Source organism: Bacillus sp. FSL K6-0073 (assembly GCF_038006085.1).
Classification (GTDB): domain Bacteria; phylum Bacillota; class Bacilli; order Bacillales; family Bacillaceae_G; genus Bacillus_A; species Bacillus_A cereus.
Genome location: NZ_JBBOUN010000004.1, coordinates 1 through 57671 on the forward strand (window position 1 = coordinate 1; position 57671 = coordinate 57671).

Sequence of the window (57671 nt, forward strand, 5' to 3'; positions counted from 1 at the left end):
AATAATGAAAAATTTTAATTGGTTTAACTTGTCTTGAAAAAACATACCAAACTAATGAATAAATTTTAATCATTTAAAAATAATAAAAATGTTGAAATCATTCAAACAAATAGAAGATTAATGTCATGATGACGCCTATATAACTTGCTTCTGTAAGCATTCCTAATGTAGCCACAATAATTATAGCTGGAATTCCTTATAGATAATTTTTTTATGCTTTGTATAATCAATCGCACATAATAAAACTATTCCAAACCCAAGCGACAAGAAAACATTATTGTGGAGTACACCTTCGCTTGGGAACATGTACTGAATGAGTGCTGAACCTGCAAACATAATCGCTGCCCATATAAACACACGCGTAGCATACTTTGTACGGCTTCGTGTATAAAAGAATCCTTCCACAACAAAATAGAAGAAAATTGGTGCTACAATACGTCCTGGATGACGCATCCACATTGGCATACCTGGAATTTAAGTATACACGTGATCAATAAACATAAGGATCATCGCGAAAGTCTTTAATTGAAAAGCATTTAACCTCATAAAACATAAAACCTCCACTTTTCATGTTTCAAAGCCCCGTGTGATTACAGTGGACAAAAACCCGGCCTATCCTATAGCGATTAAAGAGTTGAAAACAGAGAAAAAGATGCCTGTAGGCATCCAAATAAGGCAGGTAAAGTACCTTAATAACATTGTAGAGCAAGATCATCGTTTTATTAAAAAGAGAGTTCGTTCAATGCTAGGATTGAACTCTTTTCGTACAGCTAAATCCATTCTTTCAGGAATAGAAGCGATGTATATTATTAAAAAAGGCAAACTTATTTTACGGGACAAGTCTGTCCATAATGAAGTGAAGTTTATTCGCTAACACTATACAAATATGATAATTATCCACTATTTAATTACTCCTTATAAGCTTTTAATGCTTCTTTCCAATGTCTTAATGGTTTTAATCCATTCAGAATAATGCAATCTTTGCTTAACACTGAATATTTAGGTCTATTGGCTGTTTGCGGGAATTCTTCCGTTGTTAAAGGAATGATATTGATGTCTCTATTAAAGTCTTTAAAAAATTCAACTGCAAACTCATACCATGAACATATTCCTTCGTTTGTCACATGATATAATCCGTAATGATTCGTCTCTATTATTTCTTCAATAAAATTTGCTAAATCTAGTGCATAGGTAGGTGAACCAAACTGGTCAGATACCACGCGGACTTCACCGTATAGATTTGCTACTTTTCTTATCTTAGCGATAAAGTGACCGTCTCCCTTTCCAAATATCCACGAAGTTCTAATAATAAAATGATTATTCGTGTATTTTGTTACTAAATGTTCTCCAGCCAATTTTGTTTCTCCATATATATTTAATGGATTAGGACGATCCACAAGATTGTATGGTGTATGCTTTTCGCCATCAAACACATAATCCGTACTAATATATACAAATTTACATTTTATTCTTCCTGCAGCTTGAGCAATATACTTGGTACCTAATACATTTACTTCATATGCCAGTCCTTTATTTTTCTCTGCCCCATCTACATTTGTAAATGCTGCACAGTGTACAATTACATCTGGCTTTAGCCTATCAAGATAAGAGCTAACTCTTATTTTATTTGTAATATCTAACGTGGTTCGATTCACACCATATAGCTTATGCTGTGTTCTGCTGAGTACTTGTATTAAAGTTTGTCCTAGTTGCCCATCTACTCCTGTTATCAGTATCTTCATTTTAAAATTCCTCGTTTAACTTATGTAATTTTTACCTAATAAAATTCATTCCCACCACGTACGGTTATCTATATACCACTTAATTGTTTGATTGAGTCCATCATCAAATAGATATTGTGGTTTCCAACCTAATTCTTCTTTCAACTTAGTAGCATCCATGGCGTAACGTCTATCATGTCCTAAGCGATCTGAGATAAATGTAATTTGCGATTGATCTTTATTTAGGAATTTGAGTACTTTTTGTACAATATCTAGATTTGTATATTCATTATCTCCTCCGATATTATAAATGTGCCCATCTGCTCCACCATGCAGAACTAAATCAATAGCTACACAGTGATCCTCTACATGAAGCCAATCTCTTATATGTAATCCATCACCGTATAGAGGAATATTTTTATTATTTAACGCATGAGTTATTGTTAATGGTATTAATTTTTCCGTGTACTGATAGGGACCATAATTATTGGAACAACGAGTTATATTCATAGGTAAACCGAATGTCTCGTGATACGCTCGTACCATTAAGTCTGCACTAGCTTTACTTGCACTATAAGGACTATTAGGAGCTATTATTGTATGCTCTGTAAACGCCCCCGTTTGAGATAATGTCCCATATACTTCATCTGTAGAAATTTGTACAAACTTTTTCACTTTTGTTTTATATGCTGAGTGTAATAAGGCTTGTGTACCTAATATGTTAGTTTGAACAAAGATATGGGGAGTTTTAATACTTCTATCAACGTGAGATTCTGCTGCGAAATTTAATACATAATCAAATTTCTCTTTTTTAAATAGCTTATCTATGAATATTTCATTTGAAATATCCCCTTTGATGAATTTATAATTTTGATTTAGTGATATTTCCTTTAAATTAGATAAATTCCCTGCATATGTTAATAAATCTACATTTACAATTTGGTATTGAGGATATTTCTTTAACATATACCGAATAAAATTACTACCAATAAATCCTGCCCCACCCGTTATTAATAATTTCAATTAAAATCATCTCCATAAACAAAGTTGATATTAGTATCTTTTAAACTAGGTAGTTTTCTATCTTTTTCTGATAAAATTGGTTGATTAGTTGGCCAAAAAATCCCTATCGTTTCATCATTCCATAGAATTCCGCCTTCATGGTTAGGTGAATAATACTCATCTACTTTATACTGGACAATAGTATTAGGTTCTGTAGTACAAAAACCATGTGCAAACCCTTTAGGAACGGTAAGTAGACGGTTATTATACTCACTTAAAATTGTTCCGAACCATTGCCCATACGTTGGAGAGCCTTTTCGGATATCTACCACTACATCGTAAATAGAACCAGAAGTGCAGCTCACTACCTTCATTTGGGCTTTAGGATTCAACTGATAGTGCAGCCCACGTATCGTGCCTGTGTGAACAGATAATGATTGATTATCTTGTACAAAGTCTCCCTGTAAATCTAAAAGTTCAAATTTTTTCTTGTTATATGTTTCTATGAAGTAACCACGTTTGTCACTGCATTTATCAAGCTCTATAATAAAAACACCATCTAATGCTGTATGAATTTTACGCATTCTTCTCTCTCCATTCATTTAAATGCTATTGATGGGCAACTCTTAGTAAATATCGGCTGTATTGATTTTCCTTTACCGAATTTGCCATTTTTAATAGTTGTTGCTTGGTTATATATTTCTTTTTAAATGCAATTTCTTCTAAACAAGCTACTTTTAAACTCTGTCTTTTCTCAATTGTTTCTATAAATTGTGCTGCTTCTAATAATGATTCGTGTGTACCTGTATCCAGCCATGCATAGCCTCTTCCCAATAATTCAACTTCTAATTCTCCCATTTCAAGATATTCTTTGTTGATATCTGTTATCTCTAATTCCCCACGATTAGATGGTTTAATATTTTTTGCTATTTCTATCACACGTTTATCATAAAAATACAGGCCAGTTACTGCATAGTTTGATTTTGGTTCCTTTGGCTTTTCCATGATATCAATCACATGCTTTTTAGAATCAAACTCTACTACCCCAAAGCGCTCTGGATCATTGACATAATAACCAAAAACTGTAGCTCCCCTAGTCTTCTTAACAGCCTTTTCTAGTAATTCTGTTAGTCCATGACCATAAAAGATATTATCGCCAAGAATTAAAGCTACATTGTCATGTCCAATAAATTCCTCACCTATAATAAATGCTTGTGCTATACCTTCTGGATAAAGCTGAACAGTATATGAAAGAGTAATTCCATATTTTGAACCATCCCCTAACATTTGCTCAAATTTACTAATATCTTGTGGCGTTGAAATAATTAGTATCTCTCTTATACCCGCCAACATTAGTACTGATAAAGGATAATAAATCATGGGTTTATCATAGATAGGTAATAATTGCTTTGATACAATTTGGGTAAGGGGGTACAATCTAGTACCGCTCCCACCTGCAAGAATGATACCTTTCATGGCATTGTGCTCCTTCATAGTTTTTCTGATATGCTCAATTAAGAGCTTAAGGTTTAAAAACTATATAGCTTATTATGCAGGAGACCAATACTTACTTGATAAAAGTGGCCTCCTACATAAATAATTAATTTAGATATTTTCCTATTACAACAGAATTATAATTACCACCATAAGAATATGTACTAATTAAGGCATTGCTCACCGGAGCCTTACGAGCATTTCCTGTGACGAGATCGATTCTTCCTCTATGACTCTTTACATTTTGCGTAGCTGGTATTTCACCATCAAAGGCACATATTACACTAATAAGAGAAAGAAGGCCTGCAGTTGCATGAGTTTCTCCAAAGATAGATTTTATGGCACTAACAGGAGCTCCTTTTTCGAATATACGTTCTATAACTCTCTCTTCAATACGGTCAAAATATGTATGACCATTGGCGGCTGCACAAATATATTCTATCTCTCCTGGAGAAATCATCGCCTCTTTCATTGCTAAACGCATAGATTCCTCCCATGCCTTTCCTAGATGATTTAAGTCCCCTATTTTACTATCATCAGATGTTAATCCAAAACCTTTAATTTCAGCTAAAATATTACCATTTCTTTTTAACGCTGCCTCCTCACTTTCTACAATAAAGGCAACGCTCCCTTCACCAAGTATGGTACCGCTATTTTTACAATCAAAAGGACTTATATTCTCAGTTGTTAAGTATCTTTTTATTTTTGAGTGTCCCTCTATTATTGGATCATTTACTTCATCTGCCGTTACCACAATGAATGTGTCATAATCACTAGATTGAATCATGGCATAGGCATAGTATAGTGCACTAATACCAGAAACACCGCCACATGAAATAGTTGAAGTAGGCCCTTTTATTTTGAAGTTTAATGAAATATGTCCAGCTGCTGCGTTCATAACTGTGTTTGGAAATAATTTAGCATTGGCGGCCTTAACACCCTCCTGGATAATAATCCGGTTAAATGATTCTACCGTTCCAACTGGTCCTGTACCAGTTGCAAAAATAATTCCTATCTTGTCCCTATTATTTTTATCTATCTTTAAGTTCCCGTTTTCTATAGCCATTTTCACCGACAATACTGCATGTTTGCTAATTGAGTCCATCTTCCTTAATAAACTAGGATGTATTAGCCTTCGATAGTTTTGTTCTGGTATTTTCCCGGCTTGTATGCACTTAGGATTGTCATTCCACTGTTTAATCTTTGAGGTACCACTCTTTCCCTTAAACATACAATCTTTAATTTCCTTAAGGTTTGAAGAATTCCCAGCAAGTCCCCCTACACCAGTAATTACGACTTTTTTTTCTTTAATTAGCGTTTCCTTTTTCGCTGATAACTCGTGGTTCTCATTGTACTTACAGAATAGAATACTTGCATTGTTCCCACCGAAAGCAAATGAATTTGATAGTACATAACTCAAATCACTTACCCTACCTACGTTAGGTACAAAATCTAGATTAAACTTTTGACTTTCAACTTCAAAGTTTATAGTTGGGGGTAAATATCCATGTTGAATAGCAAGAATACTTGTTACTGCTTCCGCGGCCCCTGCGGCTCCTAACATATGTCCTATCATTGATTTAGTTGAAGAAACTGGTGTCTTATTTTCAGTAATTAAAGTGCGAATTGCTTTTGGTTCTGATACATCATTTGCTGGTGTACCTGTACCATGTCCATTGATATAGCTTACTTCCTTAGCATCTATATTGGCTTTCTTTAAAGCACCTCGCATGGATCTCAAAGCACCTTCCCCGCCCGGATCTGGGGCCGTCTGATGATATGCATCTGAAGATAAATCATAATCCACTACTTCAGCAAGGATATTTGCACCTCTTTCAACCGCATGATCTAATGATTCCAAAACAAGAATGGCTGCACCTTCTCCGATTACCACGCCATTACTCTTGCTATAAGGCGATGGTGGCGTTGGTGCAAGTGCTTGTAAACTATTAAAACCACTCATTGACAATTTAGATAAGGGATCTACACCACCGGTTATCATGATATCTGCTTTGTTATTTCGAATTGTATCCAGTGCAAATCCAATTGAATTTGTACCAGCGGCACATGCATTCGAAATAATCATTTTTGGCCCTTTTATTTTTAAGTCTCGCGTAATATTGTCACAGGGAGTATGGATTGGATACTTAAAAAGTAACGTTTCATCTGCTTTTTCAATTCCATCTTTAATCCACTGATTATGAAATTCTTCCCCGCTCAACATGCCTCCTAAAGATGTGCCTAATGATATTCCAATTCGGTATGGATTAAAGTTTTCTATTTTTAATTTTGCGTTTTCTACCGCTTCTCTTGCCGCCATGACACCTAATTTTCCACAGCGATCCATATCCTTTATTTCATCCTTAAAGAAGTAATCATCTACCTGAAGGTTTTCAATCTCTCCACCATAATCTGTTACCATTTCAGCCATATCGATATTTTGGATTACTTTAATACCAGATTTCCCAGATTTAATATTATCCCAAAATTCTTTTACACTATTTCCGTTTGAACAAATAATTCCCATGCCAGTTACGACGACTCGTTGATTATTCATGTTCATATGCCATCACCTTTACAGTATTTTGATTGACCATGATTTAGGTAGAATATATGGTGAGGACTGAGTATGTGCCTCATACAAAGCATTTTCTTTATTTTTCACATAAAATCCAATTCCTGAAACAGCAAATGGTTCCTCTAATAAAGCAACCCCGAGTCGCATGTTTAATACAGGACTTTCTTTAAGTTCAATAACTTTACCAATTAATTGTTCTTCTATAAAAATCTCATCATTAACTGTAATTTGACTCTCTATTCCTGTCGTGAATCCCACAATTCTTTTATTAACTCCAGCTTCCGATTGCTGTTCTAAGGATTCTCTTCCATAAAATTCATCTTTATAAAAATCAATAAACCATTCTAAACTAGCTTCGAAAATATTTAGTTCTTCTAAATGTTTAAATTCAAAATATGGATGTCGAATTTCTAACATTAACGTCTCTAATGTTTCCCAATCCACTTTTTTTAAGTTAATATCGTCATCTTTAAAAGAATTTATGGTTTCAACGACTATTGGTTCTAAGTATTTTTCAAACAATAATTGATAACCATACTCTGCTGTTACACCTGTTCTTGCCAATAGAATTTCCTTTCCAAATAGTTGATTTAACACAAATGATTGAAATGGTAGTGATGATATTTCGAAATCTAAAAATTGTTGAGCTAATCTCCATGCATAAGGGCCTTCAAATCCAAGGAGAGAATGTGTTTGACTTATATCTATAATCTCAATGCCATTCGTCTTTTGATTTTCTAACCAAGCTAGTACAGTGTCCTTTTTATGCGGTGTAGTAATAACTGTAATAGAATCCTCATTTTTAAATAGATTAATTATATCGATTACAGTCCCATCTTCTTGTAACAATAAGGTAAAGAGTGTAGTTTCTTCTTCCATAAACATAATATCTTTCGTAACTAAACGATCTAGGAACTCTACATGGTCCTCCCCTTTTACAACAATTCTTCCTGTTTCCGATAAATCTATTACACCTATTCCGCTACGTACTGCATCATATGATTCATTTTTTTCTTTTTGTATATTAATTTGATTACTCATGATTAAGTGCCCCCAATTCTCTCTTTATCACATCAATTATTGTCGGTAAATTACAGACATTATCTATATATAGTTGTTGCATTTTCTTTAATTTATCAATCTCAGTTTTGCTATATAACATATTGAATATTGTTTTACTGGTGTTCCTTAAATCAAAAATTTCACAAGTATGCACACAATTAAAATAATCATTTTTCTCCATCAATGGAGCTAGTTCTTTATGCCAACCATTTGGGAATACAAGAAATGGATAAAGTCCATTAGGCATTATATAATTCCATTTTTCTATAATGCTTTTTAATGTAGGATTAAGGCTGTATCCTTGAGCTTTTAATTCTTCATATCCCATATGATTTACAAGGCTAATCACAGGTATTTTTCCAAATACTGCTTTTCCCATTGAACAAGATGTTATATTATCAGTGATAAATAAATCACACGATAATAATAGTTGCTCGTATTCTTCCAAATGAAGAAATGGTAGTGAAACAAATTCTATTTTCCCTCCATTTTTCATAGAAACAAATTTAGTCTCATCTGAAACCCCAATTAATTTAATACATGTATCGCTCGGAAAGTCCTGAAGATATAGACTTAATAGTTCTTGTAATATATATTCATAGCTAAACCTTGCATCATTGTACTGTTTCTTCTCCATGAGCCTCATTTTTACTAATAAGTTGGCCCATGATGATTTTGCAATCATAATCAATTTATCTTGCTCTCTACAACCAAGTTGTGCTCGTATTTTCATTTTTCTTTCTTCATCTACTTGTAAAGCCTCTTTATACAACTTGACGGAAATAATCTTCTCATTATCTTCTTTATAACTATTTACTGGGCACGTTCTAATTAACTTAAATTGAGCCGGAATTTTAGGTAGTTTTATCAATGACCTTTTCTTTAAGCTATTGTAGTTTGCGTTTTTAAAAAGTTTATTTTCTAATAATCTATCCTCACTACCCCAAGCCAAAGAATCAATAGAGAAACAAGGTATGTGTAGGTTTAATAGATAATCAAGATCAATAATTGGAGACTCTAAAAATAAATTATGGTAATCAGCTAAAACAATAGCATCAGGTTGAAATGAATTAGTGATTTGTTTTATAACCTCTTTTTGTCTTAGCCCCTTTGTTAGTGATGTAACATTGGCTACAGTTTTATTGGCATACCATGCGAATTTTTCGCTTGTTAAAAAATAAACTTCCCCATCTTTTTGAATTTGTTTAGCTAGACATAAGGCATTATGCAACTCACCAATGCTAAAATGACTAGGTGCAATAAACAATACTTTCATGTCTTATTCCCCTCTACTAAAATTTGCGAAAAGTATTCACTATCAAGTAAAGTTTCTCCAACTGCAATATTAAAGCGAATATCTCCATCATTAAATTCATTCTGATTACCATATATTCCGATTTGTATCCCTTTTTTGGGCCATTCGTATATAAAACATTTTGTACTATGTGATAATGCTAAAATAGATACAAATAACCCATTAGATAATTCGAGAATTACCTTATTATCTAAATAAATCTTTCTTTGTTTGCCATTTGGTATTAACGTGTTTTGCTCTCCATTCTGCCAATAATACATCTTTTTAATTTTTGTTTTTCCTTTTTTCTCCCAGAATAAGTGAAAGACACTAGTTTTCATTTTATCTTTCTGTAGACTTTTCAATTGTATTTGTAAGACAGGTAGATCATATACAGTTGTATATTCAACTTTCCACTCATCAGATTGACAGAAAATCCGATTAATAAATTCCTTATATGTATTTTCCGTCGCTACTACTGATTGATTACTTTTATTGAGATATATTGAATTAATGCTCAAATCTTTCCTACAATCTGGAGTATAAGAATTAGCTGTTGGTATCATTACACCGGGTAAAAAATTATAAGAACTTAATACTGAGTTTTCTTTTAAAATCTCTTTATCTTTATACATAAATTCTGTTATTTTACTACTTTGGTTTACTTTAATCTTTAAATTTAGTACATTATTTTGAACTAGATATTCTTGTTTTTTTTCGCTATATGTTAATTTATTTCTTCCTTTAAGGAAAAGATATATTTTTTTAGTTATCGCATTTCTATTTAATTCATCTTGATACGTGAGTACGGCATAATGTGCTTTTGACCAATTAACCTTTCCACTAAATTCAAAATTAAAATTGCTTATAGATTCTATGTCTTGTATAAACAATTGTTGTTCGTAAGATGTCTGAGGGAAAAATAATGTTAATTTCCCCTTTAATATGGAAGAAAATAAGTTTTTTAGACTTCCGTGAATATGAAATTCCCCGTTTTCATTTATAATATGAAATTGGTCAGTCTCAATTGAGTACGGAATCTTATTAGATATAAATTTGGATGTATGATTAGTAATATCGTTATAGATTTCTTCCACTTCATCTTTGCTATCATGAGAACATAAAGTATAATAGTGAGTTTTTGTTATACATTTTTCTTTTTCACTCTGTTTAAATATTACCGTTGGCATCCACCTTAATCCAAATAGGATACGCTCTATATTTCCTTTCCATATAAATCCAATATTAATATTTTGTGATTCAAACAATGTATAATTTCGCTCATACATGTTTGGATGACTAGGTAGATCGAATTGATTTACAAATTCATAGTCATGTAGTGCATATGGATACTCACCATATACCATAGGTTTAGAAACTAACCCACTCTTTAATGGTACCGTCATCTTCGCATCATATAACATGCACCAAGGATATATCTTTATATATTTTCCTTCCTGTGCGAAATCATTTATTTGAACTATCTTATCTGACAAAAAACAAATGCTTCTCTTTAATTTTGTGGCCTCATGAATAATTTCAAAACATGAATCAGATTTTATTTCCCATGACAGCTCATTTACTTTCGGTTCTTTTACTGCATTTAAAAATGGATAATCTAGATCTGGCCATGCTTCTTTTGCCAATAATTGCTGCTTTCTAAGGTCATATATATATAAACAACCAGTACTTTTACTTATTTGTACAGTTATATACATATTTTCTAGAATTAAGTATTCTTTTGTTTCATAAACATGATTTTTCCCATACGCATGAATCGGAATTATTGTCTTTAATTCCCCAATATTTTTATTTTGATGACTAACAGCCGAAAGTGTCATATTAGTGATACCAATTTTTTTAGGATTCAATAAAATAGGATGATTCTTTATTTCACCCGGTTCTATGATACAGATTTGGTGTTTTTCTAGCAGTTTGAAATCTAGTATTTTCGAGTTTCCTTGTTGAATAATTAGTTTGTAAATTAATCTATCTAAAGAATTATTTTTTATATTAACGATACATGCAGATTCTTTTCCATTAATTAACTTAGGATAATTAGCAACATTTATTTCTAACGGTTTTGCTATGGTTACTCCAAAATGAACAGTTAGTTCTAGTTCTTTTGCTTTTAACTTAGTAACAAGTTCTCCCTCAATTTCCTTAGTAACTGTTATAACTTCTTCCCACTCGTACTTTTTATTTGGATAAAAAGTTTTCTTTAAATCAATTAAGTAATCGTCCCCTATCTTGGATGTAATACTAGCTTCAATAGGATTTGAAAAATGATTTTCATATACATAACAGATATGAATCTTCTCTCCAACAATTAAATTGTTTCCTTCTAAAATATAACTAGTGAATCTTACTTGTTCTGTTTCTACCTCAGTAATTTTTTCACTTTTTATATCAACCCAACAATTCACATCTTTTGCTCCAAGATTAATAGCATACTTTACAACTTCAATTCCATTTCTTGTTATGGCGTTACTCTGAATAGAACGTAGGGATTTCAATCCCCTAACCGTTTTCCAACCCCTAGATAGCCATATATCTTGGTCACTTTTTGAAATAATTGGTTTAAATGCATCTAACAGATAATTAATAACATAAGGTAAATAGCTTCTTAAATTTAAGTAGCCATCATAGTCTATATACGACCTACTTGTTTGATATAACCCTACTCTTTTATAAAGTGCCATGGCTACTTTATCTTCCGGATTCACTTCTGTATCAATATACTTAATATCTTGTTGAATAAGATTTTTAATTGCATAGGCAAATAATTTATCTGGTATATTTCCCGAACGAAATTCTGGATGGATTAAAAAGAATCCTGCCCAGGTTCCATCTGGAGTTGCTGCTCTTTGACCTGATAAACTAGAAAATAATAAGCTAGCTATAATTTCATTTTCATATTCAGCAATTAAATATAACTGTATCTTCCGCTCTCGAAATAATTGCTTGATGTCTTGCGTATTTAAGGGATACCCATATTTAATGGGACCATACTGATATTTATTATAAAAGTGAGCTAACTTCTCACTATCTGCCTCTGTACACTCACGAACTTGAACATCCATACCATGGATCATATTTCCTCAACTCTTTTAGAAACTTGGATACTACCAGTAGCAACTTTCTTTTTATCCACATAAGCCGTAATTTCCACTTGTGAGATTAATCCAAGAGATCTTCCAATTTGGACATGTAATTCTAGCTGGTCTCCTGGTACTACAGGTTTTAAAAATTTCATATTACGTACAGAAACTAAATAACCCACATATGAACTCGGATCTATTTTAGGTGAACATGCACCAAGTGTATCTATTTTTGCTAGTTCCCCTGTAACATAAACAACAGCCGTCATCTGTGCCAAAGCTTCAATGATTAACACTCCAGGCATAATTGATTCATTTGGAAAGTGCCCTTCAAAAAAAGGTTCACTAACAGTTACATTTTTAATACCAATTCCACTCTTTCCTGGCTCAAGTTGGATCACTTTGTCTAAGAAAAGGAATGGCCATTTATGCGGTAAGATATTTCGGATTTGATCTGCATTTAATACCGGTCTCACTGCACATCATCCTCCCTATTTTCTTCAATAAAATCAGCAATTTTATTAATAGAACCAAGTACTGCCATATTCTCGTCATATACAGCAACCCCAAACTCCTCTTCAATCGCCAGAAATAACTCTAATGCATCTAAAGAGTCAACTCCTAAACCTCTTCCGAATAATGGCTGATCATCAGTGATGTAATGCGGTTCTATTTCTAAATCTAATCGCTCAGTAATAATTTCTTTAATTCTGGTAGTTAATTGTTTTCTTTTTTCAGCAATTATTTTTGTTTCTACATACGTAAACATCTGTTTTCCCCTTTTCCTTGTTCAACTCAAAATTCGTCATTTAATGTTTAACCATTAACTAATCCGCCATCCACTGTGAAAATTTTCCCAGTGATATAACTTGCATAATTAGAAGATAAAAATGTTGTTAGATAAGCTACCTCTTTAGGATCTCCAATTCTTCCAAGTGGCACTAGTTCTAACATCCTTTTTAAAGTTTGTTGGTCCATGCCTTTTGTCATATCGGTTTGTATAAAACCAGGTGCAACGGCATTAACTCGAATGCCGAATTCACCGCCTTCTAATGCTAAGGTTTTGGTCAAAGAAATAACCCCTCCCTTTGAAGCAGAATAATTACATTGGCCTCTCGCACCCATTATTCCACTCGTCGATGTGATATTTACAATAGAACCCCTTTTCTGTCTCATCATTATTCTTAATGCTTGCCTACAACAAAGGAATGTTCCCTTTAAATTTAAATTCACCACATGATCCCACTTTTCCTCACTCATCATCGCAGCAAATCCATCATTTATAACTCCTGCATTATTTACTAAAATATCTATTCTTTTTTCCTTTGAGCGTATGTGTTGAAACAATTTATGAATAGAGTCTTCATTTGTAATATCTACATGCATAGGAAACGCTTTTCCACCTTTTTCTCCTATAGTATTTGCTATTTCATTTGCTGATTTTTGATTACTTTGAAACGTAAAGTAAACAGTTAAGCCCTGTTTGGCTAGGTCCATTGTTATTGATTTACCAATGCCTCGTGATCCTCCGATAACTAATGCCACTTCGTTTCCATTAAACATAGACCCGTTCCCCCTTAAATTCTTTCTCTATTGTAGTAAGGCTTCTTTTTAAATACATCGGTGTTTCTGTAGAAGATACAGATATGTTCTGCTTAAAGGAGCGACATAACTTGGTTAAAGTATTTCCGGGACCTACTTCTATAAAGTGTTTCGTACCATCATTCAATAAAGTGTAGATAGTGTCTTGCCACATAACTGGATCTACACATTGTCTTTCTATATCTTGTAAAATATTGATTCTATCTGTAGTTGGTTTTCCTGAACAGTTTAAAACAATTGGTATTTGAGCATTTTTTAACAAAAATAAATTTAAATACTCCTTAAACTCAAGAACCATTTCTCCCATTAAACGTGAGTGAAATGCATGACTAGTTGAGAGTATTTTAGTTTTTATACCATTTTTTTGATCTAGTACCTTTTGAAATTTAAGAATGCTCTTACTCTCGCCAGAAAATACAACCTGTGTAGGGGAATTATAGGCAGCAATATCAATTTCATATTGTTTAGATTCCTCTACAACTTCAAATAATGTTTGATATGTGTTCGACACAATTCCTAACATACACCCCTCTTGCTTTACATTACTCATCAGCGAATTGTAAAGTTCCTGCTTCTACCAGTGCGGAGAATTGTCCCAAGCTATGCCCCGCTACTTTAGATGCCCTTATACCGTGCAAATGTAAAATTCTTGATATCCCTGTGCTTACCGTAAGAATAGCTGGTTGTGTAACACTGGTTTCTATTAATTTTTCACTTGGCCCATATAAACATAGTTGCTTTAAATCAAATCCCAGCGTATCATTTGCTTCCTCAAATAATGGGACAAATATGTTTGGGTATTTATCTAAATACCCTTTACACATCCCTACGGATTGAGACCCTTGTCCCGGAAAAATAAATGTAATCATATGACACCCCCGCTATTTTCAAATTGAAGCTTTTCTAAAATTTCTTCTGGTAATCTACTGATTAATTGATCATTCGACCTTGTTAAAACGTGTTTTGAAAATCCCTCCGCTAACAAAACTCGGCATCTCTTGCGGAATAATTTATAAACAAATTCTATATAAACTTTACTTTCATTCTTAAGATAGGTCTCTACAATTAAGTCGTCTTGAAAACGAGCTGATTTTTTGTAGGTACATCTTATATCAATAATTGGAAAATACAATTTTTCCTGTTTTAAATACTGGTCTATACCAGTCATATCTAGCATTTGAAACCTACCCAGCTCAAACCAATGAAAATAATGAGAGTGGTGAGCAATTCCCATAGGATCGCATTCCCCAAAACGAACATTCACCTCATTTTTTACTAAGTACACTTATTTCACCTACTTTTCATAAGAACGTCGAAATTTTTGTATGGAGATTGTTAAAAATAAAATTCCCATACCAATTAATGCAGCTGATGGAATAAGAACAGAGGAGAACTCTTTGTTATATACTAATAAATCGTTAAAGCCTCCCATTGCCCAAGCTGTAATGGTAATATGCGCTAGGTTTTGCATCCATTCAGGCTCTATATAAAGTGGCCACCAAGATCCACCCAAAGCAGACATAGTTAACACGATTAAAATAGAAATACCATTTGCTTGTGATCTTGTTTGACATATAGAAGCTAATAAAATTGCCAGGCTTGAAGCTGCAAATGCAGTACATATCACTAGCAATATAATTCCTAATACACTTTTCCCTAGCCACATTCCAAATACAAAATGTCCTACGCTAAAAAGGACTGCACATTGAACAATAGCTGTTATAAAGCATGAGAGCATCTTTCCAAAAATAATTGATAATGTATTAATAGGTAAAGTAAGAATCTTTCTTAACGTTCCATTCTCTCTCTCTTCTACTAATGCACCTGCAGCTGCAGCAGTACCTAAAAGTACAAACATAACGGCATATCTTGGTACATTAGATTCAAATGGAGTGGGTTTATGTTCATTATCTGATGCTAATTTTTTAAACTCTACTTTCACATTTACTTCCATTTGGGCAGAGGCTTGTTTTACAATCTCTTTAGTCATATCTCTTTGTATTTCTGACACAATTTGAGTTACAGCATTTGAAACAACACTTGGAATAATGCGATCAACTTCATCTTCTATGATGATGACTTTGGCCTCTGTCCCTGAATATACATTTTGTGTGAAATCCTTAGGAATAACGATTGCCGCTTTTTTAGTTTGAACTTCCTTTTTCACTTGTTCTTCTGTATATGCTTTCTTTTTACCATTTAGTTCATAAGTTTCTTCTATCTCAAGGGCAGGGATTTTTTTCAATTCCTCAATAACCCTTTTAGAAAGTTCTCCATTATCATTTACTACTATAGGAATCTTGAATTTTTCTGTCTTACTATCAAATACATTTGATAATGCAAAACTAGCAACTGCAATAACTATAATAGGTGTAATAAATAAATAGATTAGACCAGGAATATCCTTTAAAAGAATAAGTATATCTTTCTTAGCTATATACCAAGCTTTCATTTTTAACATCTCCTTTCATTTAAGACCTTAAATTTTTGCCCGTTAAATGTAAAAATACATTTTCTAAATTAGAATTTTTAACATTAAATAATTCGATTTTTAAATTATACTTTTGAACTTCTCTTGTAACATTAAAACTATCTACGCATTGAATGATGACTTTTTTATCTACCAAAGTGCAGGACTTCACATCAGCAATCATTTTTGTTTTATGTATAAATTCTTCCGGAATATTTGATATTGCAATCTCTAAATAATTTTCCCCATACTTTGTTATTAAATTTTTTGGGGTATCAATATCTAATATTTCACCCTTATCATAAATTGCTACACGATGACATAACATCTCAGCTTCTTCCATATGATGAGTTGTATATATGACAGTGATTCCTAGTTCTTCTACGAGATGGCGAATACAATTAAAAATATGGTTTCTTGATTGTGGATCAATTCCCACTGTTGGTTCGTCTAAGAAAATAACTTTTGGCTTATTTAACAAACCGATCACTAAATTAATTCTTCTTTTCATACCACCTGAAAATGTATCAATTCTCTTATGTGCCCAATCCTCAAGCTGTGCGAATTGCAAAGCTTCTTTTATGCGGCTTTTTTTCCTATTCCCCTTTAATCCATATAAATCGGCATAAAAAGATAAGTTATCATATGCAGTTAAAGTCGGGTATAGCGCTAAATCTTGAGGTACTACACTCACATTTTTTTTAATCTTATTCCGTTCAGTATACAAGTCGTAGTTACATACTGTACCATACCCTTCATCTGGCAGAGTAAGAGTAGATAAAATCGATATAAGTGTTGTCTTTCCAGCTCCATTCGGTCCTAGTAATCCTATAATTTCACCTTTACGGATATCTATGCTTAAATTCTTAATAACTGTATAATCTCCATATGATTTCTTAATGTTTCGAATGGAAATCATAGTATTTATATCAGTCATAATGTTTCCCCCTTCTTCTTGCTGATACAATTTATTAGAAGTGACTCTTCTTTATCTCCATTAAAGCTTCAAGGTATTTATATCCATACTTTTCATCTGGTTCTAGGTATGTGCCTTCTGCCCACTCATTCCAAGCATTAATAAATAAAAAATCAGTGTCCTTACTATGTTGTAAAAGATACTTCTTAAACTTATCGGGATTAGACCCCTTCATAATTAAAGCGCTTTCTTTTTTCTTGGAGAGTTATCCCAATCTACAAAAGCTCCTTTATATATGTTTTCACGTTCTTTAATTTGACGGTTTAATATTCTTTTCCATACAAAATCATAACTTAAGTGAAAATCTTTTTTTTCTTGATGTAGTGAAGTTGTATTACCTATTAGTTTTTTTAAAGTGTACATAGGTTCAAACTCTATAGCAGCATCAAAAGGAAAGTCTGATTTATCTTCAAAAATTGTTAACATTTCTACAAAGTGTATCCCTAGAAACCCTTCAGATTGAGCCCATTCATTCCATAGACTCAACATTTTATTTAGGTTTGGTATAGAAGCTGGTCGGTAAATTACAAATATCGGTTTATCTTTAATATTTAAATAGTTTTTGTTTTTAAAGAATGGCAATAGATAATTAAAGTGTTCTTTCCAATCAGACTCATCCCCATATTCTTGTCGCATTAATACTACTTGGTCTTTCCCATCCCAAGATCTTGTCCAAGATTCATTTGCCCAACATAAGCAATATGGGAAATCAATTTCCTTACATTGATTTCTCAATTCTATTGGTTTTTCTAGTAATATTTTCCCTTTGAACCAATAGTGATAATAGCAAAAACCATCTAAACCATACTGTTTTGCTAAATTTATTTGCCACTTATGTACATCTAAATCTAACAAATTGTAATAATAATCCCTTAATGGAGCCCTAGGCTGATAGTGTCCCAGAAAACGTGGTTTTGCTTTTTTTACATTGGTCCATTCTGTAAAACCCTTTCCCCACCATAAATCGTTTTCAGGTATTTCATGAAATTGTGGTAAGTAAAAAGCAATAGTCTTCATTAGTAAGGACTTCCCCCTTCCCCATATGCAATGACTCACTTATTGATAAAAAGCAATTACACAATATAAAATTCTGCTTTTTAACATGAAACTATTTAATCTGATGTTAAATCTTGTCACAAAATAAGGCAAAAAGACCCTAATTATTGTAATTTTCACACATAAAAAACTATATTTTTAATTTTTTTTAGAAAATTATTCAAAAAAACACTTTAAATACAGTTAAGTATTGTATAGTTTTATATTATAGGAGGGGAAAAATATGTCGTTTTTTGGCGAAAAATTCACAAATTTATTGGTAAATTTAGATGTAGCAAGTCTAATTGGAAAAATAAAGCAATACCAAGGGGGATTGGAGGTCTATGAGAAGGAATTTCCAAGTACATTAGAAAAGTTGCAAATATCTACTCAACTTCAACATACCAAAGATTTTGTCGCAATGTACAAAAACTTAAAAATAACAAATAAAAGGTTAAAAGAATTAATTACATATGATCTGTCGCCAAAAACAATGATTGAAGATGAAATATCTTGTTACGTTGATGCGCTATCACTCATTCATAATAACTATGAAAGGCTTACTATTGATCCAAGTACAATCTTAGAAATACATTTTCAACTTTTTAAATATGCTACTTCGGATAGTGGAACGTGGAGAAAACAGGACATCTTACTTGAAGAACATGAGCAACTTAATTTCTCATTTTATTGCTATCGCCCTTTAACGATTAAAGAAATCCCAGAAGCAGTAAAAAATTTATGTGAAGAATATAATTATTTATTAAATCAAAAAGATATTGATCCACTAATTTTAATTTGTAATTTTGTACTTAATTTTATATGTATTTTTCCTTTTGAATCTGGAAATGGAAGAATGGTACGTCTACTTATATCTTTATTACTATTACAAAGTAAACATTCACTAGTGAAATATATTTCACTAGATAAAATAATAAAAAAATACGAGAGAGATTATTATGATGCCCTATATAAATCTTCAGCAAATTGGCATTTTCAAGAGCACAATGTATCCTTTATATTAAAATGTCTATTACATATTATTCTAGAAGCATATAAAGAACTAGACGTACATATTACAAGTTACCAACTGAAAGGGAACAAAAGCTTTAAAATTAAAGAGTATATATTAAAACAAGAAATCCCTTTTACAAAAGAAGCAATACGGATGGTATTTTCAGATGTTTCACCAAGCACGATCAATAAAGCCTTTGCATGTTTACAAGAAGAAAAATTAATTAAACTAATATCAAAAGGCCGTAATGCAGTTTGGACTAAAACAAAAATATAAATAATATCAAAAAAATATAGGGTGATTTTTTAACATTAATAATTAAAACATACATATAAATTTATTTCACATACACAATAGATATTTTTACATAATACATAAAAAGATAATTTGTCGCTACATTATTCATACAACTATTTTTGAATTTTTTCTTTCTCTATACTTCCGAAAGTCTGATAACAGACTTTATAGGAAGTATTAAATATATAAAAACTACATATTCAGTTTTTATATCCCAACTATTAGTAATAGGAACTTAGCATTTATATTCCATTTCACCTAAAGAGTTTTAATAAAAGTAAAAGAGAAAATACCTAGATTTAGCTTTAATTCATTAAAAAATTCGATTTCACTTAAGTAAGTGCCCATTAATCTTGTCTCTAATAGCAATGGCTATAAATTCTTCAATAGAGCTATTTGTTTCATTTGTAATTTCTTTCAAGTATTTGTATTCCTTACTTGTAAGTATGACAGACTTCGTTACTGTATTACTATCCAAATATACGCTATGATTCATTCTTGGAACAATTTTCCCTTCTATTATATAAGGCGTTAACTCCTCAATCCATTCCATTTGAATTCCTGGTGGTAATGTAATTAATGATTGACGAATCTCAAAATACCAAAATGTTTCTTCTTCTAAAATCTTTATATTTCTTGGAGATACGTACTGTAATATATTATCGATTATGTGAAAAATATTGTTTCGTAATTGCGCAGATTTAGGAAAACGAAACTTAACAAACCTTTGATGATGACTTCTAGGTTTATCCGACAGTTTATAAGCGGACTCATATCCTGCTTTTAATGCCTCACTAAGTGTCATATTAGTTCCAAATTCATCAAGAACTATAATATCACCACGTTTTGGAATAGAAATAACACGTGCCAATGTATTGCCTTTTACAAACTTTTGAAATAATACTACATTATATTTCTGCGAAAATGTATATATATGATTAGCTTGTTCTACTTGCTGAACAAGTTCACGAACATCCTCCTTCTTCACAAATTTCGTTTGTCGATTACGATGTTCTATTAAAAAATAAACTAACTTTCCTTCTTCTATCCATTTTTCAAGCTGATTCATACTAATATGATACTCTTTACTTGCTTGATATAAAGTAATCCCCTCAATTTTACGTTCTTCTTTTACTTTTTCTACTTCTTCTCTACTAAATAAAAAACTACCATCTAAACGCCACGTATCCTTATTGATTGGTGTTAGCTTTCCTTGCTTCATTAAATTATTAAAAATAAAGTGACTTATATCTAAATAATCTTTTACTTCATTTGTAGTCATAGTCATTTCATATGCGCTAATCATTCTAATTCCTCCTCACACCTCGTAATTTACATAATAATATTATGTAAATTAAAATTTATAGTATTTACATTTTAAATAAATTATAACATATATCGTTATATATATTAGATTGTAAATTAGAGTAATGTCTAATTTAACTTTCTTTTTAAATTTAATTTTATAAAATATTAAACTATATAATAAAAACACTATTTTTAAAATTAAATAATAACCATAGAAAATGGGAGATTTTCTACAGTTATTATATACTTATTACTTCATAAAATTTAATTTTAATATGTAATTTAATTTATAATTGCTTACGGTATAATATTTAATATAAAAGGAAGTTATAAGGAGTTGAATAACATTGAAATTTGAATTAGATATTGTTCATAGTGAGACTTCTTTAAATAACATAGAGAAACAAAAACAAAATTTCACAAATCTAATTGCATTATGGAACCCTGATTATATAAATGAAGCGGAAGTAAAAAAGGAAAATAACGAAAGAGAAGATTCATATACTTATGAAGGATTTTCAGATGAAGAAATACTGTACTACTACTTGAATCGACAAACACATTTTGACCAAGGAAAACGAATCAAGGATGCATCAAGAATCCTATATGCACGTGATTTAAGTCAGTTTTATTTCTTTATTAAACAAAGTGAGGAATTTCTACAGAAAGATGTAAAGGATTATAAATTTGGTCAAGTATGGAGAAATCTTAGAAAACGACATATCCGTAATTATCAAAAATGGTTATCTCAAGAGGCAATCTCCTATCAGTCAAAAGATAAATACAAGCCATCTACAATTAGTAGAAAGCTTGGAGTTATTCGTTCATATTTGAAATGGCTATATGAAATCCAATATATTCAGGATCCTCTACATGTTGAAATACTAAGTACAACTGTAAATAAACAACATAAACCTAAACGTGAGTTATCATATGAGGAAGTAAAACAGTTACTTCATTACTACAAGGATAATGAAATCAATTACGCTTTATTGTCAGTTCTAGCTACTACAGGGTTACGTGTTGCAGAAGTAGCACATGCAAAGTGGGAAGATCTTGAGTATGATGCCATACGAGGACGATACTATTTAAAGGTTGATACAAAGGGTGATAGTGAACGGATTGTTTCTATTAATAAGGAGATTTTTAATCGGATTGTAGCATTTCGAATTCGGCGAAGATTACCTATAGACATTGGAAATAGAAATGGTGGAGCAGTATTTCAAACTAAAAACCATACTCCTTATAGAGAGAATTATTTGTCACAATATATTTCTAAAATCATAAAGGATACCCAGTTATCCTTTACAGTGGATATTGGAATTACTCCCCACTTCTTTAGACATTTTTATGTGCAGTACTTATATGATTACAAGAAATTACCACCTCATATTATTGCAGCTGCAGTAGGTCATAAAAATGATCGTACTACGAAAGAAAATTACCTAAATCAGCGATTGACGAAAGATAATGATGCCGGTAATTTAATTTTAGAAGACGAATTTTAAATTGTCCCTTTATAATTTAATATTAAATAAGTTAAATGTTGTTATTTATAGTTATGTATTTTTTATATAATTAAAACCGTTTTACCTTCTATTTATTTTTACTTTTCTCATAATCACATTCATTAGTTCTTCGCAAAGGTTTCCTATAAATATGTAATATTTTCAGAAACCTTAACATGCACTATTATAAAATACTTAGAAAAAATTGCATTCTAACTAATCATAAGTTAGAATGCGATTTTATTTAGAAGCGTTAATTTATTAGTTGTAAATAATATATAATCCAATTTTTTTGTTCTAATAAAGATAGTTTCTGAATGCTTGAACTTATTACCGATTTCCACTGCTTTGTTAGTATTCTTGCACGTATTATTTTTATTAACCTCAATTATATCTTTTAATGGGATACTTATTGTTGCGCTTTGCCATGTAATGGTTATTTTTTCTGTTGATTTTATAATTTCTATCTCTTTCATATTACTAGTAACTCCCTAATCTATTTATTTATATCTTTATAATACAGTTTGTATTTAAAATAGAAACCAGCCAATTTCATACATAATCACTCAGCCATTGTGTAAATAGGTAATTCTAGTACAAAGTTTCTTAAGTCCATTTACAATCTAGGTGTATATTGCAAACTTTTTTGAGTCGAATTTTTGGATATTCTAAATCATGATGATATTATTTATAATATTAGATGCTATGAAAATAGAAATAAACTTAGCCGAACTTAATTACGGAGAACATATGACTTATTTTAAATATACCTATAGTAATCGCGAAAAAATTGGAGAAAACCGCTAGAGTAATAGAAATCAATGGAGCAGACGGCAAGATTCTTACAGAAGACGAAGAAATTTTGCCTCTATCCACTTATAAGGAACATGATTACTCCTTTGAACCTTTCCATATACAAGGTGTAATTACCAAACGAGGGTATTTATGTTTTTTATAAAAAAAAACGCAGCTATTTAATTCCATTATTTATAATCTAATAAATTTATTTTACAAAGAGCTAGGTGTCACAAATATGCGATTGAGTATTTCACCTGATATTTATTAAATTAGAAATTAAACCTTTCGTATTACAAGTTGATCCATTACAGTTTCAAGAAGAGATTAAATAACTTACATTCTCATATGAAATCAGGTACGGTCCTTCCACATGTAGAAAGAGTTTACTTTAAAAATAATGTAGAGCCATTAACTTTTCATGCAGATCATGAATTCAAGCAAAAAGTAGTGCAAATGGCAGCGGATACTGGTATGGGACAGGAAGAATTCCTATTGCAAGCTGTAAAATCTTATATGGTAAATTTAGAATAGCAATAAATTTGTTATTAAAATAAAAAAGCGTAAAAATAAATGTACAGAGATAATAAAGTTGTTTAAAAACGCCAATCATGTTATTCCATAATTGGGCCATTTAATGGAATAAAGCTAATTGATTTAACCGGGACAGCTTGTTTAATAAGAAAAGGAAATAAAATCAGTTTTATGGAATTAATTAGGTGATTCATTTTACAGGAGGGATAACTGAATGGCCGAATTGATTTATCATGTTGCAGTTTCACTAGATAACTTTATTGCAGATCAAGGTATGATTGATTGAAATATTAATAATTCTAGCTTTTTATTTGATGGAGATCATGTCCCAGACTTTTTATCAGATATTCATCAATACGATGCCGTATTGATGGGTGGAAAAACATATGAGTTTGGATTTCAATTCGGTGCTAAACCAGGTGAACCTGGCTATAAGGGCATAAAACATTACATATTTTCCAACTCCATGCAGTTTGAGTCAAACGAAGAGGTTGAACTTATTAAAGGTGATGCTATAAAATATATTAAGAATCTGAAAAAGCAAGGGAACGGTAAAATATGGCTATGTGGGGGCGGAGAATTAGCTGGGTCGTTGATTAAACATAAACTTATTGATCAATTGGTATTGAAGGTTAATCCAATTATAGTCGGTGAAGGTATTTCTTTATTCGGAAGTGTAAAGCCGCGTCTTAAGTTGAAGTTAGTGGACATGAAACAGTACCCTAGTGGAGTTGTCAAACCGACTTACAATATTATTTATGCTTAGTATTATCCTAGAGAACCACTGTCTTTAATTAATTTCCAAATAAAACTTTAACCAATTATTCAATAAAAGGGCGCTATTGTTGAGCAAAAAATAGATTTTTAAACAACTATATTGTTATATTTTTAAGTACAGTGAAATATCTTATATCGTAAATTAAACAACTATATTTTAACCCCGTTCTAAAATTAGAACGGGGTTATGCTTGTTTTAGGTTTTAAAATTAAATAACTTGATTGTCTTTTTACGATAAAACCTTTCTAAACCTTCTTTATTACTTTACTAAATCTAATTTCTCTTATTGAAATTTCTAATTACCTTATTCAAAATTAAAAAGAAATAATGTATTACACCTTTTATTATGAACAAGATCATTTATTAGCTTACCATAATATTATTATGAATAATGTTTTAACTATAAAGTTTATATGCTATTAATTCTTTATAATAAATCATTTTCTTATTTTATATTTTCTTGTTTTTGCACGATTTTAATAGATCTCTTACTAATCCTTATAAGCATGCAAAAAGAGAGAAAAATAAAAAATCCGCCAAATAGAGCAAATACAACTGTAGGCTTGAAATGTGCTAATAATAATCCCGAAACAATGGGTCCGACAGCCATTCCCATATATCTAATAAAATTAAACATTCCCATTGCACTTCCTCTATTATGTTCAAATTCATTTGCAATCATAGTAGCGAATAAAGGAGTGAGGATACCAATTGATATTCCGTGGAGAATTAAAGCAACTGTTACACCAATTAAAGTATTCGAGTGTGTCACAGCAAATAATATTACGCTTAAAGCTAAGACTACATTTCCAGTTATAAAAAGATTTTTTTGTGAAATTTTTGATTGAATTTTTTTAAAGGTCATACTGCCAATTATTAAACTTATAGCCATTGGTAAGTAAAGTAAACCCACTACTTGTAAACTTAATTGATAATGATCTGTTAATAAAATTGGTAAGTAAACAATGAAGGAGAAATAAAGGAAAAATGCAAAGAAACTTAATATTAATATGGAGCTTCCCACTTTGCTCTTAAATATAGAAGCATAGTGAGATATAAGTGTTTTTCCACTCATTTCTTTTTTACTCCCCTTACGATCTCCAGGGAAATATAACCAATTAGTAATAAATAAAATTATAGATACTACTACAAGTAGCCAGAAAACACCTGGGTAATTATATTTTTCCCCAATAAAACCTCCTAACACAGGTGCAACAGCAGGGGCAATGGATAACATGGTTTGATATGTACCCATTGCACTTCCTCTTTGTTCTCCTTGAAATACAGTACCAATTGTAGTTGCCGCAATAAGTGGTATTGCAGCTGTCCCTACAGCCTGTAAAATTCTACATATTAAAAACACTGTAAAGTTACTTGTAATTGCACAACCAATACTCGCTATAATTGTTAAAATAATACTCGGAATAAGAATAGTCCTAGCACCTTTAAAATCAATTATAGAACCAAAAACAATTTGCATAATTGCCGTAATAAAAATAAATATGGAAACCGAAAGGTTAACCATTGTTATAGATACTTGGAATGAATCCCGGATTATGGGGATTATTGGAGAGTATATATTTTGGTTTAAAGAAGCGAAAAAAGCACTAATACACAACAAATATAAAAGAAAAGAAGCACTTGATTTAACACGGTTCATGCTATCCCTCCTAAAAAATTATTAATAATTAGCTAATTTATTTAAATTATAATAACTTTATTTCCCCAACATTTTATTGTTTATATTTTGTAAAAACTTCAATATTGCACTTTGTTCAATTTCAGAAAATGAATCAACGAACTGATAAAATTCATTTTCTTTCTGGTCATGAATTTTCTGATGTAATTCACAAAGTGATTGTCCTGCCGGAGTCAGTTGATAATATACCTCCTTTTTATTATCAATTGACTGAAAACGAGTGATTAAATTTTCTTTTATTAATTTGGTGTTAATTTTTGTGATATTCGCTTTAGATAAATTCATTTTCCTTGCAATTGTAATATTATTTATTGGTTGATTCTCACCAATACAGGCAATTACGTGTATACTTGTCATATTTGTCGGTACATGTTCTATTTCATCCATTTTTGCTTGCTTAAAAAAAGTCTCAATATCCTTATCTGCCTTTTGTTCATTGAGGTGTAACAAATGTAGATAATTATCGTAAAATTTCTGTTTTATTCCCTTATTCATTTAAATGCTTCTACCCTTCTTTATCTATTTTATTCTTTTTGTTTACCGGTAAACTATTTTGATTTTATATCTTCACTTAGCAATTGTCAATTGCTAAGTTGGAATTTAACTAATTATGTAAACACCTTTAATATATCTATTTTTCATAATTTAACCTAATAAAGCCCTATTATATTAAAGAATTAGTTCCAATGCATAAAAGTCCTTTTTTAAATTGTTGACCTAATTATTGTTTACTGGTAAACTTTATATTGTTAACTGGTAAATAATAATTTTAGATAGGGGAAATTATTATGACAAATTTGGTCCATAAACAAACCTTAAAAGCTATTGAAGACTTTGTCATAACAAGAGAAAAGAAAAAATATGCATCTCAAGAAATGATAAAAGAATTAGTTAGTGAATCTGAGAACATAAATAAAAATTGGACTCTGACGCAACTACATATAGTTTCGGTAATTCATGAGAGTAAACAACAAATGAATAACACTCTATTATCTATGGAATTAAATATTTCTAAAGCAACTATTTCTAAAGCTATTCACGTTCTTATAGATGATAAAATTTTATTGACGCATCAAAATGCAGAAAATAAAAAGGAAATCTTTTATACTTTAACTGATAAAGGAATTCAGTTAGCTATTGTTCATAAGAGGTTACACAAAATTGCACATGAACGTTACAATGAGTTATTCCAACAATTTAATGATTCCGAGTTACAAGTTGTAACTAATTTTTTAGAAGCTTGGAAAAAATGTATTTAATGTTTTGTTATTTCAGCTTAAAAAATATATATGTTTAACCTTTCCATAAAAATAGAAAAACTAAGGGGCTTTTAGCCCCTTAGCAAAAATCGGATTTTATTAACAATCAAAATAGCAATGATTTTTAAACTAACTTATCAAAAAGAATAGGCATAGAAATAGGTCCACGTGTATAAAGTCCTTTTTCAACATATTGAAAATCTTCTTCCAATTTAATGTTTTCCATATTATCTAAGACTACATTTACAACTATTTCAATTTCTGATTTTGCAAACGCTGCCCCTACGCAATTATGAATACCTGATCCAAATGCAAGATGTCTTGCAGCACCACTAAATGCCTTTTTAATATCAAGATCCGGACGATAAATGTTGAATTCATCAGGTCTTTCAAATGCGTTAGGGTCACGATTTGCCGCACCAATCATACAGAATACAGTAGTTCCTTTTGATAATTGGATATCACTTATTTCCGTGTCTTTTGCTAATTGACGAGGAATCAATTGCACTGGTGGATTATAACGTAAAGTTTCCGCAATAGCCAAGGGTACTAATGAACGATCATTTAATACATCTTGCAATTGTTTCGGTTGGTTAATTAAATTATAGGTTAATAAAGCAAGAGTCTTATCACCAGGTTCTGTTGCAGCTAATAGTATATTTAAAATTAATGCTAGAATATCAGTATCAGTCATAGCTATGCCTTCATATTTAGCGCTGCATAATTTAGAAATTAAATCTTCCTGCGGGTTTAACCGCCGCTCTTTAATAATCGGTTCTAAATAATTAGCTAACTGTTCACTACACCAGAGAGAATGTTTTCTTGCCTCCGGTGGTTGATTTATACTGGTAATAAATTCAGCTACACCGCTATGCCATTCACCTATCTTCTTATGATCTTTCTTATCTAATCCAATCATATCCATTGTTACATAAACAGCAAATGTTCTGCCAAAATCATTAATTAAATCTATCTTTCCATTTGGAAGGTGTGGAGATAGTAAATCTTCTGCATTCTTTTTAATTAAGGGCATTAATTTTTGTAAAGCATCTCCCATAAAACTTCTTAAAACAATTTTTCTTTTAGCTACATGCTCTTTTCCACGCATTTGTGCTAATACTGGCCCACGCATTACTGGTTCAGCACGTTCAGCTAATGATTTTGTTGTGAATGTATCAGTATCATTTAATATATTACGAACATCTTGATATCTGCTAATAAAATAACTATCAATCTCAGGTTCATAATGCACTGGGTCATTCTGACGTAGGTATGAAAAATACTTATATGGATCTTCTTGAAATTCTTCTGATAATATATTTACCGTTTGCACTGTATTTGACATATTACTTCCCCCTTGTATTGGATACTTTATATTTATTAAGATAAATCTTCCGTTTCTTGAACCATCAAATATCCTTGATTTGGTTTCATCTTGATAGAAAAATCATTTCTAACTATCTGTTCACCAAGTTCCCATGGTTTATGATAAATAAGTACAGTTTCTTGAGTTCCCAAAATTTCAGCTCCTCCAATGAAAAATGGAAGTTCTGCAATGACATATTCTACTGCAATATTTAGCATGTCATTTGAAATTTGATCAATATCTATATTGGTACCCCTTGCCCTACCTAGAATGGCAGCGTGTGACATTTCTAAACAAGCATTTCGAAAATGAGTTTCGTTTACAAAGATATGTTCCGCTTCTGCTCTCATGCTGTTATATGCATAATTGTCACTAAAATCAGAAAAAGTATGGATAGCATTTACATTACCCCCATGCTCTTTTAGTGCTTTTTCAGCTGATCTTCTATTTCGAGATACTTCTTTTCTAACTTTTCTTTCCGCTTTACCTTTTGGTGTTCCTAGAGCCTCAAGTAAATTTGCAGCTTCTTTTCCAGCTAATAAAACACTAACATCATCAAAAGTATGTAATGCCCATTCAATGAGTTTATTAATATATTCATCAGAAAATCTACTATTAAACGGACTAATACCTATTATTGCATGCTTACTACGTTTTAATATTTCAGCACAATTAGTAGATAAGGGGTGAGAACTAAACTTTCGTACATTTCTTACCGCTATAGCATTTGTCATAAAATCATCCCTTTAAATAATTTTATCAATATAAATCGTTTTATTGATTTTAAATAACCAATAATATTTCAAACTATATGCAAAAAAGATAGAATATCTTGATGTTAAAAATAATTAATATAAATGATACTAAACAAAAATCTTACAAAATGTTCACCGGTGAACAAAACCAATTCTATATTGACGCTGTCGTTTTGTCAATATGTATTATTCAGAAAAAATAAACAAAACAGAAATTTATTTCACAACTTTTATTATGATATATTTTAATTCTCGTTTGTTTTCTCTTCAATAATAAATTTTCAAAGCAATTTTGTTAATGCATTCACCTTTTCTTTCATCTTGTTGAATTGATTTGAAATTTCTTGAATTGAAACTGCTTGTGATTGAATTGATTGTACTGTTTGAGATGTTTCTCTTTCTACTCGTGTTTGCAGTATCAGTTATTAGTGAAAAAGACGCATTTGCTTCTTCTGTGCCGCCAGACATCTTTTCTGTTGCTGCAGAGACTTCTTGAATTTGACTTATAATTTTATCAATATCTCTCATAATAGATGAGAATGTTTGATCCGCTTTGTGGGCCTCCTCTTATCCTTCTGCTGCTTTTTGTTCTTCTTTTTGCATGACACGAACTGTATCATGAGTATCTTGTTGAATAGATTTGATTAAATAATTAATCCCATTCGCAGACTATTTAGATTTTTCCTGTAAATTCCCTCACTTCTGCTGCAATACCTTTTGTGTCAATCTTTAAAACATTGCCCCATGCATCGTGTTCATAGTTTGCGACTACTTGTCCGTATACATCTGTTATCGCTACTACATCACCACGTGGGCTATAGTGATAGAATAACGTCTGTTCCTTGTGATTTCATTGCGAGACGTACACCGTCTATTGAGTATACATAGTGACGAAGGACGTTTCCATTTCCATCTGTTTCGCATAATGACTTGATACTGTCACCGTCATAGGGGTACCGCCACATCGCTATCAAGCTAATAAAAAGAAATGCCCCCTAAAATGAAAAAATACGCTATTCTTTCTGTAGAATCATAGGAAAGGATGGCGTTTTTTATGTCTGTTTCTGTGTCTAACGAATTACAACTATTTGCTCAAGAGATTCAAAGTGCCCTATCTCCAAATGCCTTACGAGATATTGCTAGAGATGTTGGCTTTGTACAACGAACCAGTAAGTACCAAGCAAAAGATTTAGTAGCTTTATGTGTATGGGTGAGCCAAAATGTAGCTATGACTTCTTTAACTCAGTTATCTAGCTGTTTAGAAGCATCAACAGAAGTACTCATCAGTCCTGAGGGACTGAATCAACGGTTTAATAAGGCGGCCGTCCAACTTTTACAACACCTACTAGCCGAACTACTAAGCAAAAAATTGGCCGCATCTATGCCGATTTCTTCTCCATACACTTCTGTTTTCAAGCGTATTCGTATTTTAGATTCAACTGCATTTCAACTCCCGGATATATTTTCATCGGTTTATCCTGGTGCGGGAGGATGCAGCCATACAGCGGGAGTAAAGATACAGCTTGAGTATGATTTATTAAGTGGACAATTCCTTCATATTCATACAGGTCCAGGTAAACAACATGATCGAACCTACGGTTCCCTGTGTGCCCCAACTGTAACAGCGAATGATTTATGTATCCGAGATTTAGGTTATTTTCATTTGAAAGATCTTCAACATATACAAGATAAAAAGGCCTATTATATCTCACGTATTAAATCGAATACACGTATTTATCAAAAAAATCCAAACCCTGATTATTTTCAAGATGGCAGAATTAAGAAGGGTACAGAGTATATCCAAATAGATATGGAGGTTTTAATGAACTCTCTTCAGCCAGGACAAACATATGAAATATCCAACGCTTATGTAGGAATGACTGATAAAGTACCAACTCGTGTGATTGTTCATCGACTAACAAAAGAACAACAACAAAAACGATTACACGATCAAACGGTAAGAGAAAAAAAGAAAGGAATGAAGTATTCTGCTCGTAGTAAACGACTTAGCGGTATCAATGTATATATGACAAATACCCCTATAGATATTGTCCCAATGGGACAAGTACATGATTGGTATTCTTTACGTTGGCAAATCGAGATTTTATTTAAAACATGGAAATCATTCTTTCATATTCATCATTGTAAAAAGATAAAACGAGAACGATTGGAATGCCATTTGTATGGGCAACTGATTGCCATTCTACTTTGTTCTTCTACCATGTTTCAAATGCGGCAATTACTTCTTATGAAAAAGAAACGAGAACTGAGTGAATATAAGGCCATATATATGATTAAAGACTATTTCCTTCTTCTATTCCAAACTATACAAAAAAACACCCAAGAGCTATCAAAGGTATTACTTCGCCTGTTCAATCTCCTACAGCAAAACGGGCGAAAATTCCATAGGTATGAGAAGAAAACAGTTTTTGATATATTAGGTGTCGTTTATAATTGTACTATGTCGGACAATCAAGCCGCTTAATTCAAAAAAGTGAAACCCGTTAGGGTTTATTTCGTATGCAAATCTTTCAATCACCTACACTTGCCCTTTAGAAAAAGGAACAATCTCGCCTAAAATTGACTTTGTATAAGCTTAGCTTGATAGCGATGGGGTGCTACCCCTTATAGGCCATCTCAGTTTAGAAATCTTTGCATCAGAACCATATCGCATATACGATTCCCTTACACTTTTTTAGAGTTTAGCCTCATTTTTAAAATTTTTCAACAGAATCCATTTTGAAAAATGATTGATCAAATCGGATCCCCCTTCGTGAAGTATTATATATTTACATCAAAATTCTACCTGTATTTGTCCCTAACACATATAGGCTCCGTCTGTAAAAGGTCTCCAGCATAAGACTAGAGGTCTTTTGCCTTATAGCATCCATTAATGTACAATAAAATCTGTATTTATTTACAAAAAGTCATCTATTTTCTATTTTTCTATATATTGAGGTGTATACAAAAAATGTTATTTTTATTAATTATTACTCTTGCTTTATTCGCTATTTTTCTATTCTTTTATTTAAGAGATCCCAGAAGTTTACTTATTGGTTTTCTCTTCAATCTGTTTTTTTGCTCATTTCTTATTCTTACTGTGTACATAGGTTTCTCTTTCGAACATATAATTTGGAGAATTATCGCACTTGTACCACTTGTAATCATTGGGCTAATGATAACCTTTGGTGCATTCTTTTTAATGATAGGACTTTTTCTCAATGCAAGAGTTTTAAGAAAAAAAGAAGGCAGGCGCTTTTCCAATTCTTTAACTTTAATTTTGGGTAGTTTTATTTTATTATACCTAGTCCTTTCAATAGTTGATCCAGAACGATTTATCCCTTCGAACTTCGGCCCGATTTTTGGTGGTATTTATTTAATATGCTTATATTTCTTTATCCACGTATTAACTTTTTTAACATCTTACTTTTTGTATCAATTTAACAAACCAAAATACAACCAAGACTTTATTATCGTCCTAGGTAGCGGATTAATTAATGATAAAGTACCACCACTTTTAGCAAGCAGAATAAATAAAGCAATTGATTTTTATTGGAAACAGATGTCTGTCGGTTCGCCACCAACAATCATTTTCTCTGGTGGACAAGGCCCCGATGAAAACCTTCCGGAAGCAGAAGCAATGCAAAAATATGCCATTGAAAAAGGAATTCCAATTGAACATACCATTCAGGAAAACCGTTCTGTTAATACGTATGAAAACATGCTGTTCTCAAAACAAATTATGGATACGCTAAAAAGCAAATATAATAGCATATTTACAACAAATAATTTCCATCTATTCCGTGCTGGATTATACGCAAAACAAGCCGGACTAAGTAGTCAAGGAATTGGATCGAAAACAGCCTTCTATTATTGGCCAAATGCAATGATTCGGGAATATATTGCACTCGTTGTAATAAATCGTAAGCGTCATTTAAATGTGGTAAGTTTTATTTTAGTTTTCTCCATTCTTCTAACCATGCTTAATTTTATAATTGATTATTATCTATAATGACAAAAATCTGTCCAAAAGGCGCATCATTTAAATAGCCTTTTGGACAGATTCAATTTCAAACCTTAATCTTTTTTTGGAAGAACAATACCTTTATATAATTGAACAGTAATGAAGTAGTATATCGCGTAAATGACTATGAAAATAATAATGGGTAACCAAATACGGAAATACGGATTAACTAAAAAGTATGAGAAGATGTTCATACCAACTAATACATGAGTGATACCAACGATTGCAGGGAATAAGAATACTAAGAATAATTCTTTATAAATTGATTTCGTTAATAACTCTTGGCGAACACCAATTTTTCGAAGCATTTGGTAACGCGTAATATCGTTTGATGCCCCAGATAAAACTTTAAACATTAAACAACTTGCCATCATTGCTAAGAACGCTATGCCTAAGAAGAAACCCATAAATACAATTCCGGTGAACATACCGTCAATTAGGGTATAATAATTGTACTTACTCTCTAGAGAGTTCTCTTTCACATTTTTATATTTGACTAACTGCAACTCATCAATTTTTTTCCATTCTTTTTTATATGTTATAAAATCATTTGATTTTCCAAGTAACACGATTCCCTCTATACCTTTTAGGTTATCATACATCTTTTGATTGACAATTTTAATGGTATGATTTGGGTTAATATAACCAGGCTCTATTGTACGAAATCCCTCATTCCACATTTGTGGCATCTCTTTTACATCAGGCCCTTGTTCTACATTGGTTCCTGAAACAGCTCCTATTGGAAGTTCTTCGGAAATACGTTTGAATTTACCTGCATTTTCTAGTCCTTTCCCGTCTCGTACTAGCGGACGATTCCTCTCTAAGTCTTCTTTTAAATAGTAAACAAATTTATCATCTGTTTTGTAACGATATTCATTTTTCTCTTTAAATGTAATACCACCTAAAATTTTCTTTTCTTCAGCGTTTGGATTATGAATAACTACATCATAAGCGTTAAAACCATCTGTTTTAAACGTAACGTCATTCTTAAATGCCATACCAGCTGAAATCGCACCCGCTCCAAGCGCTACTAACATTGCTACTGTCGCAAGTACTTTCGTTAAACTATTAATACGGAAGCTTAACTGTGCGAAAGTAAAGGCATTCAGTCTTTTTTCACTACATTTTTTATTACTCTTTAATCTTCTAATAATGAGTGGTAGGAATGTTCCAAATAACATGTACGTTCCGGATGTGACTGTGATTAGTGCTATGATAATTCCATTTTGCTTTAGTTTATCCATATAAATCATTGAAGCATAACCAATTGCTAACAAAATAATGGATAAAACTGCAATAACTGCCGTTTTCGCTCCTCCTATAGACACGCGTTCTGTTTTAGAACCTCCATGTACAAGTTGCAGGACCGAAATACGTGATAATTTAATACTATTCATAATCGCTGAAAGAACAAATAATACAAAAAAGAAAAGACAAGTAATTTTTACTGATGGAGCATAAAGTGCTTGATAACCACTGGCAGTAAAATCAAGCTGTTTCATTAATAACTGCCCCACCCCTTTAGATAGTCCTATACCAATCGTAATCCCGATTATAAGAGACACGAGCCCTAATACAATGGTTTCCATAAACATAAGAGTTGTCACTTTATGTTTTTTTGCTCCTAACATCATATACATACCGAATTCTTTTTGGCGGAGCGATAGTAAGAAAGAATTTGCATACAAAATATAGAAGAAAGTGAGAATCGTTAATAAGGCTGTACCTGCATGAAAGATGAATCCGATAGCTCCAATTGGAGAATTCGATTTAAGAAATGCTTCATTTAGTGCTAAAGTTTCGAACATATAAAAAATAGAAATCGACATAATAAGGCCAACAAGTAAGACAATATAATCTTTCAGCTTACTTCTTAGACCTGACATAGATAGTTTGAATAACATGTGTTTACCTCCGTTGTTAAGCTTTTTGTGTCCCTAAGTCTGCCAGTACATTTAAAATTTCTTTATAGAATAGTTCACGATTAGTCGTACGATGAAGTTCCTTATATAGCTCTCCGTCTTTAATGAATAAAATACGTTGGCAGTAGCTTGCACTAAATGGATCATGTGTCACCATCATAATAGAAACATCTTGTTCTTCATTTAAGTTTGTCATTGCATCTAAAAGACTGGTTGCATTTTTAGAATCTAGTGATCCTGTTGGTTCGTCACCTAAAATAATTGCTGGCTCATGAACAAGTGCACGCGCTGCAGCAGAACGTTGTTTTTGTCCACCAGATATTTCAGATGGATATTTTTGTAGGATTGCTGAAATTCCTAACATTTCTGCTACCTTTTCTACTTTTGGTCCAATTTTACGCGATGAAACACCTTGAAGCGAAAGTGGTAGAGCAATATTTTCATAAACCGTTAAGTTTTCTAATAAGTTGAAGTCTTGGAAGATGAATCCTAATTTTTGCGAACGGAAATCAGAAAGTTCTCCTTGCTTCATTTTTGTAATATCTGTACCTGCAATTTCAACACTACCACCCGTTAAGTTATCTAATGTTGAAATGACATTTAATAACGTTGTTTTGCCTGAACCTGATGGTCCCATAATTCCAACAAATTCACCTTCACGAATGGAAAATGAAACACCTTTTAATGCATGAGATTGACTTTCACCTTTTTTGCCATACACTTTTTGGACGTTCTTTACGTCTACAACTGATTTGCTCATTATTTTATCCTCCAAAGTTTAGCTTGTTTAACCCATTTTGCATCTTTTCAACAGAATCTGCAATCAACTAACATTACAGTTCTCTTACATTTTTGTAATACATAAATATTTACCAGTAATGATTTTAAATTTAAGTTTGAGCAAATTCTGTAGTCTACATTGGGAATTAAAAATTCTTTATTATTTTAGGCTGCACAAGTTTTTGCACAAATAGTAGTATATCGTTCCATCTAATCTAAATCACTTTGCATAAAAAGACACAGCAAAATTGCTGTGTCTTCTTGATAAAAGCTATTTTTGACTTTCATTTAATTTATTTACTATATTTTTCGGAACATCTTCTTTCTTGACAACTTTTACATCATGCATTCTTGTATCGCTTCCCTTTTTCACTGCTTTAATATAAGTGCCAATTGGGTGTTTCACAGGTGAACCAAACCCTAATTCAACCTTGTTTAAATCTTTATCATAACCATTTAAATTATAGTCATAAGCTACAACATCGTTCTCTTTTGCTTTAGAGTCTAATTCAGGTTCCGTTGTTACCATTCCATAAACATCTGTTTTACTTGCAAAAGGACTATAACGATCCCATTGTTCACAACCAACTAATCCAATACTAAATACCATGGCCATTATTAATATACAAAATCTTTTCTTCATATTTTATTCTCTCCTTCTTTGTATGTTCTTTCGGTGCTGGTGCTATACGACTATTATAACAACTATAAAAAAATATACTCTTACAACAAATGTAGTCTAATCTTACAATTTTGTAAGCTATAAAAAACCTATTGAATGTATGATATAAACATAAAACTCTCCTATTAAATGGCTGGGTATTTAAGTTTATCTAAAAAACATACACTCATTTTGATTCTGTTACAAAGTTTCTTAAACCTATTTACAAACTAGAAAAAAGAAGTGAGTAGAATCACAAGTCAATATTTTAAAGGAGAACAGTTCAAGAAAGATATTATTTTGGTAGACGTCGGTTACTACTGTCGTTTTTCTTTAAGTTATCATGATGTCTCTGAAATTCTGAAAGACCGTGGTATTTCTGTGCATCCAACTTTTCATTCTAATTCTTATTGAAATAATTTATTTTTATTAATTATAAAAAAAGACAAGGCTTCATTATATGATATGATCCCCTTATAGTAGACAAGAAAAAGAAAGCACATTAACCTGTTTACTGTGGAGGAGATTTTTCTATTGGTAAAATTAGAGTCACTTACGATGTAGAATTTAAGAAAAAAGCAGTAGATTTATACTTAAAAGAAGGCATGAGCTATAAAACTATTGCGAAAGAATTGGGCATTCATCACTCAGTTGCAAGTCGTTGGGTGAAACACTTTGAAACTGAAGGTATCAAGGGACTAGAGGAAAAACGCGGGAAAGCAAAAGGGCCAGGTTTAGGTAGGCCACCGAAGATTCAGAGGCTAAGATTAAACGATTAGAAGCGGAGAATGAGATGTTAAAAAAGCTCTTAGAGTACGCTGTTCGACTATAGAGCGAAGCTTTGCGGACGCCAAAGAACTACATAGCTATCGATACGCTCGATTTCGTGGGCTGAAGTATGTCCAAATGCAAGCATACCTCACAGCAACCTGTCAAAATATGAAAAAAATAGCCCTTCACCTGACCCTTTTTGGTTAGGTGAAGGGCTATTTTTTTAGTTTCTATCATTTTATTATTGTTTTCGTTAAATAAAATTTAAAAGATGCCAGAGTGTTGGAAACCCTAAAGGGTTTCTCAACACTCTGAAGAAGGGTTCCGATAGGAACCCTTCTTCTTTTGCTAATCCAAACATCTGATGGATACAACGTAAAACACTTGTTAAGATTACTGTCATTCGCATCATTTGTTTCGCAAAAGTTATATAATCAAGATGCAAATTTTTAACTTTCCATACGTTGAGCGCTAGGAGAAATCCTAGCCTTTTTTATTTATTCTTTTTAAAGGTTATCACATTATATGTTCTACTCATTTTCTCGTAGAATAAACGTTTATCTCTCTTGAAAATGTGCAGTGCAAAATGCAATAAGATTAAGCCATTGAAAATAAAGAATAGTAAAAGGAAAATGATCTCTAATTTCTCGTTCAATACCCTAGCAGCAATTAATATATAATTGATACCACCAATTCCATAGTATAACAGACCGTAGCGTTTACATAATTCAACGAAAGTAAGTCTTTCGCCTTGCCCTCTTACCCTAATATGAAGAATCCATTTTCCAATTGTTTTCCCATTCGTAAAATAAGGAAAAAGAATAAAATAAACGAATATCCAAACGAATACAAATAAAAGCTCGTCCAATTTCTCGGAAGGGTTAAATATAAATGCTATGGAAACTTTAACATTAAATATTAAAGAAGTCACAATACCAATAACAAACCAATCCATCCAAAGAGCAACGAAACGTCGTGTCATACGAACTGGTTTATTTTCAAAATCAACTTTTTCATCCATCGCATGTACATCTGGTAGGAAATAAGTAAATATTGGTGCAATCATATATCCAGCAAATCCACCAAGCGTGTTTAAGAATAAATCGTCAACATCGAACAAACGATATGGACAATTATAGAATCCATAAAATCCAGTTAATTGTGTAATTTCGAAAAATAAGGAAACAAAAAATGTAATAATAACTGTTTGTAACAAGTTACGACGGAAATAATATCGTAAATAAACGCCTAATGGTAACAATAAAAGAAAGTTAAATGCCACTTGTAAAAATGCACGCTCTTTCAAAATACCAATGTATGACATCAGGTTCGCAAAATTCACCTTTGTTTCTCTAAAGATGTCCATAATTGAAGTAAAAGGTGTTATTTGATAATGCTGTGTTCCTGGACGTTGCATACTACACGTATCAAACGTTGCTGGGAACGGTAAAATAATTAAATAATAAGCCGTCATTGAAAATAATAATAAAGAGTACAAAACAAACATACGTAAATAATTAATATACCCATGCTTCCGATACTGCCAAATTAAAAAAGGAATTAATAAAATAAAACCAGCGATTGGAAATGTAATTATCGCTGTCTTAATCGGGAATAAATAAGCACCCAATTTTTTCACCTCCAGATATATACCATCTGCTATTATAACAAAACCTTCTTTTTATGCCATTTTCAGTTTTGTTTGTTTTTTCATTTAATTAGCTCTTGATTTGAATAAAAAACAAGTCATTGAGTCAAATTAGTTCATTCTGCTTAATTACTCTCTAAAATGCTCACAACCAAAATACTAATAGATTTGTATGAATCCATATCTTAAGCATCAAAAATCGTAACATCACTATTATTGCTTGTTATTTTTATTTTAGATGTTTCTGTACTCTGTACTAATTGGCGGGTCATTCTTTGAATCGTTGCCGTACCCCTTCATGTCCGCTAATGTTTATTGCGTGATTTGGTTCCATTGCTACACAGACCCCAAAGATAGCGTGAGTGAAATAACGTTGTCTTTTCACGAAAAGTGTAAAAAGACATGAAAGTAGGAACTTATTTTATAGTGTAATATATTGAATTATCTACGGGGAAAGTTTATTTAGTATCCATTTTCACATACAGACAACAACCAAGTGGGTACCTTTTAAAACTAGCTGCAAACACAATGAAATTTTAACTACTAGGGGGAGCGCCACATGCCCATCAAGCTAAGATTATATAAGTTTAATTTTACGTGAGATTTTTTCTTTTTTCTAAAGGTCCAGTGTAAGTTCTTTAAAAATTTGCATACGAAATAAACCCTATCGGGTTTCATTTTTTTGATTATGCTACATGATTGTGAGACATAGTAAAGTCGTATACGACACCTAAGATATCAAAAACTGTTTTCTTCCTGTACCGATGAGATTTTCTCCCGTTTTTCTCTAAAAGACAAAACAAACGCAGTAAAACTTTTAATAATTCATGGATGCCTTTCTTTAATCCTTCATAAAACAATAGATAATAATTCTTTATCATATAGATGGATTTGTATTCACTTAGCTCCTTCTTTTTCTTATCCAAGAGTAACTGACGCATTTTGAACATCGTCGATGAACAGAGTAAAATACTAATGAGTTGCCCATATAAATGGCATTCTAAACGTTCCTTCTTGATTTCCTTACACTTGTCAATTTGAAAGAAAGATTTCCATGTTTTGAACAAAATTTCAATTTGCCATCGTAATGAATACAAGTCATGGATATGTTCCGTTGGAACATTTTCTGCAGAAAGATTCGTAATATACACGTTGATTCCACTCAATCGTTTACTTCGTTCTTTGTAGGTAATACCTTTCTTTTTTTCTTTTTTAGCTTGTTCCTTCAATCTCTTCTCTGTTTGCTCTTTTGTTAATCGATGAATAATAACACGAGCTGGTAATTTTTGATACTGTCCAATGTATGCCTCTGAAATCTCCACTGTTTGACCAGGGAGCAATTGATTCATGAGTTCTTCCATATCTAACTGAATATAGAGTGTTCCTTTCTTCACAATCCCATTTCGAAAATATTCTGGCTTATCATTCTTACGATAGATTCGAGAATTTAATTTCAAACGTGAGATATAGTAAGCTTCTTTATCATGGATCTTCTGTAAGTCATGTAAGTCGAAATAGCCTAAATCTCTTATGTACAAGCCTTTTGATTGAACGGTTTGTAGGCTTGTTGAACCAAAGGTTTTATCATTTTCTCTTCCTTCTCCTATATAAACGTGCAGAAACTTTCCACTCAACAAGTCATACTCCAATTGAATTTTAACTCCTGCCGTATGGCTACTTCCACCTGAACCTTGATAATGTGGAGAAAACTTATCTGGAAGCTGGAATGTCGTAGAATCTAGAATCTGAATGTGCTTAAAGGTCGTGGTATATTGATGAATTATTTCTTTTATTGAATGAACTCTTTGAGTTAGAAGGTTAGCTAGCACTTGTTCAAGAAACTGTATTGCGGAAGCATTAAATCGTTGGTTAAGTCCTTCAGGACTGATAAGAACACCTGTAGATGCTTCAAGACAGCTACATAATTGTGTGAGTGATGTACTTGCAACCTGTTGACTAAGCCATACACATAAAGCAACTAACTCCTGTGCTTGATATTTACTCTTTCGCTGAACGAATCCTTTTTCTTTGGCTAGGTGTTCTAGTGCATGAGGCGACATATGTCGTTGCAATTCTTCAGCAACCGGTTGAAGTTCGTCAAAAACTGAAAGGTTCATAAAAAACACCCTCCTCCCCTATAATTCTACAGAAACGATAACGTCTTTTTCGCTTTATAGGTAGTGCAAAATCTTAACTTGATAGCGATGTGGGGTATCACCACATATCCATCAACTTAAGAATTTTCTTTACCCCCAAGTGTTAAAAAAACGCCATCCTTTCCTATTGGAGTGAACCCTTAGAATGAGACGAAAAAAAACACCTCTCTAAATCGTAAGTATCAGTTATGATTTTAATGGAGGTGTTTTCTTATGGGGAAAAAGACGCATTATCCCGCCGAAATAAAGTGGAAAGTAGTTGAAATGAAACACCAAGGATTCAAAAACAAAGAAATTATGGATGCCTTAGGAATTAAACATGTGGCTCAAATTAAAACTTGGATGAAATGGTATCGTGAAGGCGAAACCTATCGGTTTGAACAGTCTATTGGAAGACAATCTGCACATGGAAAAGGCTTAAAAAGGTTAACAGAACTTGAACAAAAAGAATTAGAAATACGTTATTTAAAGGCAAAAATTATATTGCTGGAGAAGTGCCAAGAAATCTTAAGGAGGTGGGAGGAAAAGAAGAAATAATGAAAATGATAAAGGAATGGCAATCAATTTTTACAATTGCAGAACTGTGTTCCATATTTAATATTTCACGTGCTACTTATTATCTTTGGAAAAAGCAGGAGAAAACAGTAACTAATCATGAAGAAAAAACCGTAATAGAAATATGTCAACATCATAAATATCGGTATGGATATCGTCGGGTTACAGCTTGTCTACGTGATCAATTTAACATCGTAATGAATCATAAAAAAGTATTGCGTATCATGAGAAAATACAACGTATTATCTCGGGTTAGAAAAAAGAAAAAGATATTTGTGCTCGGTCATGAACCAGTGGTAGCTAAAAATCGAATACAACGGAGATTTAAAGCTACCAAGCCTAATGAAAAATGGTTCACTGATATCACGTATTTGATGTTCGGCAATAAGACTCTTTATTTTTCATCTATTATAGATGGGTTTAACAATGAAATTGTAAGTTATAAAATAGCTGAGACACAGGATGTTTCTCTTGTATTAGATACTCTAAAAGAGGCTTTAAGAAAGCGAAATGTGATTGATACGATTTTACATTCGGATCAAGGAAAGGTGTATACATCAAAACAATTTCAAACATATGCCACAGAAAAAGGCATTATCACAAGCATGTCTCGTACAGGAAACTGCCATGATAATGCCCTCATAGAATCTTTTCATTCTCATTTGAAATCCGAAGGATTCTATGCGCAAAATATAAAACAATCGAATAATGCTAGTATAATACAAACTGTGGATGAATACATCCACTACTATAATAATGAACGGATTCAGAGAAAATTAGATAATATGTCACCTATAGCTTATAGGAAACATGTTATCTCGGTGTTTTTTCTTTGTCTCACCAAATGGGGTCAGACCACTGTATTTTTCTACAAAGAGAATAGCGTTTTTTTGATTATATGATTACTTATTATCCATTATTAGCTGATTCCCCTCCTGTATTCCCATCATTACTTGGTGGTGGCGTTCCATGGTTATCCCCATTGTTTGGTGATGGTGTATTTCCTTGGCCATTACCATTGTTTGATGGTGGTGTATTCCCCTGGTCACTACCACTTTTTGGTGGCGGTGTATTTCCTTGGTGACTACCACTTTTTGGTGGCGGTGTATTTCCCTGGTCACTACCACTTTTTGGCGGTGATGTATTTCCTTGGCCATTACCATTGTTTGATGGTGGTGTATTTCCCTGGTCACTACCACTTTTTGGTGGTGGTGTATTTCCTCGATTACTACCATCGTTTGGTGGCGGTGTATTTCCTCGATTACTACCATTGTTTGGCGGTGGTGTATTTCCTTGGTCACTCCAATTGTTGGGTTCATTTTGCTTTTGCTCTTCTAATTTCTTTTGCTTTTCTTTTTGCGTATTTTCACTCGGCTGTTCAGTCGTATTTACTATTTTCGTATTTGGAGGAGAATCATGCTTCTCACCTTTAATACGTAATTCGCTACCTTCTTGAACTACACTGTTCGGCATTTTAAATTGTGACTTATCTGTAGCAAACTTACTCATCATTTCTTTAAAAATCAATTGAGATATTTTCGTATTTTTACTACTAATATAATCATCTTTACTATCCTTTGTATATCCTGTCCATACTGCCATCGTATATTGTGGTGTATAACCAGCAAACCAACTATCACGAGTTGCACTTTCTGGTAGATTATATTGTGCTATTTGTTCTAAAGAATAGTTTGTTGTCCCTGTTTTACCCGCTATATCTAAATAACCTATATTAGCTGTTGTACCCAAACCGGATGAAACAAAAGTACGAAGCATATCAGTAATCATATATGCTGTAGAATCCTTCATAACTCGTTTTGGCTTTGGCTCAAAGCTTTTTGATTTACCATCTGAATAAATGACTTTCTTAACAAAATGTGGCCTCGTATACTTACCATCATTACCAAATGCCGCATAAGCACCTGCAATTTCAGTCGGTGACGCTTCATTTGTACCAATCGCTGTTGATTCGGTCGGTGCTACATTAAATGTAATACCTAGCTTTTCAGAGAAACCTTTTGATCTATTAATTCCTACTTCTTTTGCAGTTTTTATTGCCGGGATATTTCGGGACGTCTTCAATGCATCACGCATTGTAATTAGTCCTAAATGCTTTCTATCAGCATTTCTAACTTCTTGTCCCGTTGTTGAGTACTTAAATGGAGAGTCATCAATTTGATGGTAAGTAGCCCATTTTAAATATTCAATTGCAGGAGCGTAATCAAAAATTGGTTTCATCGTTGAACCTGCTGAGCGATTTAATTCAATTGCAATATTATGTCCTTTAAAAACAGCTTTATTTTCACCACGTCCACTACCAATTGCACGCACTTCTCCTGTTTTTGTATCCATAAATGTGAAAGCCCCTTGGAATTTCTCATTTGGATAATTAATAATATCTTTATTTAAAAGTTTGTCCGCAAAATCCTGCGCCTTTGGATTTAATGTTGTATAAATTTCTAAACCGTCAGATCCTATATTAACATCCGGCAACTCTTTTTCAACTTCTTTCACAACCGCATCCATAAAAGCTGGATAGGGCATTTCTTTTTGTTCAGTTGCTTTCTTAAGTCCTTCTGTTACTGGAACTTTTGATGCTTCTTCCATTTCTTTTTTTGTAATATAACCATGTCGATTCATTAATTTAAGTACAACATTTCTTCTTTCTGTTGCTTTTTTGATATTTTGTTCTTTTGTTGGATCATAGTTATTAGGAGCTTTCATTAAACCAGCAAGCATTGCAACTTCTGGTAGTGTTAAATCTTTTAATTCCTTACCATAGTAATTTTGGACTGCTGTTGCGATTCCGTATGAACGGTTACCTAAGTAAACTTTATTTAAATACATTTCTAAAATTTCATGTTTTGAATACTGTTGTTCTAGCTTATACGCTAAATATATTTCTTGCGCCTTTCTCTTTGACGTTTTTTCCATTGATAAGAAGTAATTTTTAATAACTTGCTGTGTAATCGTACTTCCACCTTGAGAACCGTAATCCCCTTTTAGGCTGACTAAGGCTGCACGTGCAGTACCTTTATAGTCTACGCCACTGTGCTCGTAAAAACGTGCATCTTCTGTTGCTAAAAACGCATTTTCTACTAACTTAGGAATCTGATCATACATAATATTCGTTCGTTTTTCTTTTCCATATTCATATATCAATTTACCATCTTTATCATAAATTTTTGAGGATAACGGATTAACAAGTTTTGCTTTCTCAAGTTTTGGAGCATCTTTGATCATAACGAAAAAGGTAGCAACTCCTGCGACTAACCCCACAATACCAAGTAATAAACAACTAACTAAAAACTTACGAAAAAACGATGTTTTACCTTTTGCTTTTTGTTTCTTAGCAGCAGGCTGTTTTTTCTTTTTAACTTGTCGTCGCTCCTCTCGAGAACGATAATTTTCTGACATGCTACTTTCTCCTGCCTTTCAATTCTCCTGTTGATTTACTTAAAATTATTGAAGCCACTTTAAGAAATATATTCATATTTAAAAAGTGTACTAAATAGACAATTTAAGTAATAAATTTGTTCCACTTTAAGATGAGGAAGAAATTTGAGCTTATCTGATAACGAAGCAAAAACGGTAATAGTGGCAAAACTAAAAAAATGGAATTTCATAGAAAATCTATTTTTAGCTTGATGGGCATTTGGCTGTACCCCTTGTATAAGAGTTTGTTTTTAAACAAACTCTGTCTCAATATTATCCTGATATTACAAAAAAGAACTAAGATGTTTCATCCTAGCTCTTTTTTAGCAATATCAACTTATTATATACATTCCTCAATCATTATTTTACTTCATTGGCAACAAAGAAATGCTCACATACACTTGAAATACGTTTTAAATCTACATTGCCACCTGAAATAACCGCTACTACTTTTTTACCCTGTACATATTTATCAACTTTTCCTGCCAGAAGAGCGGCTGTGGCTAACGCTCCCGCACCTTCTACAACAGCCTTTCCGCGTTGCAATAAGTCTTTCATCGCTACTTCTAATTCTTCTTCCGATACAGTTACAATTTCATCTACTAGGTTTTTTACAATTTCAAAGGTTAAATTTCCAGGGATTTTAACTGCACAACCATCCGCTATTGTTGGAGCTTTATAATGTGATACAATTTCTCCAGCATCATAAGAAGCTTTCATACCGTGTACGTTTTCAGCTTGAACTCCAATAATATTAATGGAGGGATTAAATGATTTCAGTGCTACAGTAATCCCTGAAATAATTCCTCCTCCACCAATAGGTACAATAACAGTATCAACATCCCACATATCATCCAGAATATCTAACCCAATTGTCCCTTGGCCAGCCATTACTTCTACATCATCATATGGATGTAGGTATGTTTCGCCTGTTTCTTTTATAATCTCTTCACATTTTGCTTTTGCATCATCAAATGTATCACCGTATAAAATAACTTCAGAACCATATCCTCTCGTCGCATCCACTTTAGCTTGCGGTGCAGAGGTTGGCATCACAATTTTGCTTTTAATTTTAAGTAAATGAGAAGATAATGCAACACCCTGTGCATGATTTCCAGCTGAACAAGCGATTACACCACGTTCTTTTTCTTCATTTGTTAGTTGGGAAATTTTATTAAATGCACCACGAAACTTGAATGAACCCGTTAACTGCATATTTTCTAACTTCAAATAAATTTCTCCACCGGTTTTACTGGTTAAATAGAAAGATTTAACCAAAGGCGTTTTTCTAGCATTTCCATCTAAAATTTTTTGTGCTTTTTTTATATTCCCAATGTTGAGTGGTAAAATTTCATTACTCATATTAACACTTCTTTCAATGGCTTATAATCTAACTCTAGTGTTGCACCTAAATTCTCATAAGTTATCGTACCCTTGTAAATATTTATCCCCGTCGCTAAAGCCGGTTTATTTTGGATTGCATTCTCTAATCCATTTTTAGCTATTTCTAGTAAATACTCAATATTTCCATTTGCTAAGGCCATAGTAGAAGTACGTGGAGTAGCACCAGGCATATTTGGTACTGCATAGTGGATTACATCATGTTTAATAAATATAGGATTATCATGAGTTGTGTAATGATCGACTGTCTCTACCGTACCACCTTGATCTATTGCAATATCCACAATCACACTTCCTGGCTTCATAGATTGAACCATATACTCTTTAACAATTTTAGGAGGGCGGGATCCTGGTATTAAAATTGTTGAAATAAATAAATCTGCTTCTTTAATCGTTCGCTCTAGATTTTCAGTATTAGATTCAATTATATTTACTTCTTCTGTTGCGTATTGCTTTCTTAAATATGCAATTCTTTCTTGATTAACCTCTAGGATTGTAACACTACATCCAATTCCAATTGCCATATCACAGGCATTAGTTGCAGCATTCCCTCCACCTAGGATTACAACTTTTCCGGCTGGGATTCCCTCAATACCTGATAATAAAATCCCTTCTCCTTGATGTTGTTTTTCTAAATAATATGCTCCCATAAATACAGCACGACGCCCAGCAATTGCACTCATTGGCTTTAATAATGTCAAAACACCATCTTCGCTAATTGTTTCTCCTGCAATTGCAGTAGTACCAGCATTTCTCAGTGCTTCGACACACTCTTTCGACGCAGCCAGATGTAAAAAACCCCAGATTATAAGATCTTTTTTAAAGTAACGATATTCTTCAGGTAATGGTTCTTTTACTTTAACTACCATATCGACTTCCCAAGCTTCTCCTTGTGCTACTAAATTTGCACCTGCGCCTGTATATTCATCATTTGTATATCCTGATCCAATACCTGCATCTTTTTCTACTAAGATTTGATGCCCTTCTTCAACTAACTTCCGAACATTTTCAGGGGTCATTCCTACACGTGCTTCTCCCTTTTTTATCTCTTTAACTACTCCAATTCTCACTTCTAACACATCCTTTTATAAGCAATATAATACCTGGGATTAAAAAAGTAATACATGAATTTACCAAACTTATTATGTCCATTCATGTTATTTTTATCGCCTAACTAGCTTTTAAGGTAGAAAACATCCAATATCAATTATTGTTATAAGGATATGTAAACATTTTTCGAAATCCCAGGTAATATTCCTCCTACCAAAAGTATGTGGAATTGATTCGGTAACTAAAGAGACGATGCGCTGAAAGTAACTATGTTCCTGGAAAGTTAACAAACACTACTTAAGAACGCCTAATCAAACGATTGTATCAAATAAAAGATACTGATTAATATCAATTATCATATGTTATTGATGAGAGGCGAATCGTTAAGAAATAGATTCCGCAAAATACTTCTATTACTACAAAAGCTTTTTAACCATTTAGTGTTATAGAAATACCACTAAGGAATGTATATACTGAAATTGTCGCGATAACAGCATTGCTACTTGTATTAATAACAGAAACTGTATTAGAATTCACATTGGCAAAATAATATATGAACTAATTCAGTCAATGATGACCTAATAAACGTAGATGTAAATTAAGAAACCTCTTTAGAGAAAAAACCTAATTAGGGACTGTTACTGTGCTTTTACAGCAAGGCTATTCAAGAAATTACTAATTGAAGACGCTTGAAAAATACGTAGGCTAAAAGAGCTGATATTATAATACTTTTCAGTAATTATAAGTATTGATGGAAAGTATTTAGATTCTTTTGGCTGCCAAGATTCGTTATGCCATTCCTGACTGTGGAAGTATAATTCATACCTATTTATTTTATCTTGCATAACTTTTTTGCTGTAAACTGACCTCTGGACTTCAATGAAGAATGGAGATCTACGCCAAATTGTAAATGCATCAGGTTCCATGAATTCTTTACCGTACTTTGGCTCCACTTTAAACAGTTTAGGTTTTTCATAATAGATAAGCTGTTTATACACATCTACTATGCCAAGAAAGTGGGGAATCTTTTGACTAGTTTTGCGAAGTGTGCTGGATTGAGGAAAGTAAATGTATGGCTGTTGCGAGATATTGGCATCCACATGACCATCTCTTCTTAATCGCTTCATCACTGTATTACAGCATGTCACCGCGTTCTTTAATCCTTGAAAATGCAAATCAATAATGTCATCACGAGACATGCATCTAAAACGTTTCAAATTGTTTAGTATGGCTTTGTCTCTATTCCTCATAATCTAACACCCCGAATAATTGATTTTCTTCTTGTGGTGGGTTTTGCAACTTTATATTCTCTTTCGGAACACGATAAGGTTCAACTATCTTCTTGGCTTTACTTAATTCTAAAAAAGGAGATTGTACTTTCTTTAATCCATTTAACTTTAATATCATTTGGCCAGATTGCTCCAAGCGTTCTGAACCAGGAGTACCCATAATATTACTGTTAATTGTACTATCACATTTAAAGCCCATTCTAACCGTCATATTGAGCTTTAACTTACCATCCAACACTTTTGCATCAGGGCGTTGCATACTTAGCATTAAAAAAACTCCAAGTGCCCTTCCGACTGCCGATATTTTTTCAACTATAGACATACATTCTTTTTCATCTTGCAACATGACCACTTCGTCGATAGCAAGTAAGATATATGGTTTCTGATTATCAGGATTTAATTTGTTGTATTCGTCAATATGATCTACTTCATACTCTTCCATCAATTTTCTACGTTCGCGTATTTCCTTCCACACTTTCTGCAGCATGATCTTCATTTCTATTTCTTCCATGCAAACCTCTTTTACGTGTTTCACCCTTCGCAAGAAATGAAATTCGGAATTCTTCAAATCGCCCAGGTACAAATGTAATTTATCAGGAGACATATATTGAATGAGTGTAGACAGTACAACGCGTACCATACTACTTTTCCCGCTCCCCGTCTCTCCTGCAATTAGAAGATGCGGCGTGTTTGAAGCAATCATGTCATACGTAATCATATTTCCAAATTGGTCACGCCCTACAATTACAGGAAGATGATGTTGTATAAGTAATGGCTGCCACTTCTTATAACTGTAATTGTATGCTTGTAGCCCAGCATCCGAATGAAACACATTAAGTACAAATCTTTTAATATCACCTTCAATTGCTACATTACGCCCTAATATTTGTTGAAAGCAAAACCACTTCTTTTCAATGGTTTTCGGATCTAATCCGTTTGGAATGGTAAATATGTATCGAACCTTTTCTTTTGAGGAAGAAGTATCATGTATCTTCGGGTAAATGGGTACTTTCCCACCTCGTGTTTGATGATCTACATATAAACCTGCCTTTACAAACACCTCTATAAGTCGATTCTTCAAAGTTTGTTTATGAAGCCAATCCTTTAAAATCCCCATGTAATTTCCTCCTTAAAACATCACCACAATTTGAATGAATACATAACCAATGAAACAAACTCCACCTATCCTTATTCCATGATATATTCCATCGCTTACAAGTTTTGCTGCTGTAACATGATCGTTTTTAACAAGATACTTTTCTAACAGCGCCCCTCCAATTGTGGTTACTCCTAAAGCTCCCAAAGAGATAAATGTAGTTAACATATAAATTTCCCCTTTATAAACAGAATTTTGAATGTCGATGATACATGGACTTACAAACTTAGAAGTTTTGTAGAGCTACCTTGATAGCTACTTTGGTAGCAACCTTGATACATCTTATTGTGAATAGCTTGTACAATATGCAAATTTTTCTGTGCAATTGCGTATAGTTTTTTGCATTTCGGACAAGGATGATTAAAAAAGATTATGGAGGAGATTAACGTGTGGGGTAGAGGTATTGGGAGACATAGAACAAAGCTAGCTAAATTTTTAGCTAGCTACAATTACTCAATTCAGGATTTTTCTAAAGCTAGTAAGGTAAACAGAAATACATTAGGTCAACTGTGTAATGACAAGGATTATGTGCCATCACCAAATACAATGCAGAAAATAATGAAGATAGTTAGAAAACATGATTCTCGAAAACAAGTAACTGACTTTTGGCATATATAAAGAGAATAATCTCTTTATATATTATTCTTTATGCAAGCTTGATATTGATTTTTATAGGGAAACTGTAGCGATTCCTTATAGGTATTTCCTTACTGCCCTCTCTTTCTCCAATAAATCTTAATTTATTTTTGGTAGTGGCAGATTGTTTTCTTTTATTAAATCATAAATAAATTTTTCTAGTACACTTTCAGCTGCTTCTCGCATTTGATTTGATGTTGAATCATTAAACACCTTTTCTATCTCTCTAAGTAGCTGTTTTAAAGAATGATTGTCCTTGCTATTTTCCAGGAATTCCTCACCTAACCCTTGAACAAATGTACTAATAACAATTACCTTTTCCAATTTAGTTAGTTCCATCTCTATGCCTCCTAACCAGATCATCATTCTCATCAAACATGACCTCTCCCCTAATTAATAAAGAGTTACAAAAAGTCTTGGTGTTATGACAAGATATGCATAGATATTTTCGAATCTCATGATTTAAGGGTTATATATATCCTGTGGCCTAATCTTAACGATATGCCCAGGAACTTCCCTAAATCGTATAATTTTCATAATAGACAAGTAAAAGTCTCTAAAAGTATTCTTTTAAATTCAAATCACACGTTTGTTAGGATCTATAAATCCACATTTGAGGTGAATAGTGGATTTATAGATCCGTATTTTTGGACAAATTTACCGGCTGAATTAACAGAAACTTTGTGTTACTCTGAACTTGTTGAATATCCCAATACATTCAACAATGCTCAAAATTGCATATTTACTATGCAACCATCCACCCAGATACCTTAGTTAATACTTCTCCCTAATTGTCGTTATTGCTAAGGTATCTTTTTAGATGTCCTGTGTGCAGGGCTTTTTATCACAGTGATAAAACTATTTTCCCCATCATGTTATCAATACTTTTATTACATTTGCTTAACAAAATTCAATTCCGTATTTTTACTTTATATATAGATTTTAAGTTTTCAAGTTTTGTCCTTACCATTTTGAAATCTTATTCTAAAATCTAAACATATTTTTGCGACCACTAAACTAATATATAAAGTTTAAATAACTAACTTTTATTTCATATAAAATGGTTGCCATAAAGATAAGGCAAATATCCAAGTAGGATCTCCATTTCCTTGATAGCTTTGAACCGCTTCATAAAAATTCCCTTGATATTCTACTTTGTCCCCTTTTGTATATGCCTTTTTCGGATCCCATTTTTCATAAGATACATTTTGATCTTTTGTTTTAATTGGAAGAATATCACTTTGAATCGATGTATTTCCAGCTGCATCTACAGCCCTCACTGCATATTTATATTCCTTATTAGCTGTTAAGTTTTGATCAGTAAACGTCGTTCCTTGTACCGTTTGAATCAATTGTCCATCACGTAACACTTGATATTCTTTTACACCCACATTGTCTGTAGAAGGATTCCATTTTAGCTCTACACTGTCTGATGCAACATTGCTTGCATATAATCCTTGTGGCTGTGTTGGAGCTTCTGTGTCCGGTTTCGGATTAACAATTTGATTTACTTTCTTCAGGCCATCCTTTGTAACTTCATATATTACTTTTTTATCAAAGCTTTCGCGTTTATTATTATCCAGATTTGTTAATATTGCTCTCTCTTCACCTTCTAGGTGTGTAATTTCAATAAAATTGCCCACTTTTACTGGGACTGTTTTTGATTCAGCTTTTTGTTGGGTATTCCCATAAACCTCTTTTTTATATACCACTTTACCTGATGTATCCTGTACTTTAATACTTGCATACGTACTATCAAAATAATTGTGTGGTATACCTGCTATTAAACTAACTTGCAATTCTTCTGTTGATTTATTTAAATCAAGTTTTGCAAATTCAAAATCTCCTATACCCTTCATCGACCATGCAAACCGATTCCCTTCTAAAATGTTTGGAGATTCATTTTTGATTTTCACCTTTTTTTCCACAGTTTGATCAAATATATCTGTTAATACAATTTTTGCATAAGTATTTGTTGGTAATGATATAGATTGACTGATTCCATTTTGGTAAGATTTAATATCATTAATTACGTTAATCGGTTGGCCCGTCATATTTTCATTATTATAAATTTCAATTTTTCCCTTAAATTGAGGTGTACTACTATCTTTTAATTGCCAAGTTATATTTAATTTTTCATTTTCATAATACATAGACTTTACATCATAATCTAGTTTTCCTATTTCAGGTTGGCTAGGTTGATTTAACGTAAATGTTTTTCCTGTTTCAATAGTTGATCGAGAGTCTCCCCCAGCCTTAAACCAAAGATATTCTGAAGTAGCTCCCCCATCCCAATTATTATTCAATGGCTCTTGCCCCTCTATTGATTGAGTATTCCAAGATGTCCATTTTTTATCTGAGATATTTCTTCCATATCCATTTTTTACACGTGCCTCTCTTACATCTTGTCCATTACCAAGCCAGTCTTCTTGAAACAGCGTTTGTCCATAGTTAAATGTAACGTTAGGAACTGGAAAGTCCATAATCCCAATAAGCTTCCATTGGTTTTTTGAAACATCTTTTAACCACTGTCCAAATTTTGTGTGTCCATTCTCTTGCCAAGAACGCATTGTCATGCGATACCAATTATAATTCTTCCAATCATATGTCGTCTGAATTTTAAGACCTGTTCCTTCTCCACCAAAATTACTTGCAACTGATGTAGGGGATACATATTCTGCTTTTATTGCTTCCTTAGAAGAAATAGGATCCCAAACTGCAAAGTGCAAAGTACGCTTTCCATTTTCATCAAAACCGCTTTGTTGTTGGAATCCAGCATACCCACCAGCTTCTCCCCCCTGGTTCCAGTTATGTACGGCCCAATATGTATAAGGTGCTGTTTGAACAGGAGACCAGTCTATACTAATAATATCTGAAGAAACACTATTTTTAGGTGTAACATAAACTCCTGGAGCAGACGCCGCCTCTATGATAGAAATTGATGATCCAAACATCGAAAACACCGTACTAGCTGCTGTAATTGCTAGGAGTTTTTTGACGCCATTTCTTGTTCTTTGATTGAACATAATTTTCCCTCTCCTCTTTCGTTATTAATAACTATTTAAAATAATATCTCTCTATATACAATTGAACAAATTCCCCATGAATGTAGTACTATTTTAATAAAATGGATATATTTGATGTTATTTTCACTGTTATTCAATAAGCATTTATAGTATTTCGTTATAAATTTAAGTTATATATCGCTGAATTTATCCTATTAACAATAGAAAAATTCATAAAAATAAAAATATTTCAGAACTTTTTAAGCACTTATTAATTAAAAACCCCCATTTTTCTACAAATGAGGGCGTAATGCGTTGAAAATCTTATAGTTTACTTTCTACATCTTACTTGTCTAAAAAATATTGAATTCATTTTTAAGTATTTGATGATATTGTTTCTCTGTTATTTCTTTTTTAATTTTCTTTCCATGCCGGGTTTCTGTAAAACTTTGCTTAGTAAGTGCAATATGCCCGTGTTCAATTAATTTGCAAATAATATTCGCCTTATTTACTGGCGATTCTGGATGCTCTATAACCATGTTTTGTATAGCATTCACTTTCTTTTCATTAATTGCATTTAAATAAAAAGCATAACCGATAGACCAGGTATCGGTAAGGTCCGAATCAAAAAAATGCGAAGTTTCTCCATTTTTTCCTTTTTTCATTTCAAACACATGGGTTCCTTTCTCCGTATTTTGTTTACGAACACGATATTCACCCGTTACAGAAGTTATACTGGCACCATGAAAAGGTACAGGATATAAAGGAAGATAGGATGCGAAACCCGCATCTATTATATAGTTTTGATTTTGGTGTTGTAAAACGATAAGTGCGTGGCCATCATCAGGGTTCCACTTTCTTGTTTTTGGATCATAAAGAGTTCCAGCTATTCGATACACATTAAATCCACAATCACACAAAAAAAAATATAATAAAGAATTAATTTCATAGCATAATCCGCCACGTTTCTTTAAAAGCAACTTTTCTTCAATGTTTTCTCTAGAAAATTTTTTCGTATTTCCTTCCATAATGTCTATGTTTTCATAAGGTAATAAGTGCCCCATCTGTAAAAGAATTGTATGTAAATCTTCAAATTTCACATTTTCTCTTGGTGGAATTTTTAATTTCGAGAAAATTTTTTTGTAATTCAGTTAACATTATAAATCTCCGCCATTTACAGAAATCATATATATACCTATATATTACGACCATTAATTATATGTGGCGTACAGCTTGATTAATACATTTTAGAAGAGTGTGTAGCACTAAATATTAGCGTACATTAAGGATCAAATGCTCAAAAATCCCTTAATATTTTGGTATCTGTACTAATCCCCCAAAGCTGAGTTGATAAGAATTTTAAATGTAATGTCTAAAAGTGTACTTTATGATAAATCGAAAAATAGAGAATCTTAGATGCAGCTATTTTTCAGATAAACAACTATATAGCCTTTAATCCTTCTATTTATACATATAATACTCTTTATATCGTTCAAACCTCGATTTTTTTGTTTTTGCTGGTATTATGGGTGACCTTAATTTTTTAGAGGGTGCTGCTTGCTTTGGCATTTCTAATACTCCACGTTTCTTCAGCTCTCTATACAAACTACTCACTTTGCACCCTACTATTTTCGCAATATCTGGATATTCAGTCCCTTGATTAAATAATTGAACTGCTTGTTTACATCTTTCATCCCATTTTTCTTCTGTCGTTCGATTTTTAACTGATTTTTTGTCTAGCTTGATACACTTTCTTTCTAGATTTCCCTGCTCGGCATTATACTCTTCTGTATCTCCTTGACGATTACAATGCTCCTCCCTCTGTAATCGTATCATTTGTGCTTTTTTCGCAACTTCTTTCATGTTTCATTCACCTCATTTTGTTTGATAAATTTTCACATCCTACTGCGTTATCTGCAATTCCTACTAGTATTTCAGATAATTCTTTTAAGAAAGCCATTAATACTTCTATTCCTTATCCCTTCTATCACAACTTTTAATTAATTATTTACAATCCAAATTAAATTAGCTGTTTACTCAAACTACTTACGTAACATCCAAATTGGTATACATTTTTTATATGTAAATATCCATTCCTTCTTGATGGCAAATGAAACAAAAATTTCTTTAAATCTTTATTAGTGATAAGTTTTAAAGAACAGTCCACCTTGGTTATAGTTTTACATAATTGTAAACTATAGTAAATTGATATTATTAATATTGAATATTATTAATATTAATTCCATTTATACACATCAACAAACAAAACATTAATATTAATTTCTACTAGTTTTTGTAAACTTACTAAATTATCGCCTTTTTATGGATTTACACACCTTGAATTTATATATTGTATTTTTATAGTATTAATACCTTTTTGTATTTAATATTTCTTTTACGAATACAGGTAATCTATCAAATATAGTGAATCTGAATAAGGGATATGAAGTTTATACATCTTCTTTAATTTCTATAATTACTAATTCAGAAAATATATAAGTAACCAACTATTTATCAATGTGTATAACAATTGCCCTCGACTCTTCAAGTAACCCACCAAAATTAATTTGTCTTTCAATAATTCCCTTTAGGCGTTCACCTACTTTTTCAAAAAGCTTCTTTATCTTGAATAAATCCTTTTTACGTTCAAATAAATATTTTTTTCAAACTTGTGCGTGCCCTAAAAAAATACAAGTGATTTTATTCTAGTCACCTTGAATTTCTTGCACACCTAGTGAAAAGAATCCGTTTTTTACTAACGGGTTCTTTTCTTTATTCTTCATACTATAACTAGATTGTTACATTTTTTCACAGCTCACCTTTACTTGCATAAATATTCCGTTCTTATAAATCCGTAAATCCTCTTTCCTTTAATGCTTTTATGTTATTTGAGTCTATTCATGTAAATTCATTATTTCTCCCTTATTCAATAGCCTCTGAACCTGTCGGTATAAGGTTTATCTAGAAATATAGTCTAGGACACATGGGATTTTTGTGTACGAAAGAAAGAATCGTAATTTCAACCAAAAACCATTTATTTACCTATTTTAAGTTTCTAAATTTGTATTGATAATTCTTGGCTTTAGAAGTATTCTATACATATTCAAACATTTGAAGATGTATAGAATACTTCTGAAATGTTAAATGTAAATAAATACTAGAGGTGGTTTAATGGGAACTGAAATGCAACAATTTAAAGCAGATTTCTTTAAAGCTTTATCGCATCCTTTACGAATAGGGATTTTGGAAGTTCTATCAGAAGGGGAAAAAAGTGTAAATGAAATTCAAAGCATTCTTAAAAAAGAAGGTTCTGCAGTTTCTCAACAATTAAGTGTATTACGCGCGAAAAATATTGTTGTTGGCACTAAAGATGGAAAACGAGTATTATACTCCCTTCGAGATCCTATGATTATGAATTTATTGGTGGTTGCGCGGAAAATTTTTAACAATCATTTAATTGATACAATTTCTATGTTAGAAGAGCTAGATGAAGCAGAAAGTGAAATGATAAAGGAGGAATAAATTGAGCATTG

The 57671-nt window shown here is 32.3% G+C and carries 43 protein-coding genes and 12 pseudogenes (1 of these 55 running past the window's edge); 15 read left to right on the forward strand and 40 right to left on the reverse strand.

The window, feature by feature from the left end:
- Positions 1-103 precede the first annotated feature (103 nt).
- Positions 104-546, reverse strand: a pseudogene (locus MHB52_RS34155) (TraX family protein); the annotation flags it as partial.
- A 16-nt stretch (positions 547-562) separates the two neighbouring features.
- Between MHB52_RS34155 and MHB52_RS34160 the strand changes: the two are divergent.
- Positions 563-874, forward strand: a pseudogene (locus MHB52_RS34160) (DDE-type integrase/transposase/recombinase); the annotation flags it as partial.
- 34 nt (positions 875-908) lie between these two features.
- Here MHB52_RS34160 and rfbD read toward each other — a convergent pair.
- The 16 genes and pseudogenes from rfbD to MHB52_RS34240 form a co-directional block, all read right to left on the reverse strand.
- Positions 909-1742 carry a dTDP-4-dehydrorhamnose reductase gene (gene rfbD / locus MHB52_RS34165; protein ID WP_061664761.1) on the reverse strand — a complete coding sequence of 278 codons (834 nt, stop codon included), beginning with the start codon at positions 1740-1742 and terminating at the stop codon, positions 909-911.
- Between the two features lie 45 nt (positions 1743-1787).
- Positions 1788-2744 (reverse strand): dTDP-glucose 4,6-dehydratase, encoded by a 957-nt coding sequence (gene rfbB / locus MHB52_RS34170; RefSeq protein WP_061664759.1) that lies wholly within the window; start codon positions 2742-2744, stop codon positions 1788-1790.
- Positions 2741-3307 carry a dTDP-4-dehydrorhamnose 3,5-epimerase gene (rfbC, locus tag MHB52_RS34175; RefSeq protein WP_061664757.1) on the reverse strand — a complete coding sequence of 189 codons (567 nt, stop codon included), beginning with the start codon at positions 3305-3307 and terminating at the stop codon, positions 2741-2743. Before rfbC ends, rfbB begins: the two co-directional genes overlap by 4 nt.
- 25 nt (positions 3308-3332) lie before the next feature.
- Positions 3333-4199, reverse strand: a complete 867-nt coding sequence (rfbA, locus tag MHB52_RS34180) for a glucose-1-phosphate thymidylyltransferase RfbA (protein WP_061664755.1) — start codon at positions 4197-4199, stop codon at positions 3333-3335.
- Positions 4200-4323: 124 nt separating this feature from the next.
- Positions 4324-6780: a beta-ketoacyl-[acyl-carrier-protein] synthase family protein gene (locus tag MHB52_RS34185; protein ID WP_061664753.1), complete on the reverse strand. Its 2457-nt coding sequence runs from the start codon at positions 6778-6780 to the stop codon at positions 4324-4326.
- 12 nt (positions 6781-6792) lie between these two features.
- Positions 6793-7836 carry an aminomethyltransferase family protein gene (locus MHB52_RS34190; protein ID WP_061664751.1) on the reverse strand — a complete coding sequence of 348 codons (1044 nt, stop codon included), beginning with the start codon at positions 7834-7836 and terminating at the stop codon, positions 6793-6795.
- Positions 7829-9133, reverse strand: a complete 1305-nt coding sequence (locus MHB52_RS34195; protein WP_061664749.1) for a DUF6365 family protein — start codon at positions 9131-9133, stop codon at positions 7829-7831. The genes MHB52_RS34190 and MHB52_RS34195 overlap by 8 nt, the downstream gene beginning before the upstream one ends.
- Positions 9130-12246, reverse strand: a complete 3117-nt coding sequence (locus MHB52_RS34200; RefSeq protein WP_061664748.1) for a GNAT family N-acetyltransferase — start codon at positions 12244-12246, stop codon at positions 9130-9132. The genes MHB52_RS34195 and MHB52_RS34200 overlap by 4 nt, the downstream gene beginning before the upstream one ends.
- A complete protein-coding gene (gene fabZ / locus MHB52_RS34205) occupies positions 12243-12728 on the reverse strand; it encodes a 3-hydroxyacyl-ACP dehydratase FabZ (RefSeq protein ID WP_061664746.1) in 486 nt (161 codons plus the stop codon). Before fabZ ends, MHB52_RS34200 begins: the two co-directional genes overlap by 4 nt.
- Positions 12725-13021 carry an acyl carrier protein gene (locus MHB52_RS34210; RefSeq protein ID WP_016083388.1) on the reverse strand — a complete coding sequence of 99 codons (297 nt, stop codon included), beginning with the start codon at positions 13019-13021 and terminating at the stop codon, positions 12725-12727. Before MHB52_RS34210 ends, fabZ begins: the two co-directional genes overlap by 4 nt.
- A gap of 47 nt (positions 13022-13068) precedes the next feature.
- Complete coding sequence (gene fabG / locus MHB52_RS34215; RefSeq protein WP_061664744.1) at positions 13069-13815, reverse strand: 3-oxoacyl-ACP reductase FabG; 747 nt, start codon at positions 13813-13815, stop codon at positions 13069-13071.
- Positions 13808-14723, reverse strand: a pseudogene (locus MHB52_RS34220) (ACP S-malonyltransferase). Before MHB52_RS34220 ends, fabG begins: the two are co-directional and overlap by 8 nt.
- On the reverse strand, positions 14720-15139 hold the full coding sequence (locus tag MHB52_RS34225; protein ID WP_061664742.1) for an acyl-CoA thioesterase: 420 nt from the start codon (positions 15137-15139) through the stop codon (positions 14720-14722). The pseudogene MHB52_RS34220 and the gene MHB52_RS34225 overlap by 4 nt, the downstream one beginning before the upstream one ends.
- A gap of 9 nt (positions 15140-15148) precedes the next feature.
- Entirely contained in the window at positions 15149-16306 is a 1158-nt protein-coding gene (locus MHB52_RS34230) for an ABC transporter permease (protein WP_061664740.1), read from the reverse strand.
- A 19-nt stretch (positions 16307-16325) separates the two neighbouring features.
- Entirely contained in the window at positions 16326-17261 is a 936-nt protein-coding gene (locus MHB52_RS34235; RefSeq protein ID WP_061664738.1) for an ABC transporter ATP-binding protein, read from the reverse strand.
- 34 nt (positions 17262-17295) lie between these two features.
- Positions 17296-18317 (reverse strand): annotated as a pseudogene (locus MHB52_RS34240) (glycosyltransferase WbsX family protein).
- Positions 18318-18579: 262 nt separating this feature from the next.
- On the opposite strand from MHB52_RS34240, the gene MHB52_RS34245 reads away from it, so the two are divergent.
- Positions 18580-19626 carry a Fic family protein gene (locus MHB52_RS34245; protein ID WP_061664736.1) on the forward strand — a complete coding sequence of 349 codons (1047 nt, stop codon included), beginning with the start codon at positions 18580-18582 and terminating at the stop codon, positions 19624-19626.
- A 349-nt stretch (positions 19627-19975) separates the two neighbouring features.
- Here MHB52_RS34245 and MHB52_RS34250 read toward each other — a convergent pair whose 3' ends face one another.
- A complete protein-coding gene (locus tag MHB52_RS34250) occupies positions 19976-20953 on the reverse strand; it encodes a hypothetical protein (RefSeq protein ID WP_061664734.1) in 978 nt (325 codons plus the stop codon).
- A gap of 349 nt (positions 20954-21302) precedes the next feature.
- On the opposite strand from MHB52_RS34250, the gene MHB52_RS34255 reads away from it, so the two are divergent.
- Positions 21303-22463 (forward strand): tyrosine-type recombinase/integrase, encoded by a 1161-nt coding sequence (locus MHB52_RS34255; protein ID WP_061663218.1) that lies wholly within the window; start codon positions 21303-21305, stop codon positions 22461-22463.
- A 227-nt stretch (positions 22464-22690) separates the two neighbouring features.
- Here MHB52_RS34255 and MHB52_RS34260 read toward each other — a convergent pair whose 3' ends face one another.
- A complete protein-coding gene (locus MHB52_RS34260) occupies positions 22691-22939 on the reverse strand; it encodes a SunI/YnzG family protein (RefSeq protein ID WP_061663217.1) in 249 nt (82 codons plus the stop codon).
- 320 nt (positions 22940-23259) lie between these two features.
- Here MHB52_RS34260 and MHB52_RS34265 point away from each other — a divergent pair.
- A pseudogene (locus tag MHB52_RS34265) lies at positions 23260-23792 on the forward strand (helix-turn-helix domain-containing protein); the annotation flags it as partial.
- A gap of 214 nt (positions 23793-24006) precedes the next feature.
- Positions 24007-24558, forward strand: a pseudogene (locus tag MHB52_RS34270) (dihydrofolate reductase family protein).
- Between the two features lie 457 nt (positions 24559-25015).
- Here MHB52_RS34270 and MHB52_RS34275 read toward each other — a convergent pair.
- Together MHB52_RS34275 and MHB52_RS34280 are read right to left on the reverse strand one after the other, a co-directional pair.
- On the reverse strand, positions 25016-26230 hold the full coding sequence (locus MHB52_RS34275) for an MFS transporter (protein ID WP_061663216.1): 1215 nt from the start codon (positions 26228-26230) through the stop codon (positions 25016-25018).
- A 57-nt stretch (positions 26231-26287) separates the two neighbouring features.
- Positions 26288-26764 (reverse strand): MarR family transcriptional regulator, encoded by a 477-nt coding sequence (locus tag MHB52_RS34280; protein WP_061663215.1) that lies wholly within the window; start codon positions 26762-26764, stop codon positions 26288-26290.
- Between the two features lie 293 nt (positions 26765-27057).
- On the opposite strand from MHB52_RS34280, the gene MHB52_RS34285 reads away from it, so the two are divergent.
- Complete coding sequence (locus tag MHB52_RS34285; protein WP_061663214.1) at positions 27058-27528, forward strand: MarR family transcriptional regulator; 471 nt, start codon at positions 27058-27060, stop codon at positions 27526-27528.
- Between the two features lie 124 nt (positions 27529-27652).
- Here the strand turns inward: MHB52_RS34285 and MHB52_RS34290 are convergent, their stop codons facing one another.
- From MHB52_RS34290 to MHB52_RS36910, 3 genes and pseudogenes are all read right to left on the reverse strand, one after another.
- Positions 27653-28873 (reverse strand): cytochrome P450, cyclodipeptide synthase-associated, encoded by a 1221-nt coding sequence (locus tag MHB52_RS34290; protein ID WP_061663213.1) that lies wholly within the window; start codon positions 28871-28873, stop codon positions 27653-27655.
- A gap of 35 nt (positions 28874-28908) precedes the next feature.
- Entirely contained in the window at positions 28909-29628 is a 720-nt protein-coding gene (locus MHB52_RS34295; RefSeq protein ID WP_061663212.1) for a tRNA-dependent cyclodipeptide synthase, read from the reverse strand.
- Between the two features lie 302 nt (positions 29629-29930).
- Positions 29931-30608: pseudogene (locus MHB52_RS36910) on the reverse strand (methyl-accepting chemotaxis protein); the annotation flags it as partial.
- Positions 30609-30703: 95 nt separating this feature from the next.
- On the opposite strand from MHB52_RS36910, the gene MHB52_RS34305 reads away from it, so the two are divergent.
- Positions 30704-32134, forward strand: a complete 1431-nt coding sequence (locus tag MHB52_RS34305) for an IS4 family transposase (RefSeq protein WP_061663672.1) — start codon at positions 30704-30706, stop codon at positions 32132-32134.
- 486 nt (positions 32135-32620) lie between these two features.
- Positions 32621-33661, forward strand: coding sequence for a YdcF family protein (locus MHB52_RS34310; RefSeq protein WP_061663174.1), 1041 nt, complete (start codon positions 32621-32623; stop codon positions 33659-33661).
- Between the two features lie 65 nt (positions 33662-33726).
- Here the strand turns inward: MHB52_RS34310 and MHB52_RS34315 are convergent, their stop codons facing one another.
- From MHB52_RS34315 to MHB52_RS34325, 3 genes are all read right to left on the reverse strand, one after another.
- On the reverse strand, positions 33727-35577 hold the full coding sequence (locus MHB52_RS34315) for an FtsX-like permease family protein (RefSeq protein ID WP_061663173.1): 1851 nt from the start codon (positions 35575-35577) through the stop codon (positions 33727-33729).
- 16 nt (positions 35578-35593) lie between these two features.
- Entirely contained in the window at positions 35594-36355 is a 762-nt protein-coding gene (locus MHB52_RS34320; RefSeq protein ID WP_061663172.1) for an ABC transporter ATP-binding protein, read from the reverse strand.
- A 291-nt stretch (positions 36356-36646) separates the two neighbouring features.
- Entirely contained in the window at positions 36647-37018 is a 372-nt protein-coding gene (locus MHB52_RS34325; protein ID WP_061663171.1) for a YxeA family protein, read from the reverse strand.
- 270 nt (positions 37019-37288) lie between these two features.
- On the opposite strand from MHB52_RS34325, the pseudogene MHB52_RS34330 reads away from it, so the two are divergent.
- The 3 pseudogenes from MHB52_RS34330 to MHB52_RS34340 all read left to right on the forward strand — a co-directional run.
- Positions 37289-37429, forward strand: a pseudogene (locus tag MHB52_RS34330) (IS6 family transposase); the annotation flags it as partial.
- A gap of 140 nt (positions 37430-37569) precedes the next feature.
- Positions 37570-37868, forward strand: a pseudogene (locus MHB52_RS36915) (transposase).
- Positions 37835-38014 (forward strand): annotated as a pseudogene (locus MHB52_RS34340) (transposase); the annotation flags it as partial. The pseudogenes MHB52_RS36915 and MHB52_RS34340, both read left to right, overlap by 34 nt.
- Before the next feature lie 286 nt (positions 38015-38300).
- Here MHB52_RS34340 and MHB52_RS34345 read toward each other — a convergent pair.
- Positions 38301-39437, reverse strand: a complete 1137-nt coding sequence (locus MHB52_RS34345) for a VanZ family protein (RefSeq protein ID WP_061663170.1) — start codon at positions 39435-39437, stop codon at positions 38301-38303.
- Positions 39438-40141: 704 nt separating this feature from the next.
- The gene (locus tag MHB52_RS34350) at positions 40142-41572 is read right to left on the reverse strand and encodes an IS4 family transposase (protein ID WP_061663169.1); all 1431 of its coding nucleotides are present in this window, start codon (positions 41570-41572) and stop codon (positions 40142-40144) included.
- A gap of 252 nt (positions 41573-41824) precedes the next feature.
- Between MHB52_RS34350 and MHB52_RS34355 the strand changes: the two are divergent.
- Positions 41825-42984, forward strand: a pseudogene (locus MHB52_RS34355) (IS3 family transposase); the annotation flags it as partial.
- 91 nt (positions 42985-43075) lie between these two features.
- Here the strand turns inward: MHB52_RS34355 and MHB52_RS34360 are convergent.
- The 7 genes from MHB52_RS34360 to MHB52_RS34390 all read right to left on the reverse strand — a co-directional run bounded on the left by MHB52_RS34360 (position 43076) and on the right by MHB52_RS34390 (position 50665).
- Complete coding sequence (locus MHB52_RS34360) at positions 43076-45583, reverse strand: PBP1A family penicillin-binding protein (protein WP_061663431.1); 2508 nt, start codon at positions 45581-45583, stop codon at positions 43076-43078.
- A 378-nt stretch (positions 45584-45961) separates the two neighbouring features.
- Positions 45962-46963 carry a bifunctional threonine ammonia-lyase/L-serine ammonia-lyase TdcB gene (gene tdcB / locus MHB52_RS34365; protein ID WP_061663430.1) on the reverse strand — a complete coding sequence of 334 codons (1002 nt, stop codon included), beginning with the start codon at positions 46961-46963 and terminating at the stop codon, positions 45962-45964.
- Entirely contained in the window at positions 46960-48072 is a 1113-nt protein-coding gene (ald, locus tag MHB52_RS34370; protein ID WP_098133421.1) for an alanine dehydrogenase, read from the reverse strand. Before ald ends, tdcB begins: the two co-directional genes overlap by 4 nt.
- Positions 48073-48481: 409 nt before the next feature.
- Positions 48482-48589, reverse strand: a complete 108-nt coding sequence (locus MHB52_RS34375) for a hypothetical protein (protein ID WP_371399578.1) — start codon at positions 48587-48589, stop codon at positions 48482-48484.
- Between the two features lie 101 nt (positions 48590-48690).
- Positions 48691-49302 carry a replication-relaxation family protein gene (locus tag MHB52_RS34380; RefSeq protein WP_061663230.1) on the reverse strand — a complete coding sequence of 204 codons (612 nt, stop codon included), beginning with the start codon at positions 49300-49302 and terminating at the stop codon, positions 48691-48693.
- Positions 49292-50458, reverse strand: a complete 1167-nt coding sequence (locus tag MHB52_RS34385; RefSeq protein WP_061663231.1) for an FtsK/SpoIIIE domain-containing protein — start codon at positions 50456-50458, stop codon at positions 49292-49294. The genes MHB52_RS34380 and MHB52_RS34385 overlap by 11 nt, the downstream gene beginning before the upstream one ends.
- Positions 50459-50470: 12 nt before the next feature.
- On the reverse strand, positions 50471-50665 hold the full coding sequence (locus tag MHB52_RS34390; RefSeq protein WP_061663232.1) for a hypothetical protein: 195 nt from the start codon (positions 50663-50665) through the stop codon (positions 50471-50473).
- 204 nt (positions 50666-50869) lie between these two features.
- Here MHB52_RS34390 and MHB52_RS34395 point away from each other — a divergent pair, with 204 nt between their 5' ends.
- The gene (locus MHB52_RS34395) at positions 50870-51115 is read left to right on the forward strand and encodes a helix-turn-helix domain-containing protein (RefSeq protein WP_043308935.1); all 246 of its coding nucleotides are present in this window, start codon (positions 50870-50872) and stop codon (positions 51113-51115) included.
- A 117-nt stretch (positions 51116-51232) separates the two neighbouring features.
- Here the strand turns inward: MHB52_RS34395 and MHB52_RS34400 are convergent, their stop codons facing one another.
- The 4 genes and pseudogenes from MHB52_RS34400 to MHB52_RS34415 all read right to left on the reverse strand — a co-directional run bounded on the left by MHB52_RS34400 (position 51233) and on the right by MHB52_RS34415 (position 56001).
- Positions 51233-51472 (reverse strand): hypothetical protein, encoded by a 240-nt coding sequence (locus MHB52_RS34400; RefSeq protein ID WP_000424047.1) that lies wholly within the window; start codon positions 51470-51472, stop codon positions 51233-51235.
- A gap of 707 nt (positions 51473-52179) precedes the next feature.
- Complete coding sequence (locus MHB52_RS34405) at positions 52180-54159, reverse strand: DUF3472 domain-containing protein (RefSeq protein ID WP_061663233.1); 1980 nt, start codon at positions 54157-54159, stop codon at positions 52180-52182.
- 332 nt (positions 54160-54491) lie between these two features.
- Positions 54492-55296, reverse strand: a pseudogene (locus MHB52_RS34410) (arylamine N-acetyltransferase family protein).
- Between the two features lie 303 nt (positions 55297-55599).
- Positions 55600-56001: a hypothetical protein gene (locus MHB52_RS34415; protein ID WP_061663234.1), complete on the reverse strand. Its 402-nt coding sequence runs from the start codon at positions 55999-56001 to the stop codon at positions 55600-55602.
- Between the two features lie 1308 nt (positions 56002-57309).
- Here MHB52_RS34415 and MHB52_RS34420 point away from each other — a divergent pair.
- Positions 57310-57660: an ArsR/SmtB family transcription factor gene (locus MHB52_RS34420; RefSeq protein WP_000536399.1), complete on the forward strand. Its 351-nt coding sequence runs from the start codon at positions 57310-57312 to the stop codon at positions 57658-57660.
- Position 57661: 1 nt separating this feature from the next.
- Positions 57662-57671, forward strand: partial view of a hypothetical protein gene (locus MHB52_RS34425; protein ID WP_061664302.1) — the 5' portion only. It continues 431 nt past the right edge of the window; the window shows 10 of its 441 coding nt (coding positions 1-10); it begins with the start codon at positions 57662-57664; its stop codon lies off the right edge, out of view.

Bases quoted from the DNA above. Each gene is read 5' to 3' on its own strand.
- rfbD (WP_061664761.1), bottom strand. From the start codon at position 1,742: ATGAAGATACTGATAACAGGAGTAGATGGGCAACTAGGACAAACTTTA.
- rfbC (WP_061664757.1), bottom strand. From the start codon at position 3,307: ATGCGTAAAATTCATACAGCATTAGATGGTGTTTTTATTATAGAGCTT.
- rfbA (WP_061664755.1), bottom strand. From the start codon at position 4,199: ATGAAAGGTATCATTCTTGCAGGTGGGAGCGGTACTAGATTGTACCCC.
- MHB52_RS34185 (WP_061664753.1), bottom strand. From the start codon at position 6,780: ATGAACATGAATAATCAACGAGTCGTCGTAACTGGCATGGGAATTATT.
- MHB52_RS34190 (WP_061664751.1), bottom strand. From the start codon at position 7,836: ATGAGTAATCAAATTAATATACAAAAAGAAAAAAATGAATCATATGAT.
- MHB52_RS34195 (WP_061664749.1), bottom strand. From the start codon at position 9,133: ATGAAAGTATTGTTTATTGCACCTAGTCATTTTAGCATTGGTGAGTTG.
- MHB52_RS34200 (WP_061664748.1), bottom strand. From the start codon at position 12,246: ATGATCCATGGTATGGATGTTCAAGTTCGTGAGTGTACAGAGGCAGAT.
- MHB52_RS34210 (WP_016083388.1), bottom strand. From the start codon at position 13,021: ATGTTTACGTATGTAGAAACAAAAATAATTGCTGAAAAAAGAAAACAA.
- fabG (WP_061664744.1), bottom strand. From the start codon at position 13,815: ATGTTTAATGGAAACGAAGTGGCATTAGTTATCGGAGGATCACGAGGC.
- MHB52_RS34230 (WP_061664740.1), bottom strand. From the start codon at position 16,306: ATGAAAGCTTGGTATATAGCTAAGAAAGATATACTTATTCTTTTAAAG.
- MHB52_RS34235 (WP_061664738.1), bottom strand. From the start codon at position 17,261: ATGACTGATATAAATACTATGATTTCCATTCGAAACATTAAGAAATCA.
- MHB52_RS34245 (WP_061664736.1), top strand. From the start codon at position 18,580: ATGTCGTTTTTTGGCGAAAAATTCACAAATTTATTGGTAAATTTAGAT.
- MHB52_RS34250 (WP_061664734.1), bottom strand. From the start codon at position 20,953: ATGATTAGCGCATATGAAATGACTATGACTACAAATGAAGTAAAAGAT.
- MHB52_RS34260 (WP_061663217.1), bottom strand. From the start codon at position 22,939: ATGAAAGAGATAGAAATTATAAAATCAACAGAAAAAATAACCATTACA.
- MHB52_RS34275 (WP_061663216.1), bottom strand. From the start codon at position 26,230: ATGAACCGTGTTAAATCAAGTGCTTCTTTTCTTTTATATTTGTTGTGT.
- MHB52_RS34280 (WP_061663215.1), bottom strand. From the start codon at position 26,764: ATGAATAAGGGAATAAAACAGAAATTTTACGATAATTATCTACATTTG.
- MHB52_RS34285 (WP_061663214.1), top strand. From the start codon at position 27,058: ATGACAAATTTGGTCCATAAACAAACCTTAAAAGCTATTGAAGACTTT.
- MHB52_RS34290 (WP_061663213.1), bottom strand. From the start codon at position 28,873: ATGTCAAATACAGTGCAAACGGTAAATATATTATCAGAAGAATTTCAA.
- MHB52_RS34295 (WP_061663212.1), bottom strand. From the start codon at position 29,628: ATGACAAATGCTATAGCGGTAAGAAATGTACGAAAGTTTAGTTCTCAC.
- MHB52_RS34305 (WP_061663672.1), top strand. From the start codon at position 30,704: ATGTCTGTTTCTGTGTCTAACGAATTACAACTATTTGCTCAAGAGATT.
- MHB52_RS34310 (WP_061663174.1), top strand. From the start codon at position 32,621: ATGTTATTTTTATTAATTATTACTCTTGCTTTATTCGCTATTTTTCTA.
- MHB52_RS34315 (WP_061663173.1), bottom strand. From the start codon at position 35,577: ATGTTATTCAAACTATCTATGTCAGGTCTAAGAAGTAAGCTGAAAGAT.
- MHB52_RS34320 (WP_061663172.1), bottom strand. From the start codon at position 36,355: ATGAGCAAATCAGTTGTAGACGTAAAGAACGTCCAAAAAGTGTATGGC.
- MHB52_RS34325 (WP_061663171.1), bottom strand. From the start codon at position 37,018: ATGAAGAAAAGATTTTGTATATTAATAATGGCCATGGTATTTAGTATT.
- MHB52_RS34350 (WP_061663169.1), bottom strand. From the start codon at position 41,572: ATGAACCTTTCAGTTTTTGACGAACTTCAACCGGTTGCTGAAGAATTG.
- MHB52_RS34360 (WP_061663431.1), bottom strand. From the start codon at position 45,583: ATGTCAGAAAATTATCGTTCTCGAGAGGAGCGACGACAAGTTAAAAAG.
- tdcB (WP_061663430.1), bottom strand. From the start codon at position 46,963: ATGAGTAATGAAATTTTACCACTCAACATTGGGAATATAAAAAAAGCA.
- MHB52_RS34380 (WP_061663230.1), bottom strand. From the start codon at position 49,302: ATGAGGAATAGAGACAAAGCCATACTAAACAATTTGAAACGTTTTAGA.
- MHB52_RS34385 (WP_061663231.1), bottom strand. From the start codon at position 50,458: ATGGGGATTTTAAAGGATTGGCTTCATAAACAAACTTTGAAGAATCGA.
- MHB52_RS34390 (WP_061663232.1), bottom strand. From the start codon at position 50,665: ATGTTAACTACATTTATCTCTTTGGGAGCTTTAGGAGTAACCACAATT.
- MHB52_RS34395 (WP_043308935.1), top strand. From the start codon at position 50,870: ATGGAGGAGATTAACGTGTGGGGTAGAGGTATTGGGAGACATAGAACA.
- MHB52_RS34400 (WP_000424047.1), bottom strand. From the start codon at position 51,472: ATGGAACTAACTAAATTGGAAAAGGTAATTGTTATTAGTACATTTGTT.
- MHB52_RS34405 (WP_061663233.1), bottom strand. From the start codon at position 54,159: ATGTTCAATCAAAGAACAAGAAATGGCGTCAAAAAACTCCTAGCAATT.
- MHB52_RS34415 (WP_061663234.1), bottom strand. From the start codon at position 56,001: ATGAAAGAAGTTGCGAAAAAAGCACAAATGATACGATTACAGAGGGAG.
- MHB52_RS34420 (WP_000536399.1), top strand. From the start codon at position 57,310: ATGGGAACTGAAATGCAACAATTTAAAGCAGATTTCTTTAAAGCTTTA.